Annotated in this window: 44 protein-coding genes, 1 tRNA gene and 1 pseudogene; 31 read left to right on the top strand and 15 right to left on the bottom strand. The window is 72.8% G+C overall.

What is annotated here, in order from left to right:
- Positions 1–42 precede the first annotated feature (42 nt).
- Together ACIQR3_RS23030 and ACIQR3_RS23025 are read right to left on the bottom strand one after the other, a co-directional pair.
- Complete coding sequence (locus ACIQR3_RS23030) at positions 43–789, bottom strand: Pr6Pr family membrane protein (RefSeq protein WP_403541793.1); 747 nt, start codon at positions 787–789, stop codon at positions 43–45.
- Between the two features lie 102 nt (positions 790–891).
- Complete coding sequence (locus ACIQR3_RS23025) at positions 892–1,818, bottom strand: metallophosphoesterase (protein WP_403541790.1); 927 nt, start codon at positions 1,816–1,818, stop codon at positions 892–894.
- Positions 1,819–1,952: 134 nt separating this feature from the next.
- On the opposite strand from ACIQR3_RS23025, the gene ACIQR3_RS23020 reads away from it, so the two are divergent.
- Positions 1,953–2,417, top strand: a complete 465-nt coding sequence (locus ACIQR3_RS23020) for a GatB/YqeY domain-containing protein (RefSeq protein ID WP_403541788.1) — start codon at positions 1,953–1,955, stop codon at positions 2,415–2,417.
- Positions 2,418–2,528: 111 nt separating this feature from the next.
- Here the strand turns inward: ACIQR3_RS23020 and ACIQR3_RS23015 are convergent, their stop codons facing one another.
- Positions 2,529–4,826: a transglycosylase domain-containing protein gene (locus ACIQR3_RS23015; RefSeq protein ID WP_403541785.1), complete on the bottom strand. Its 2,298-nt coding sequence runs from the start codon at positions 4,824–4,826 to the stop codon at positions 2,529–2,531.
- Between the two features lie 479 nt (positions 4,827–5,305).
- Between ACIQR3_RS23015 and wblA the strand changes: the two genes are divergently transcribed.
- The gene (gene wblA, locus ACIQR3_RS23010) at positions 5,306–5,644 is read left to right on the top strand and encodes a transcriptional regulator WblA (protein WP_215167322.1); all 339 of its coding nucleotides are present in this window, start codon (positions 5,306–5,308) and stop codon (positions 5,642–5,644) included.
- Positions 5,645–5,661: 17 nt separating this feature from the next.
- Here wblA and ACIQR3_RS23005 read toward each other — a convergent pair whose 3' ends face one another.
- Positions 5,662–7,104 carry an ArsA family ATPase gene (locus ACIQR3_RS23005; protein WP_403541783.1) on the bottom strand — a complete coding sequence of 481 codons (1,443 nt, stop codon included), beginning with the start codon at positions 7,102–7,104 and terminating at the stop codon, positions 5,662–5,664.
- A 19-nt stretch (positions 7,105–7,123) separates the two neighbouring features.
- Positions 7,124–8,101 (bottom strand): ArsA family ATPase, encoded by a 978-nt coding sequence (locus ACIQR3_RS23000; protein WP_403541780.1) that lies wholly within the window; start codon positions 8,099–8,101, stop codon positions 7,124–7,126.
- 71 nt (positions 8,102–8,172) lie between these two features.
- Between ACIQR3_RS23000 and ACIQR3_RS22995 the strand changes: the two genes are divergently transcribed.
- From ACIQR3_RS22995 to ACIQR3_RS22975, 5 genes are all read left to right on the top strand, one after another.
- The gene (locus ACIQR3_RS22995) at positions 8,173–8,334 is read left to right on the top strand and encodes a DUF4177 domain-containing protein (RefSeq protein WP_003975360.1); all 162 of its coding nucleotides are present in this window, start codon (positions 8,173–8,175) and stop codon (positions 8,332–8,334) included.
- Positions 8,331–8,801: a RidA family protein gene (locus ACIQR3_RS22990; RefSeq protein ID WP_215167319.1), complete on the top strand. Its 471-nt coding sequence runs from the start codon at positions 8,331–8,333 to the stop codon at positions 8,799–8,801. The genes ACIQR3_RS22995 and ACIQR3_RS22990 overlap by 4 nt, the downstream gene beginning before the upstream one ends.
- Before the next feature lie 265 nt (positions 8,802–9,066).
- Entirely contained in the window at positions 9,067–10,059 is a 993-nt protein-coding gene (locus ACIQR3_RS22985; protein ID WP_403541779.1) for an alpha/beta hydrolase, read from the top strand.
- A 51-nt stretch (positions 10,060–10,110) separates the two neighbouring features.
- A complete protein-coding gene (locus tag ACIQR3_RS22980; protein WP_403541776.1) occupies positions 10,111–11,010 on the top strand; it encodes an NUDIX hydrolase in 900 nt (299 codons plus the stop codon).
- Entirely contained in the window at positions 11,007–11,852 is an 846-nt protein-coding gene (locus ACIQR3_RS22975) for an MBL fold metallo-hydrolase (protein ID WP_403541773.1), read from the top strand. The genes ACIQR3_RS22980 and ACIQR3_RS22975 overlap by 4 nt, the downstream gene beginning before the upstream one ends.
- A 5-nt stretch (positions 11,853–11,857) precedes the next feature.
- On the opposite strand, the gene ACIQR3_RS22970 is transcribed toward ACIQR3_RS22975, so the two are convergent.
- On the bottom strand, positions 11,858–12,532 hold the full coding sequence (locus ACIQR3_RS22970) for a Crp/Fnr family transcriptional regulator (RefSeq protein ID WP_189421912.1): 675 nt from the start codon (positions 12,530–12,532) through the stop codon (positions 11,858–11,860).
- Between the two features lie 351 nt (positions 12,533–12,883).
- On the opposite strand from ACIQR3_RS22970, the gene nth reads away from it, so the two are divergent.
- From nth to ACIQR3_RS22955, 3 genes are all read left to right on the top strand, one after another.
- Complete coding sequence (nth, locus tag ACIQR3_RS22965) at positions 12,884–14,005, top strand: endonuclease III (RefSeq protein ID WP_403541770.1); 1,122 nt, start codon at positions 12,884–12,886, stop codon at positions 14,003–14,005.
- Between the two features lie 76 nt (positions 14,006–14,081).
- A complete protein-coding gene (locus tag ACIQR3_RS22960) occupies positions 14,082–14,771 on the top strand; it encodes an NUDIX hydrolase (RefSeq protein ID WP_403541768.1) in 690 nt (229 codons plus the stop codon).
- A gap of 103 nt (positions 14,772–14,874) precedes the next feature.
- Positions 14,875–16,077: a MarP family serine protease gene (locus ACIQR3_RS22955; protein ID WP_403541765.1), complete on the top strand. Its 1,203-nt coding sequence runs from the start codon at positions 14,875–14,877 to the stop codon at positions 16,075–16,077.
- Positions 16,078–16,114: 37 nt separating this feature from the next.
- Here ACIQR3_RS22955 and ACIQR3_RS22950 read toward each other — a convergent pair whose 3' ends face one another.
- The 6 genes from ACIQR3_RS22950 to ACIQR3_RS22925 all read right to left on the bottom strand — a co-directional run bounded on the left by ACIQR3_RS22950 (position 16,115) and on the right by ACIQR3_RS22925 (position 24,021).
- Positions 16,115–16,297 carry a hypothetical protein gene (locus ACIQR3_RS22950; protein ID WP_403541762.1) on the bottom strand — a complete coding sequence of 61 codons (183 nt, stop codon included), beginning with the start codon at positions 16,295–16,297 and terminating at the stop codon, positions 16,115–16,117.
- An 85-nt stretch (positions 16,298–16,382) separates the two neighbouring features.
- On the bottom strand, positions 16,383–17,330 hold the full coding sequence (locus ACIQR3_RS22945; RefSeq protein ID WP_403541761.1) for an alpha/beta fold hydrolase: 948 nt from the start codon (positions 17,328–17,330) through the stop codon (positions 16,383–16,385).
- Positions 17,327–17,815 carry a phage holin family protein gene (locus ACIQR3_RS22940; RefSeq protein ID WP_215167310.1) on the bottom strand — a complete coding sequence of 163 codons (489 nt, stop codon included), beginning with the start codon at positions 17,813–17,815 and terminating at the stop codon, positions 17,327–17,329. The genes ACIQR3_RS22945 and ACIQR3_RS22940 overlap by 4 nt, the downstream gene beginning before the upstream one ends.
- 84 nt (positions 17,816–17,899) lie before the next feature.
- On the bottom strand, positions 17,900–19,327 hold the full coding sequence (nhaA, locus tag ACIQR3_RS22935) for a Na+/H+ antiporter NhaA (RefSeq protein ID WP_403541758.1): 1,428 nt from the start codon (positions 19,325–19,327) through the stop codon (positions 17,900–17,902).
- A 155-nt stretch (positions 19,328–19,482) separates the two neighbouring features.
- Complete coding sequence (gene acs, locus ACIQR3_RS22930) at positions 19,483–21,438, bottom strand: acetate--CoA ligase (RefSeq protein ID WP_403541756.1); 1,956 nt, start codon at positions 21,436–21,438, stop codon at positions 19,483–19,485.
- Between the two features lie 246 nt (positions 21,439–21,684).
- Positions 21,685–24,021, bottom strand: a complete 2,337-nt coding sequence (locus ACIQR3_RS22925; RefSeq protein WP_403541754.1) for a SulP family inorganic anion transporter — start codon at positions 24,019–24,021, stop codon at positions 21,685–21,687.
- A 422-nt stretch (positions 24,022–24,443) separates the two neighbouring features.
- Here ACIQR3_RS22925 and ACIQR3_RS22920 point away from each other — a divergent pair, with 422 nt between their 5' ends.
- Both ACIQR3_RS22920 and ACIQR3_RS22915 read left to right on the top strand, forming a co-directional pair.
- Positions 24,444–25,706 (top strand): hypothetical protein, encoded by a 1,263-nt coding sequence (locus tag ACIQR3_RS22920; protein WP_403542012.1) that lies wholly within the window; start codon positions 24,444–24,446, stop codon positions 25,704–25,706.
- Positions 25,707–25,728: 22 nt separating this feature from the next.
- Positions 25,729–26,559, top strand: a complete 831-nt coding sequence (locus ACIQR3_RS22915) for an oxidoreductase (protein ID WP_403541752.1) — start codon at positions 25,729–25,731, stop codon at positions 26,557–26,559.
- A 427-nt stretch (positions 26,560–26,986) separates the two neighbouring features.
- On the opposite strand, the gene ACIQR3_RS22910 is transcribed toward ACIQR3_RS22915, so the two are convergent.
- Entirely contained in the window at positions 26,987–27,868 is an 882-nt protein-coding gene (locus ACIQR3_RS22910; protein WP_403541749.1) for an HAD family hydrolase, read from the bottom strand.
- Positions 27,869–28,444: 576 nt separating this feature from the next.
- Between ACIQR3_RS22910 and ssd the strand changes: the two genes are divergently transcribed.
- The 7 genes and pseudogenes from ssd to ACIQR3_RS22875 form a co-directional block, all read left to right on the top strand.
- Complete coding sequence (ssd, locus tag ACIQR3_RS22905) at positions 28,445–29,548, top strand: septum site-determining protein Ssd (protein WP_403541748.1); 1,104 nt, start codon at positions 28,445–28,447, stop codon at positions 29,546–29,548.
- Between the two features lie 83 nt (positions 29,549–29,631).
- The gene (locus ACIQR3_RS22900) at positions 29,632–30,795 is read left to right on the top strand and encodes a TadA family conjugal transfer-associated ATPase (RefSeq protein ID WP_403541746.1); all 1,164 of its coding nucleotides are present in this window, start codon (positions 29,632–29,634) and stop codon (positions 30,793–30,795) included.
- A complete protein-coding gene (locus tag ACIQR3_RS22895) occupies positions 30,788–31,762 on the top strand; it encodes a type II secretion system F family protein (RefSeq protein WP_403541744.1) in 975 nt (324 codons plus the stop codon). Before ACIQR3_RS22900 ends, ACIQR3_RS22895 begins: the two co-directional genes overlap by 8 nt.
- Positions 31,759–32,550, top strand: a complete 792-nt coding sequence (locus ACIQR3_RS22890; protein ID WP_403541741.1) for a type II secretion system F family protein — start codon at positions 31,759–31,761, stop codon at positions 32,548–32,550. Before ACIQR3_RS22895 ends, ACIQR3_RS22890 begins: the two co-directional genes overlap by 4 nt.
- A gap of 97 nt (positions 32,551–32,647) precedes the next feature.
- Positions 32,648–32,914, top strand: coding sequence for a DUF4244 domain-containing protein (locus ACIQR3_RS22885; RefSeq protein WP_403541739.1), 267 nt, complete (start codon positions 32,648–32,650; stop codon positions 32,912–32,914).
- Positions 32,901–33,293: a TadE family type IV pilus minor pilin gene (locus ACIQR3_RS22880; RefSeq protein ID WP_403541736.1), complete on the top strand. Its 393-nt coding sequence runs from the start codon at positions 32,901–32,903 to the stop codon at positions 33,291–33,293. The genes ACIQR3_RS22885 and ACIQR3_RS22880 overlap by 14 nt, the downstream gene beginning before the upstream one ends.
- Before the next feature lie 107 nt (positions 33,294–33,400).
- A pseudogene (locus tag ACIQR3_RS22875) lies at positions 33,401–33,787 on the top strand (Rv3654c family TadE-like protein); the annotation flags it as partial.
- Here ACIQR3_RS22875 and ACIQR3_RS22870 read toward each other — a convergent pair.
- Entirely contained in the window at positions 33,732–36,362 is a 2,631-nt protein-coding gene (locus tag ACIQR3_RS22870) for a DEAD/DEAH box helicase (RefSeq protein WP_403541733.1), read from the bottom strand. The pseudogene ACIQR3_RS22875 and the gene ACIQR3_RS22870 overlap by 56 nt on opposite strands.
- Before the next feature lie 83 nt (positions 36,363–36,445).
- On the opposite strand from ACIQR3_RS22870, the gene bldG reads away from it, so the two are divergent.
- The 12 genes from bldG (at position 36,446) to ACIQR3_RS22810 (ending at position 55,769) form a co-directional block, all read left to right on the top strand.
- Positions 36,446–36,787, top strand: coding sequence for an anti-sigma factor antagonist BldG (gene bldG / locus ACIQR3_RS22865; RefSeq protein WP_344567321.1), 342 nt, complete (start codon positions 36,446–36,448; stop codon positions 36,785–36,787).
- 113 nt (positions 36,788–36,900) lie between these two features.
- Positions 36,901–37,335 (top strand): ATP-binding protein, encoded by a 435-nt coding sequence (locus ACIQR3_RS22860; RefSeq protein ID WP_403541731.1) that lies wholly within the window; start codon positions 36,901–36,903, stop codon positions 37,333–37,335.
- Positions 37,336–37,707: 372 nt separating this feature from the next.
- A complete protein-coding gene (locus ACIQR3_RS22855) occupies positions 37,708–40,092 on the top strand; it encodes a sodium-translocating pyrophosphatase (protein WP_403541729.1) in 2,385 nt (794 codons plus the stop codon).
- 216 nt (positions 40,093–40,308) lie between these two features.
- On the top strand, positions 40,309–40,905 hold the full coding sequence (locus tag ACIQR3_RS22850) for a small secreted protein (protein ID WP_403541726.1): 597 nt from the start codon (positions 40,309–40,311) through the stop codon (positions 40,903–40,905).
- A gap of 49 nt (positions 40,906–40,954) precedes the next feature.
- Entirely contained in the window at positions 40,955–42,478 is a 1,524-nt protein-coding gene (locus ACIQR3_RS22845) for a methyltransferase (RefSeq protein ID WP_403541724.1), read from the top strand.
- A 465-nt stretch (positions 42,479–42,943) separates the two neighbouring features.
- Positions 42,944–43,141 (top strand): hypothetical protein, encoded by a 198-nt coding sequence (locus tag ACIQR3_RS22840; protein WP_403541721.1) that lies wholly within the window; start codon positions 42,944–42,946, stop codon positions 43,139–43,141.
- 441 nt (positions 43,142–43,582) lie between these two features.
- Complete coding sequence (topA, locus tag ACIQR3_RS22835; protein ID WP_403541719.1) at positions 43,583–46,465, top strand: type I DNA topoisomerase; 2,883 nt, start codon at positions 43,583–43,585, stop codon at positions 46,463–46,465.
- Positions 46,466–46,592: 127 nt separating this feature from the next.
- Positions 46,593–50,006 (top strand): dTMP kinase, encoded by a 3,414-nt coding sequence (gene tmk / locus ACIQR3_RS22830; protein WP_403541716.1) that lies wholly within the window; start codon positions 46,593–46,595, stop codon positions 50,004–50,006.
- A gap of 350 nt (positions 50,007–50,356) precedes the next feature.
- Positions 50,357–51,562, top strand: a complete 1,206-nt coding sequence (locus tag ACIQR3_RS22825) for a DNA polymerase III subunit delta' (RefSeq protein WP_403541714.1) — start codon at positions 50,357–50,359, stop codon at positions 51,560–51,562.
- 156 nt (positions 51,563–51,718) lie between these two features.
- The gene (locus tag ACIQR3_RS22820) at positions 51,719–53,293 is read left to right on the top strand and encodes an alpha/beta hydrolase (RefSeq protein WP_403541711.1); all 1,575 of its coding nucleotides are present in this window, start codon (positions 51,719–51,721) and stop codon (positions 53,291–53,293) included.
- A gap of 140 nt (positions 53,294–53,433) precedes the next feature.
- Positions 53,434–53,507, top strand: a tRNA-Thr gene (locus tag ACIQR3_RS22815).
- A 219-nt stretch (positions 53,508–53,726) separates the two neighbouring features.
- Complete coding sequence (locus ACIQR3_RS22810; protein ID WP_403541708.1) at positions 53,727–55,769, top strand: hypothetical protein; 2,043 nt, start codon at positions 53,727–53,729, stop codon at positions 55,767–55,769.
- On the opposite strand, the gene ACIQR3_RS22805 is transcribed toward ACIQR3_RS22810, so the two are convergent.
- A complete protein-coding gene (locus ACIQR3_RS22805) occupies positions 55,766–57,526 on the bottom strand; it encodes a translation initiation factor 2 (protein WP_403542010.1) in 1,761 nt (586 codons plus the stop codon). The genes ACIQR3_RS22810 and ACIQR3_RS22805 overlap by 4 nt on opposite strands.
- Between the last annotated feature and the right edge of the window lie 145 nt (positions 57,527–57,671).

Below are 57,671 nucleotides of genomic sequence, written 5' to 3'. Positions count from 1 at the left end.
TCGTTTACTTTAGCCCACCGCGCGCCGGAGACGAAATCCGATTCAGCAGGGCCGGCGCAGGGGGTTGGGGCGGGTGTGGTCCAGGGCCACGAGGAGGGTGGCCAGGGCGTAGAGGGACAGGCCCAGGAGGAGGGCGTTGCCGAGGACTCCCCTGTAGCCGTGCTGGTCGACGTCGAGGAAGGGGTAGAGGTAGCGGGCCGTGCTGTCGGGGATGAGCAGCTCGCCGCGGCCCAGGGAGAAGAGCAGGTAGGCCAGGGGGTACAGCATCCAGCCGGCGGTGTGGCGGAGGCGGAGGCGGCCGGGGACGGTCAGGAGGAGCCAGTCGGCGGTCGCGGCGAGGGGGAGGGCGGTGTAGAGGAGGTGGGCGGCGACGGCGTGCCAGCCGGTGGGGGCGTCGGGGAGGGCGTAGGGGCCGGCGGGGTTGGCGAGGAGGGTGTGGTGCACCAGGGCCGAGGCCACGGTGTAGAGCAGGGCCGCGCCGGTCAGGGCGGGCGACAGGGGGCGGGCGGCCGTCCAGGCCCGGCGGGCCGAGAGGACGAGGACCGCGGCCAGCAGGAGGCCGCTCTGGACCGTGAAGTGGCTCAGGGCCGGGGCGGAGGGGCCGGCGAGGGAGAGTTCGATCGTGACGCCCGCCGCGGCCAGGGCGGCCGTCAGCAGGCGGAAGGCGGCCACCAGGGGGCGGCGTACCGGGGTCACCACGGCCGTGGCCGGGACCGGTGCGGGCAGCAGCGCGGGCGGGCCCGGGACCGCGGGCAGGTCCGGGATGTCCCTGGGTATCGGTGCGGTCATGCCCTCAACGTAGGGAAGGAGGGCAAAGGGGGCGATACGGGTGGGCTGTGTGGGTTACGGCGGCCGTCGGCCGTATCGCCCCGGGGGGTGGTGCCGGTGGTCCTACTCGCGGCCCACCAGCGTCAGCAGTGTCGCCTCCGGGGGGCAGGCGAAGCGGACCGGCGTGTAGCGGTTGGTGCCGCAGCCCGCCGAGACGTGGAGGTAGGACGTCCGGCCCTCGGCCGTGTGCGTGGAGAGGCCCTTGACGCGGTCCGTGTCCAGGTCGCAGTTGGTGACCAGGGCGCCGTAGAAGGGGATGCACAGCTGGCCGCCGTGGGTGTGGCCGGCCAGGATCAAGGGGTAGTCGTCGGCGGTGAAGGCGTCCAGTACGCGCAGGTAGGGCGCGTGGACCACGCCCATCGAGAAGTCCGCCGAGCCGGACGGGCCGCCGGCCACCTCCGCGTACCGGTCCCGCTTGATGTGCGGGTCGTCCAGGCCGGTCAGCTCGATCGACACGCCGTCCACCTTGAGCGTGCCCCGGGTGTTGGTGAGGTCCAGCCAGCCCGCGGCGTCGAAGGTGTCTCGGAGGTCCTCCCACGGGTTGTGGACGACGTCGGCGGCGGGCGGGTTGCCGTTGAGGCCGTGGCGGCCCTGGAGCTTCTCCACCAGGTACCGGGCGGGGTTGCGGAGTGCGGGGCCGTAGTAGTCGTTGGAGCCGAAGACGTACGCGCCGGGGAACTCCATCAGGGGGCCGAGGGCGTCCAGGACCTCCGGGACGCCCTCGGGGTCGGAGAGGTTGTCCCCGGTGTTGATCACGAAGTCGGGGCGCAGGCCGGCCAGCGAGCGCAGCCAGCGCTGCTTCTTGCGCTGGTCGCGGACCATGTGGATGTCGGAGACCTGGAGCACGCGGAGGGGGCGCATGCCGGAGGGCAGGACGGGGACCGTCACCCTTCGGAGGCGGAAGGAGCGGGCTTCGAAGCCCGCGGCGTAGACCAGACCGGCGGCGCCAGCCGCCGCGATGGACAAGGGCACTCCGTATCGCGCGCGCATACGACCATCGTGTCAGATGCCGGAGGCCAGTCATGTCCGCCTGTGGACAACTTCCGTGCGCCGCCCGGCCGCACCGGGCCCCACGCGGCAAATAGGTGGGCGTCCAGTCCCCCGTACCTGCGACAATCGACGGCATGACCACCCTCAAGTCGAAGCTGCAGGACGACCTCAACGCCGCGATCAAGGAGCGTGACGAGCTGCGCTCCTCCACGCTGCGGCTGACCCTCTCCGCGATCACCAAGGAAGAGGTCGCGGGGACCACCAAGCGCGAGCTCTCCGACGACGAGGTGCAGAAGGTGATCGCCCGTGAGGCGAAGAAGCGGCGCGAGGCCGCGGACGCCTTCGCGCAGGGCGGCCGGGCCGAGAGCGCCGAGCGGGAGAAGGCCGAGGGCGAGGTGCTCGCCGCCTACCTGCCCAAGCAGCTCGGCGACGACGAGCTGAACGCGATCGTCGCGCAGGCCGTCGAGGAGGCGAAGGCGGCCGGTGCGGAGGGGCCGCGGGCCATGGGTGCCGTCATGAAGATCGTGAACCCGAAGGTGGCCGGGCTGGCCGAGGGCGGCCGGGTCGCCGCCGCGGTCAAGAAGCTGCTGGCCGGCTGAGCGGACGGACGTCCGGGGCACACGGACAGACGTCCAGGGCAGAAACGCGACGGCCCCTTCGCCTCCCGGTTCCCGGGCGGTGAAGGGGCCGTCGCGCGTCCGGCGGGTGCCTCAGCCGCGTCCGCCGCCGTTGCCCTGGCCCCGGAAGATGTCGCCCCAGTTGCCGCCGTTGCCCAGGTCGCCGATGAGGTTCACGTCACCGTCGTCGCCCGTGCCGCCGTCACCGGTGCCACCGTCCGCCGTGGCGCCGTCACCGGTGCCGCCGTCGCCGTTGCCGTCGTCGGCCTCGTCATCGCCGTTGCCGCCGTCGTCGTTGCCGCCCTTGTCCTTGTCGCCGCCCTCGGGGATGTCGACGTAGGAGAAGTCGGTCGCGGGCTTGCCCTCCAGGGCGCCGGTCATCATGTCGCGCCAGATCGGGCCGGGGACCTCGCCACCGAACACCTTGTCGTGCGGGACGCCGCCGATGGTGATGTCGACCATCTGCCGCTCGTGCGCCGGGTCGCCGACCCAGACGGCGCCCGCCATGTTCGGCGTGTAGCCGACGAACCAGGCCGCGTAACGGAAGTCCGTCGTACCGGTCTTACCGGCGCTGGGACGGCTGCCGAGGCCGGCCTCCGTACCCGTACCGTCCTCCACCACGCCGCGCAGCAGCGTGTTGATGGTGTCGGCGGTCGTCTCCGACATGGCGCGGGAGCAGGTCGACTTCGGGACCTCCAGCGACTTGTTCTGCTGGCCGACGCGCTGGGTGATCGACTCGATGGCGACCGGCGTGCAGTACATGCCGCGCGAGGCGAAGGTCGCGTACGCGTTCGCCATGGTCAGCGGGGACATCTCCTGGGTGCCCAGGGCGATGGACGGGGCCTGCTGCATCGTGCCGCCGTCGGCCCGCTCGACGCCCATCTTCTGCGCCATCTCGGTCACCGGGCAGATGCCGATGTCGCTGATCAGCTGCACGTAGTAGGTGTTGACCGACTTGGCGGTCGCTTCCTTCATCGAGTACGGGCCGACCTCGGTCTCGTTCTCGTTCTCCAGCTTCGCCGGGTTGGCCGGGTCGTTCTGCCAGGTCTTGCCGTCGCAGGCGGCGATCGGGCTCGGGTACTCCATCTCGTACGGCGAGGAGTACGACTTCGTCGCCGGGGTGCCGCCCTCGATCGCCGCCGCCGCCACGATCGGCTTGAACGTCGAACCGGGCTGGTAGCCGATGCCGCCGCCCATGGCCTGGTCCACGGAGAGGTTCATCTGCGTCTCGTTCTTGCCGAAGCCGTACGGACGCGACTGGCCCATCGCGAGGATCTTGCCGGTGCCGGGCTCGACGATGGTGGCGGCGGTCGCCACCTCGTCGTCCTTGTAGACGTGCTCCTTGATCGACGCCTGCGCCGACTTCTGGGCGCTCGGGTCGAGGGTGGTGCGGATGGTCAGGCCGCCCTGGTTCCAGATCTTGGCCCGGGCCTCCTTGGTCTTGCCGAAGACCGGGTCGCTCAGGAAGACCTCGCGCACGTAGTCGCAGAAGAAGCCCGCGCCGTCCACGGCCGTGATGCAGCCGTTCTTCGGCGTGCTGACCTTCAGGCCGAGCGGTGCCTCCTGCGCCTCGGCGGCCTCCGCCTCGGAGATGTCACCGACCTCGGCCATCCGGGCGAGCACCACGTTGCGCCGCTTGGTGGCCTCCGCCTCGTCGTTGACCGGGTCGTACCGGCTGGGCGACTGGACGATGCCGGCCAGCAGGGCCGACTCGGGGAGGGTGAGGTCCTTGGCGTGCTTGGAGAAGTAGCGCTGGGAGGCGGCCTCGACGCCGTACGCCTGCTGACCGAAGAAGGTGATGTTCAGGTAGTTCTCGAGGATCTTCTTCTTGCCCAGCTCCTCCTCGACCTGGATCGCGTACTTCAGCTCGCGGATCTTGCGGCCGATGGTCTGCTGGGTGGCCTGGGCGACCTTGGTCGGGTCGTCGCCGGCCTCCTCGACGAAGACGTTCTTCACGTACTGCTGGGTGAGGGTGGAGGCGCCCTCGGAGACGCCGCCGCTGCGGGCGTTCTTGTTGACCGCGCGCAGCACGCCCTTCAGGTCGATCGCCCCGTGCTGGTAGAAGCGCGAGTCCTCGATCGCGACGATCGCCTTCTGCATGTAGGGCGAGATGTTCTTCAGGCTCACCACCGTGCGGTCGCGTGAGTAGACCGTCGCGATGGTGCCGCCCTCGGAGTCGAGGATGGTGGTGCGCTGACTCAGCGGGGGAGTCTTCATGTTGGCGGGCAGCTCGTCGAAACTCTCGACCGAGCCCTTCGCGGCGAGCCCCAGCGCACCCACGGCGGGCAGCGCGATGCCCGCCAGGACGGCTCCCGCGAGCACACTGACACCGAGGAACTTGGCGGCCTGCTGCGCAGGTGACAGACCACCGCCCGAGCGCTTCTTTGCCATGGAGGCAGCCTACGTTCTCATTCGCCGGACACACGTATATGCCTTGGCCTAAGCTGCTCTCAACTGTCACAGCAGTACGGCCATGTATCAATACGCCTGCCGGCGCCGGATCGTTCCACCTCCACTCGACTTTTTCCGGCGAGGGCGCGACGGCGGGGCCTGTCGGAGCGTCGCGGGGCGTACGGGTGTACGGGCGTGTGCCGGAGCGGGTGCGGCGCGTGTCCGAATTGGCCTTGTGTGGTGAATGGTGTCCGTTGTGGCGCAGTGGAAACGACCTCGATGCCGCATTCGCCCTGAATGTCGCCACCTCACTCCCCCGGGTGATCTGCCGCTTACCCATAGTCCGTTCGGGCCATTCAAGATTGGGCCCGCTGGGGGTGTTGCGCTGTGCCCACCTTCCGTAACGTCCTCAACTGGCGGCGGTGAATATGCCGCTGCCGCCGTGGGGGAGCCTCGATTCGGGAGAGGACGGCGCCGGTATGGGCTGGGTAACCGACTGGAGTGCGCAGGCCGCCTGCCGCACTACCGATCCGGATGAACTGTTCGTTCAGGGAGCAGCGCAGAACAGGGCCAAGGCGGTGTGCACCGGATGCCCGGTGCGGACCGAGTGCCTGGCCGACGCGCTGGACAACCGCGTCGAGTTCGGCGTGTGGGGAGGCATGACGGAGCGGGAGCGCCGCGCACTGCTGCGCAGGCGGCCCACCGTCACCTCCTGGCGCCGGCTCCTGGAGACGGCGCGTACGGAGTACGAGCGAGGAGCCGGCATCGTGCCCCTCGACGACGACGAGATCTACGAGAACTACGCGGCCGTGGGCTGAGGCGCGCGCCGCAGTCCTCACACCCGCGCGTCGGGCAGCTCGGGCCGGTCCGCCGCGAGACGGTCGCCGATGTCCCGCAGCCCCGCGAGGTCGTGGACGTCACCGGGGAGCGCGGCCACTTCGGTCACCGCCACCTCGGGGTGGAGCGCGGTGAAGCGGTCGCGCGTGCGCTGCTCGCGGGAGAGCAGCTGCATGCGGTCGGCGTGCAGCCTGAGCAGGCCCGCGGCGAGCTGGTCGACGGAGCGTTCCGGGTCGGTCCCGGTGCCGTCCGCGCCCTCGGTGATGCCTTGGCTCTGGGTGTCCTCGGTGTCCTCGGAGTAGTCGGCGTCCGCGGCGTCCTCGGTCTGCGCGGCGGCTCCGCCGACGGCCTGCCCGGCGGGATTCTCGGCCAGGGCGGAGCCGGAACTGCCGTGTGTGTCGGGAGAGTTACGAACTCCAGCTTTCCCGTCGCGCTGATCCACAATGCCGGCGTCCTCAAGATTTTCCGCGGCGGCGAGCGCCCGCTCGGCGGACAGCCGGTCGGCTCCGCTGCCGTGGACCCGGTTGAGGACCAGACCGGCGAGCGGCATGTCCTCGGCCGCCAGCCGCTGGACGAAGTACGCGGCCTCGCGCAGCGCGTCCCGCTCCGGGGCCGCGACCACCAGGAACGCCGTGCCGGGGGCCTGGAGCAGCTTGTACGTGGCGTCCGCGCGGGTGCGGAAGCCGCCGAACATCGAGTCCATCGCCGCCACGAACGTCTGTACGTCCTTCAGGAACTGCCCGCCGAGCACCTTCCCCAGGACGCCCGTCATCATCGACATCCCGACGTTCAGGAACTTCATGCCGGCCCGGCCGCCCACCTTCGCCGGGGCCAGCAGGACGCGGATCAGCTTGCCGTCCAGGAAGGAACCCAGGCGCTTGGGCGCGTCCAGGAAGTCCAGGGCGGAGCGGGACGGCGGGGTGTCGACGACGATCAGGTCCCACTCGTCGCGGGAGCGCAGCTGCCCCAGCTTCTCCATCGCCATGTACTCCTGCGTGCCCGCGAAGCCCGCCGAGAGCGACTGGTAGAAGGGATTCGACAGGATCGCCCGCGCCCGCTCGGCGTCCGCGTGCGCCTCGACGATCTCGTCGAACGTGCGCTTCATGTCGAGCATCATCGCGTGCAGCTCGCCGCCGGCCGAGTCGTCGATGCCCTTCACCCGGCGCGGCACGTTGTCCAGCGAGTCGATGCCCATCGACTGGGCGAGCCGGCGGGCCGGGTCGATGGTCAGCACGACCACCTTGCGGCCCCGCTCGGCCGCCCTGAGACCCAGCGCCGCCGCCGTCGTCGTCTTGCCGACGCCGCCCGAGCCGCAGCACACCACGATCCGGGTCGCCGGGTCCTCCAGCAGCGGATCGATCTCCAGCGCGCGCGTGGGGGACAGCCGCCGGGCGCCCTCCTGCGCGGGGGCACGGTCCGGTTCCGGTCGGCTCGGGCTCATGCGATCCCCTGCTTCCGCCTCATGCGATCCCCTGCTTCCGCAGCTCGGTGGCGAGTTCGTACAGGCCCGCCAGGTCCATGCCCTCGACGAGCAGCGGCAGTTCGTGCAGCGGCAGGTCCAGCTCGCCGAGGACGGCCCGCTGCTCCTGCTCCAGCTCGTACCGCGCGGCGTACTGCCCGGCCTGGTCGAGCAGCGGGTCCACCAGCCGCTCGGCGTGCCCGCCCCGCCGCGCCCCGCCGAGCCCGGCGGCGGACAGGGCCTGGGCGAGGGAGGAACGCGGGAGGGCCCGTACGCGTTCCAGGTCCTCGGCGTCCAGCACCTCGGGCCGCACCATGTTGACGATGACCCGGCCCACCGGCAGCTTCGCGGCGCGCAGCTCGGCGATGCCGTCGGCGGTCTCCTGGACCGGCATCTCCTCCAGCAGCGTCACCAGGTGCACGGCCGTCTCGCGGGACTTCAGGACGCGCATCACGGCCTGCGCCTGATTGTGTATCGGGCCGATCTTCGCCAGCCCCGCCACCTCGTCGTTGACGTTGAGGAAGCGGGTGATGCGGCCGGTCGGGGGCGCGTCCATGACGACGTAGTCGTACACGAACCGGCCGGCGCGGTCCTTCCTGCGGACCGCCTCGCACGCCTTGCCGGTCAGCAGGACGTCCCGGACCCCGGGCGCGATGGTGGTCGCGAAGTCGATGGCGCCGAGCTTCTTCAGGGCCCGGCCGGCGCCGCCCAGTTTGTAGAACATCTGGAGGTAGTCCAGAAGGGCCAGTTCGGGGTCGATGGCGAGGGCGTGCACCTCCCCGCCCCCGGGAGCGACGGCGATCTTCCGCTCCTCATAAGGCAGCGCTTCGGTCTCGAAGAGCTGCGCGATGCCCTGCCGGCCCTCGACCTCGACGAGGAGCGTCCGCTTCCCCTCCGTGGCCAGGGCCAGCGCTAGGGCGGCGGCCACCGTGGTCTTGCCGGTTCCGCCCTTGCCGCTGACGACCTGGAGCCTGCTCACGTATTCGAGCGTAACCAGTCCGGGCCCGGGCTACGCGGAGGGCTGTGGACAACAGCGGATACAGTCGGCCCATGACCAAGTGGGAATACGCGACCGTACCGCTGCTCGTCCACGCCACGAAGCAGATCCTGGACACCTGGGGCGAGGACGGCTGGGAGCTCGTCCAGGTCGTGCCCGGGCCGAACAACCCCGAGCAGCTGGTGGCCTACCTGAAGCGGGAGAAGCAGGCGTGAGTGCCGTCGAGGCGAAACTCGCGGAGCTGGGCATCACGCTGCCCGAGGTCGTGCCGCCGCTGGCCGCCTACCAGCCGGCCGTGCGCTCCGGGGCGTACGTCTTCACGGCCGGCCAGCTGCCGATGGTGGACGGCGCGCTGCCGGTGACCGGCAAGGTGGGCGGTGAGGTCACGCCCGAGGAGGCCAAGGAGCTGGCGCGCACCTGCGCGCTGAACGCCCTGGCCGCCGTGAAGTCCGTCGCCGGTGATCTCGACCGCGTCGCGCGCGTGGTGAAGGTCGTCGGCTTCGTCGCCTCCGCCCCCGACTTCACCGGGCAGCCCGCCGTGCTCAACGGCGCCAGCGAGCTGCTCGGCGAGGTCTTCGGCGACAAGGGCGTGCACGCGCGCAGCGCGGTCGGCGTGGCGGTGCTGCCGCTGGACGCGCCCGTGGAGGTCGAGATCCAGGTGGAGCTGGCCGAGGGCGCGTAGCGCCGGCGCTGCGTGGGTGCGGCGCCGGGGAGGCGCAGGACCGGGCAGGCACAGGACTGGGGCAGACGCAGTACCGGGGCAGACGCAGGACCGGGGCGACCGTAGGACCGGGGCAGGCGCAGGACCGGGGCAGACGCAGGACCGCGCGGGCTGTTTGCCAGGTCGGCAACAAACCTGGTCGGGTCCGTGACCGACGCTCCAGGATCGCTGCCGGGAGCCCGGTCCAGGGCTCCTGACCGCGATCTCCGCACGTCCGGGAGGACCCATGCCCCAGCAGCCCCCGACCGCCCCCGTCCACCGCCTCGTCCCCGGCCCGGCCGGCCGTGTCCACCTGGTCGAGCAGGGCACCGGGCCGCTGGTCCTCCTGGTGCACGGTTTCCCGGAGTCCTGGTACTCCTGGCGCCGCCAGCTGCCCGCCCTGGCCGCCGCCGGGTACCGTGCCGTCGCGCTCGACGTGCGCGGCTACGGGCGCTCCTCCCGGCCCGCCGATCCGGCGGCGTACCGGATCCTCGACCTGGTGGCCGACAACGTCGCCGTGGTCGAGGCGCTGGGCGAGCGGGAGGCGGTGGTCGTCGGCCACGACTGGGGGGCCACCATCGCCGCCACCTCGGCGCTGCTGCGTCCCGACGTCTTCCGCGCGGTCGGCCTGCTCAGCGTCCCGTACACGCCGCCGGGCGGGCCCCGGCCGAGCGAGGTGTTCGCCGCGATGGGCGGCCCGGAGGCCGAGCAGGAGTTCTACGTCTCGTACTTCCAGGAGCCCGGCCGCGCCGAGGCGGAGATCGAACCCGACGTACGCGGCTGGCTCGCCGGTTTCTACGCCGCCCTGTCCGGCGACACCATGCCCGCGCCCGGCGCCCCCGACCCCCACTTCGCCGCCCGGGGCGGCACCCTGCGCGACCGCTTCCCGTCCGGGCACCGGCCCGCCTGGCTGACCGAGGCGGACCTCGACGTCTACGCCGGGGAGTTCGAGCGGACCGGCCTCACCGGCGCCCTGAACCGGTACCGGAACATGGACCGCGACTGGGCCGACCTCGCCGGACACCACGGCGCCCCCGTCGAGCAGCCCGCGCTGTTCCTGGGCGGCGCCCTGGACGCCTCCACCACCTGGCTGTCCGACGCCATCGCCGCCTACCCCCGGACCCTGCCCGGCCTCACCGCCTCGCACCTCCTGGACGGCTGCGGCCACTGGCTCCAGCAGGAACGCCCCGAGGACACCAACCGGCTGCTGACCGACTGGCTGGCCGCGCTGCCCGTCTGACCGGCACACCGGCCACTCGAACATCCGCCGCTCACCGGATAGCCTCCGGCCATGGCGAACGCTCAGGTGAACGGCCAGTGGTACCCACCGGAGTGGCCGGAGCGCATCCGCGCGCTCGCGGCCGGCGCGCTCACCCCGGTCACGCCCAGACGCGCGGCCACGGTGATGCTCCTGAAGGACCCCGGCCCCGCCGTCCACATGCTGCGCCGCCGCACCTCCATGGCCTTCGCCGGCGGCGCGTACGCCTATCCGGGCGGCGGCGTCGACCCGCGTGACCACGACCGCGCCGTCGGCTGGGCGGGCCCCACGCGCGCGTGGTGGGCGGAACGGCTCGGGGTGGCCGAGGCCGACGCCCAGGCGATCGTCTGCGCCGCCGTACGGGAGACGTACGAGGAGGCGGGCGTCCTGCTCGCCGGGCCGGACGCCGGGACCGTCGTCGGGGACACCACCGGCGACGACTGGGAGGCCGACCGGGCCGCGCTGGTGGCCCGGGAGCTGTCCTTCGCGGAGTTCCTGGACCGCCGGGGCCTGGTGCTCCGCTCCGACCTGCTGGGCGCCTGGGCGCGCTGGATCACCCCGGAGTTCGAGGCCCGGCGCTACGACACGTGGTTCTTCGTGGCCGCCCTCCCCGAGGGGCAGCGCACCCGCAATGCCTCCACGGAGGCCGACCGCACGGTGTGGATCACGCCGGGCGAGGCCGCCGCCGGGTACGACCGGGGCGAGCTGCTGATGATGCCGCCGACCATCGCCACGCTGCGGGCGCTCACGGAGTACGGCACGGCGGCCGGGGCGCTGGCGGGGGCCGCCGGGCGCGATCTGACGCCCGTACTGGCCCGGGCCCGGCTGGCGGACGGCGAGATCGTGCTGTCGTGGCCGGGGCACGAGGAGTTCACCAGGCACGTCCCGACGACCGCCGGGACCGGTGCCGAGACCGGGGGAGCCCCCGCATGACGGACGCCACCGCCCTGCCCGGACAGCCGCGCGGCCAGGCGCTGACCGGGCCCGCCACCGCACGGGCCGTCAACGTCCTGGCGCCCAACGCCTCGCCGATGACCCTGGACGGGACCAACACCTGGATCCTCGCCGAGCCCGGTTCGGGCCTGGCCGTCGTGGTCGACCCGGGCCCGCTGGACGAGGGGCACCTGCGGCACGTCGTCGACACCGCCGAGCGGGCCGGCCGGCGGGTCGCCCTGACACTGCTGACACACGGTCACCCGGACCACGCCGAGGGCGCCGCCCGCTTCGCCGAGCTGACCGGTACGAAGGTGCGGGCGCTGGACCCGGCGCTGCGGCTGGGCGAGGAGGGGCTCGGAGCCGGGGACGTGGTCACGGTCGGCGGCCTGGAGCTGAGGGTCGTACCGACGCCGGGGCACACCGCCGACTCGCTCAGCTTCCACCTGCCCGCCGACCGGGCGGTGCTGACGGGCGACACGGTGCTGGGGCGCGGCACGACCGTCGTCGCCCACCCCGACGGCCGCCTCGGCGACTACCTGGACTCGCTGCGGCGGCTCAGGTCGCTCACGGTCGACGACGGCGTGCACACGGTGCTGCCGGGGCACGGTCCCGTCCTGGAGGACGCCCAGGGGGCCGTGGAGTACTACCTCGCCCACCGCGCCAACCGTCTCGCGCAGGTCGAGACGGCGGTCGAGGACGGCTACCGCACGCCCGCCGAGGTCGTCGCCCAGGTCTACGCGGACGTGGACCGCTCCCTGTGGCCGGCGGCGGAGCTGTCGGTACGGGCGCAGCTGGAGTACCTGGAGGAGCACGGGCTCATCCAGCCGCCCGCGCCCTGAGGGCGTCAGCGCGAGCGCTTCGCCAGCCGCTCCACGTCCAGCAGGATCACCGCGCGGGCCTCCAGGCGGAGCCAGCCGCGCTGGGCGAAGTCGGCGAGGGCCTTGTTGACCGTCTCGCGGGAGGCGCCGACCAGCTGGGCCAGCTCCTCCTGGGTGAGGTCGTGCACCACGTGGATGCCTTCCTCGGACTGCACGCCGAACCGGCGGGACAGGTCGAGCAGGGCGCGCGCGACGCGGCCCGGGACGTCCGAGAAGACCAGGTCCGACATGGCGTCGTTGGTCTTGCGCAGCCGGCGGGCGACGGCGCGCAGCAGGGCGGTGGCCACCTCCGGGCGCACGTTCAGCCAGGGCTGGAGGTCGCCGTGGCCGAGGCCCAGCAGCTTGACCTCGGTCAGCGCGGTGGCGGTCGCGGTGCGCGGGCCCGGGTCGAACAGCGACAGCTCGCCGATCAGCTCGCCGGGACCGACGACGGCCAGCATGTTCTCGCGGCCGTCGGGGGACGTGCGGTGAAGCTTGACCTTGCCCTCGGTGACCACGTACAGGCGGTCGCCGGGGTCCCCCTCGTGGAACAGCGAGTCACCGCGAGCGAGGGTCACCTCACTCATGGAGGCGCGCAGCTCGGCGGCCTGCTCGTCGTCGAGCGCCGCGAAGAGCGGGTTGCGCCGCAGAACGTCGTCCACGAGTTCTCTCCTATTCGACCTGCTCAGGGGAGGTTGCTCCCCGGTGGTTCCAGGGGACCGTGGTGCCCATTTTGCGGGACGGTCCAAACAGTGTGATCTGTCACAAGGATGCCGCACAGGTGTCCCGGGGTAAGCGGCAGGGGTCCAATTGGGCGCCGATCTTCAGGGTCCGGGGCGGATGTCAGTGCCGGGCCGTAGGGTGGCCGGGTGTCCAAATCGCCGGTGAGAGCGCAGGCCGAGGGGGCCGGGCAGGTGGTTGTACGTCGGAATTCCGCCGTGGGCGAACAGGGCTCCGATGGCGGTAGTGAAACGGCGAAAGCGTCGCAACGGCCGGCGGAGACGGAGGCGGCGGTGACGGAGGCGGCGGTGCCGGGTACGGCGAAGAAGGCAGCGGCGGGTACGGCGAAGAAGGCGACGGCTACGGCCAAGAAGACAGCGGCGGGTACGGCGAAGAAGGCGGCGACGGCCACGGCGAAGAAGGCGGCGCCCGTCCGGAAGACGGCGGCGAAGAAAGCGACGGGGAGCGCCGAGAAGTCCCCCGGCGGGACGAAAGCCGCTCCCGGCGCGGAGAAGCCCGCCGTCAGCACGAAGAGGCCCGTCGCCAAGAAGCCCGTCGTCGCCCCCGAGAAGGCCACCGCCGCCGTCAAGGGCGTCGCCCCGGCGAAGAGCGTCCCCGCCAAGTCCCCCAAGTCCCCGCGCGGGGAGTCCCGCACCGCGCTGGTCCGCCGCGCCCGCCGGATCGACCGCGAGCTGGCGGAGGTCTACCCGTACGCCCACCCCGAGCTGGACTTCGAGAACCCCTTCCAGCTCCTGGTGGCCACGGTGCTGTCCGCCCAGACCACCGACCTGCGCGTCAACCAGACGACCCCCGCCCTGTTCGCCCAGTACCCCACCCCCGAGGACCTGGCCGCCGCCGACCCGGCGGAGGTCGAGGAGATCCTGCGCCCGACCGGTTTCTTCCGGGCCAAGACCAGGTCGGTCATAGGGCTGTCGAAGGCCCTGACGGAGGACTTCGGCGGCGAGGTCCCCGGCCGCCTCGAAGACCTGGTCAAGCTGCCCGGCGTCGGCCGCAAGACCGCCTTCGTCGTCCTGGGCAACGCCTACGGCCGCCCCGGCATCACCGTCGACACCCACTTCCAGCGCCTGGTGCGCCGCTGGCAGTGGACCGCCGAGACCGACCCGGACAAGATCGAGGCGGCCGTCGGCGGACTGTTCCCCAAGAGCGACTGGACCGACCTCTCGCACCACGTCATCTGGCACGGCCGCCGGATCTGCCACGCCCGCAAGCCCGCCTGCGGCGCCTGCCCCATCGCCCCGCTCTGCCCGGCGTACGGCGAGGGCGAGACGGACCCGGAGAAGGCGCGGAAGCTGCTCAAGTACGAGAAGGGCGGCTTCCCGGGGCAGCGGCTGAACCCGCCGCAGGCGTACCTGGACGCGGGCGGCAGACCGGCGCCGCCGCTCGGACGTCCTTGATGACGCATGCCGGGGGCCGAACCGCGGAACGATCTCGGGGAGGCCGGGCGTTGGACACGACAGAACGGGGGTGGCGATGACGCGTGCGAGCGACATGAGGGAGGTCGCGCTCGACCGGTCGGGCCTGCCCGGCTGGCTGGAGCCGATGGCGCGGGCCGTGGACACGGTGCGGCCCACGGAGCTGAGCCGTTTCCTGCCCCCGAAGGACGGCGGCGGACGGCAGTCGGCCGTGCTGATCCTCTTCGGCGAGGGCGAGCGCGGCCCCGAGCTGCTGCTGATGGAGCGGGCCGGCTCGCTGCGCTCGCACGCCGGGCAGCCGGCCTTCCCGGGCGGCGCGCTCGACCCCGAGGACGGCGACCCGCAGGGCGACGGCCCGCTGCGCGCCGCGCTGCGCGAGGCCGAGGAGGAGACCGGGCTCGACCCGTCCGGCGTACGGCTGTTCGGGGTACTGCCCAAGCTCTACATCCCCGTCAGCCAGTTCGTGGTCACGCCCGTACTGGCCTGGTGGCGCGAGCCCAGCCCGGTCGGCGTCGTCGACCCCGGCGAGACCGCCCGGGTCTTCACGGTCCCCGTGGCGGACCTCACGGACCCCGCCAACCGGGCCACCACCGTCCACCCCAGCGGCCACCGGGGCCCGGCGTTCCTGGTCGAATCGGCCCTGGTGTGGGGCTTCACCGCCGGCATCATCGACCGGTTGCTGCACTTCGCGGGCTGGGAGCGGCCCTGGGACCGGACCCGGCAGGTCCCGCTGGACCGGCGCGCATGACGCGCATGACAGGGTGGGCGCCGTGCCGTGCCCACCGGAGGGACGCGTCCCGGGGCCCCGGCCGGTCCGAAGCGAGCGGAATGACGAGGCGAGGCTAGAAGCGGTGAACGTGCTGGACATCCTGTTGCTGGTCGCCGCCGTCTGGTTCGCGATCGTCGGCTACCGCCAGGGTTTCGTCGTGGGCATCCTGTCGGTGATCGGTTTCCTCGGCGGCGGACTCGTCGCCGTCTACCTGCTGCCCGTCGTCTGGGACGCGATGACCGGCAACGCGGACGTGAACACGACCGCCGCCGTCGTCGCGGTCGTCATCGTCATCGTCTGCGCCTCCGTCGGCCAGGCCCTGACCACCCACCTCGGCAGCAAGCTGCGCCGGCACATCACCTGGTCGCCCGCGCGCGCCCTGGACGCCACCGGCGGCGCCCTCGTCAACGTCATCGCCATGCTGCTGGTGGCCTGGCTGATCGGCTCGGCCATCGCCGGGACCACGCTGCCGACACTCGGCAAGGCGGTCCGTGAATCCCGGGTGCTGAACGGGGTGGCCGTCGCGCTGCCCACCGATCAGACCGACCGCTGGTTCCGGGACTTCTCCTCCATCCTCGCGCAGAACGGCTTCCCGCAGGTCTTCAGCCCGTTCGCCAAGGAGCCGATCGCCAACGTACCCGCGCCCGACCCGGCCCTCGCCAAGAGCGCCGTCGCCGTGCGCGCCCAGCGCTCCATCGTCAAGGTCATGGGCACCGCGACCGGTTGCGGCAAGGTCCTGGAGGGCACCGGCTTCGTCTACGGCGAGCGCCGCGTGATGACCAACGCCCACGTGGTGGGCGGCGTCGACGAGCCCACCGTCCAGATAGGCGGCGAGGGCCGCACGTACGACGCGACGGTCGTCCTCTACGACTGGCGGCGCGACATCGCCGTACTCGACGTACCGGACCTGCGGGCACCGGCGCTGCGGTTCGCCGAGGAGGACGCGGAGATCAACGACGGCGCGATCGTGGCCGGCTTCCCGGAGAACGGGTCGTACGACGTCCGGGCGGCCCGGCTGCGCGGGCGCATCACGGCCAGCGGCCCGGACATCTACCACCGCGGCACCGTCAGCCGGGACGTCTACTCGCTCTACGCGACCGTCCGCCAGGGCAACTCGGGCGGACCGCTGCTCACCACCGACGGCGAGGTCTACGGCGTGGTGTTCGCCAAGTCCCTCGACGACCCGCAGACCGGCTACGCGCTGACCGCCGACGAGATCCAGGACGACATCGTCAAGGGCCGGACCGCCAGCCAGCAGGTGGACAGCGACAGCTGCGCGCTGTGAGCGAGGGCCGAGGACCGGGCCCCGGTGCGCCCTCGGCTCAGCCGCGCGGGTGACGCAGGCGTACGGAGACCCAGCGGGCGCGGCGGCGCAGGATGCGCGGAATGCCCACCCGCAGATCGGCGCCCGCGAGTTGCGGGGTGCCGCCTTGCCGGTGAGGGCTCAAACCGCTCGGGGAGCGGCGAGTGCGTGCTGCGTCACTGTAGTCGTGCGTCCAGCCCATACCCCGACGTCTGCCCCCGCCCCAAGGTCGATAACCGCTCCAGGGGCCCCCAATTGGCCTATGCGCCAGGCATGTGGCCACTGGGTCACCGGTCGGGTTCCGGGTCCTTCAGCCAGTTGATCAGTTCGGTGGAGAAAGCGACCGGGTCTTCCTCGTGGGGGAAGTGGCCGAGCCCGTCGAACAGCCGCCAGCGGTAGGGGGCTTCGACGTACTCCCCGGAACCCGCCGCGCTCCGGGTGCGCGTCACCGGGTCGAGCGAGCCGTGCAGATGCAGCGTCGGCACCCGCACCGGCCGCTTCATCCGCCGGTTGAACTGGATGCCGTCGGGCCGGGCGAGGGAACGCACCATCCAGCGGTACGGCTCGATCGAGCAGTGCGCCGTGGACGGGATGCACATGGCCCGGCGGTACACCTCCACCGCGTCGTCCTCGGGCGGCCGGGGGCCGGACCACTCGCGGATCAGCCTGCCGACGAGGGCCCCGTCGTCCGCGGTGAGCTGCCGCTCGGGGATCCAGGGCCGCTGGAACCCCCAGATGTAGGAGTTGGCGCGGGTCTGCCGGGCGTCCCTCAGCATGGCCGAGCGCCAGCGGCGCGGGTGCGGCATCGACGCCACCGCGAGCCGCCGGACCAGCTTGGGGCGCATCGCGGCGGCCGTCCACGCCAGGTAGCCGCCGAGGTCGTGGCCGACCAGCGCGGCGTCCGGCTCGCCGAGCGAGCGGATCACGCCGGTGATGTCCAGGGCGAGGCCGGCCGGGTCGTAGCCGCGCGGGGTGCGGTCGCTGCCGCCGACGCCGCGCAGGTCCATGGCGACCGCGCGGAAGCCCGCGTCGGCGAGCGCCACGAGCTGGTGCCGCCAGGTCCACCAGAACTGCGGGAAGCCGTGCAGCAGCAGCACCAGCGGTCCGTCACCCAGTTCGGCGATGTGGAAGCGGGCGCCGTTGGCGGCGACGTCACGGTGGAGCACCTCCCGTCCGGGGAGGTCGAGCAGTACGGGTGAGGCGGGTTGCGCCGGAGGTGTGGCGGGATCCGTCATGAGGACGAGCGTGCCACAGCCTCGACGGCGGCGGGGGACCGGTCCTGGGCCAGTTCCGGACGCGGGTGCGGCTTGGCGTTCTGGAGCACGCCCGCCGACTGCTTCACGGAGGCGGCGACCTTCTGTGGGCCCTTGCCCTTCTTGGCCTTCTTCGCGAAGACGACGCCGATCAGGGCGAGGACGACGGCGACCAGGACGTTGGCCGCGAAGGAGAGCAGGAAGCAGAGCGCCAGGTTCCAGTGGCTCCAGGTCCGGATGCCGTACGCCAGGGCGAAGTTCAGCATCGGGAGCGAGAACACCAGCAGGACGCCCGCCAGCGAGAACGCGCCGCCGCTGGTGACCCCGCGCTTGACGTCCTGCCTCAGCTGCGCCTTGGCCAGCGCGATCTCGTCGTGCACGAGCGCCGACAATTCGGTGGTCGCCGAGGCGAACAGCTGGCCGATGCTGCTTTCGGTACCGACCGGGCTGCCGTCGGGTGCGCTCATCGCGGTCTCCCTCTTCTGTTTCGCCGCGGACTGGTCTGCGAACTTCTCCGCGTACGGTTCTGTCTTTTGTACCGTCTCGTCAGATCATGCCGGACGGTCGCCCTCCTCGCCTGCCCCGCCCGGTACGTCGGCAAGCCGCGCGGACTCCCGCTCCCGGGTGATGTCCTGGGCGATCCGGCGGTGTTCGGCGGCCTTCCGCTCGTGGAGGGCGGCCATCCGCAGGTGGTACGCCGGGTCGTCCTGCTCGTAGACGTCCGGGACGCCGCTCTGGTCCTCGTCGCGCTCCTCTGCCTCGTACAGGGCCCGGTACTTGGCGTTCCGTATCCGCAGCAGCACCGTGGCCAGCAGTGCCGCGATGACGGAGCCGGTCAGTACGGCGGCCTTGACCTCGTCGGTCAGGGCCGCGTCGCCCTCGAAGGCCAGTTCGCCGATGAGCAGCGAGACGGTGAAGCCGATGCCGGCCAGCGTCGCCACCGCGAACACGTCCGCCCACGCCAGGTCGTCGCTGAGCGAGGCCCGGGTGAAGCGGGCGGTCAGCCAGGTGCCGCCGAAGATGCCGAGCGTCTTGCCGACGACGAGCCCGAGGACGACGCCGAGCGTCTCCGGCCGGGTGAACACGTCGGCGAGCGCGCCGCCGGAGACCGAGACACCGGCGCTGAACAGCGCGAACACCGGCACCGCCAGCCCCGCCGACAGGGGACGTACGAGGTGCTCGATCCGCTCGCCGGGGGAGTGCTCCTCGTCCTCCCGGCGGTGGCAGCGCAGCATCAGGCCCATCGCGACGCCGGCGATCGTGGCGTGGACGCCGCTGTTGTACATCAGCGCCCAGATGACGAGGCCGAGCGGGACGTACACGTACCAGCCGCGTACGCCCTTGCGCAGCAGCAGCCAGTAGACGGCGAGGCCGACGACCGCGCCGCCGAGCGCGGCGAAGTCCAGGCTCTCGGTGAAGAAGACCGCGATGATCAGGATGGCGAACAGGTCGTCGACGACGGCGAGGGTGAGCAGGAAGGCCCGCAGGGCGCTGGGCAGGGAGGTGCCGATGACGGCGAGCACGGCCAGCGCGAAGGCGATGTCGGTGGCCGTGGGCACGGCCCAGCCGGCCAGGGAGCCGCCGCCGGTCGTGTTGGTGAGGGTGTAGACGAGCGCGGGGGCGGCCATGCCGCACAGCGCCGCCACCACCGGCAGCGCGGCGGCCTTGGGGTCCTTGAGGTCTCCGGCGACCAGTTCGCGTTTCAGCTCGATGCCGGCGACGAAGAAGAAGACGGCCAGCAGTCCGTCGGCGGCCCAGTGCGCGACGGACAGGTCGAGGCCGAGGGCGGCGGGGCCGAGGTGGAAGTGGCTGACGCTCTCGTAGCTGTGGCCCAGCGCCGGTACGTTCGCCCAGACCAGCGCGGTCACCGCGGCGACCAGCAGCAGGACGCCGCCGACGGTCTCGGTGCGCAGCGCGTCCGCGAGGTAGGTCCGCTCCGGGAAGGAGAGACGGTCGAGGAGCTTGCGGGGCGTGGACACGGTGGAAGACCCTTCCGGTGGGTGAGCAGCACAAATCGTGTGCCGACCAGACTTCCCGGCGCCCCAATGAGGTTCTTGTTCGGTTGTTGACCTTCCTCTTACCTTAACCGCGGAGGGCACCCGGCGCGCCGGGTGCCCTCCGCCGCCTGCTTCTGTCAGTCCTCGCTCGGTGCCGCCGGCAGCCGGGACTGGATCAGGTCCATCACCGTCGAGTCGGTGAGCGTGGTCACGTCGCCGAGCTGCCGGTTCTCCGCCACGTCGCGCAGCAGCCGGCGCATGATCTTGCCCGAGCGGGTCTTGGGCAGCTCGGCCACCGGCAGGATGCGCTTGGGCTTGGCGATCGGGCCGAGCGTGGCGCCGACGTGGTTCCGGAGCTGGCCGACCAGCTCCTCCGTCTCCGACGCCGTGCCGCGCAGGATGACGAAGGCGACGATGGCCTGTCCGGTGGTCTCGTCGGCGGCGCCCACCACGGCCGCCTCGGCGACCGAGGGGTGGGAGACGAGCGCGGACTCGACCTCGGTGGTGGAGATGTTGTGCCCGGAGACCAGCATCACGTCGTCGACCCGGCCGAGCAGCCAGATGTCGCCGTCGTCGTCCTTCTTGGCGCCGTCCCCGGCGAAGTACTTGCCCTCGAACCGGGACCAGTACGTGTCGATGAACCGCTGGTCGTCGCCCCAGATGGTGCGCAGCATCGACGGCCACGGCTCGGTGAGGACCAGATAGCCGCCCCCGCCGTCGGGCACCTCGCCCGCCTCGTCGTCGACGACGGTGGCGGAGATGCCGGGCAGCGCGCGCTGGGCGGAGCCCGGCTTGGCCTCGGTGACGCCCGGCAGCGGGGAGATCATCATGGCGCCGGTCTCGGTCTGCCACCAGGTGTCGACGACGGGCGTGGCGTCCGCGCCGATGTGCTTGCGGTACCAGACCCACGCCTCGGGGTTGATCGGCTCACCGACCGAGCCGAGGACGCGCAGGCTGCTGAGGTCGAACTTGGCGGGGATGTCGTCGCCCCACTTCATGAACGTCCGGATCGCGGTGGGCGCGGTGTAGAGGATCGTGACGCCGTACTTCTGCACGATCTCCCAGAAGCGGCCCTGGTGCGGGGTGTCGGGCGTGCCCTCGTACATGACCTGCGTGGCGCCGTTGGCGAGCGGCCCGTAGACGATGTACGAGTGCCCGGTGACCCAGCCGACGTCGGCGGTGCACCAGTAGACGTCGGTCTCCGGCTTGAGGTCGAAGACCGCCCAGTGGGTGTACGCCGTCTGGGTCAGGTAGCCGCCGGAGGTGTGCAGGATGCCCTTGGGCTTGCCCGTCGTACCGGACGTGTACAGGATGAACAGCGGGTGCTCGGCGTCGAACGCCTCCGGCGTGTGCTCGGCGGACTGCCGGTCGACGGTCTCGTGCCACCACTTGTCGCGGGAGTCGTTCCAGGCGACGTCCTGGCCGGTGCGGCGGACGACGAGGACGTGCTCGACGTTCCCGGCGCGCTCGACGGCGTCGTCGACGGCGGGCTTGAGCGCGGAGGGCTTGCCGCGCCGGTAGCCGCCGTCGGAGGTGATGACCACGCGCGCGTCGGCGTCCTGGATGCGGGTGGCGAGGGCGTCCGCGGAGAAGCCGCCGAAGACCACCGAGTGGGCGGCGCCGATCCGGGCGCAGGCCAGCATCGCGATGGCCGTCTCGGGGATCATCGGCATGTAGACGGCGACCCGGTCGCCCTTGCGCACGCCCAGTTCCAGCAGGGCGTTGGCGGCCTTGGAGACCTCGTCCTTCAGCTCGGCGTAGGTGATCGCGCGGCTGTCGCCGGGCTCGCCCTCGAAGTGGATGGCGACCCGGTCGCCGTGCCCGGCCTCGACGTGCCGGTCCACGCAGTTGTACGCGACGTTCAGCTCGCCGTCCTGGAACCACTTGGCGAACGGCGGGTTCGACCAGTCCAGCGTCTCGGTCGGCTCCTTCGCCCAGCTCAGCCGGCGGGCCTGCGCGGCCCAGAAGCCGAGCCTGTCAGCCTTGGCCTGTTCGTACGCCTCGGCCGTGACGTTGGCGTGGGCGGCCAGGTCGGCGGGCGGCGCGAACCTGCGCTCTTCACGGAGCAGGTTGGCCAAGGATTCATTGCTCACGACATCTCCCTTTCCCAGGGTTGTCCGCGGGTTGTCCGCTGTGTCCCAGGCCACAGCTCATCAGACCGTGCGGTCCGCTGACAAGGGTCGTTGACGGACAACTGGTGTAGACCTGTTGGCGGAGCGGGGCTCGCTCCGGCGGTCCGGCGTCACCGGGGCACCGGGGTCATCCCTACCCACGGACGCCGGACGGCCGGAGTTCAGCCCTGCCCCGCTTCTCACAGGTCACACCCGGCGGGCCTGAGGTCAGGCGGGCTGCTCCGCTTCCCTGACGGGATCGAAGAGCTCCGCGCCGGCTTCCTCCACGAGCAGGTACGACTGGGCCTCGCCCACGTGGAAGTACATGCCGTGCAGTTCCAGCGTGCCCTCCCGCAGGGCGCGGGCGACCGACTCGTGGGCCCGCAGGTGCTCCAACTGCTGGACCACGTTGGTCAGGCAGAGCAGTTCCGCCGCGTCGGCGGGCCGGCGCCCGGCCAGCGGCGCCCAGGAACCGTCGTCCTGGGTCATCCGCTCCAGACTCGGCCGGCCGTGCCGCAGCCACCGCTTCAGCGGCGTCAGCGCGCCCCCGGGCTCGGAGTGGAGCAGCGCGTGCATCGCGCCGCACCCCGAGTGCCCGCACACCGTGATGGACCGCACCTTCAGCACGTCCACCGCGTACTCGATGGCGGCGGCCACCGAGTCGTCGCCGCTCTCCTCGCCGGGCAGCGGGACCAGGTTGCCCACGTTGCGCACGGTGAAGAGGTCACCCGGGCCACTGGAAGTGATCATCGACGTGACCAGCCGGGAGTCGGCGCAGGTGAGGAAGAGCTGGGAGGGCTGCTGTCCCTCCCGGGCCAGCCGGGCCAGCTCGCCGCGGACCAGGGGCGCGGTGTTGCGCTGGAAGACGCTGATGCCGCGGGCGAGCGCACGGCCGCTGGACCGCTCGCCCCCGTCCTGCGGCTCACCGGTCGGCAGGGTGGGCGGCGGGGGTTCGCACTGGTGGTTGCGCCAGGCCGTCCAGGGACGGCAGCGGCAGTTGCCCGAGTCGTCCGCGGGTTCGGAGATGCGGGTGCCGGGCCGGCGGCCGGTGATGTCGACGGAGCCGCCGCGCGCGGTGTGCGTCTTCTGCCAGTCCTGGAGTGTCTCGTAGGCCGCGTGGTCCATGAACGAGCCGTCCAGTTCCACGACGACGTCGGTCCCCTGGGGGACCTGGTGCAGGGCGCGGCTGAGCCGGGGCACCGCCAGGAACGTCAACTGGCCGCGCACGTGGACGTGGTGGGCTCCTTCCGTCTCGGTGTGGGTGATACGGGTGCGGGTGAGGCGGTGCAGGGCGACGCCGACGGCGACGGCGATGCCCAGCGCGACGCCCTCCAGGACGCCGAGGAACACCACGCCCGCGGTGGTGACCGCGTAGACCAGGACCTCACGGTGGCGGGTGACCGTGCGGATGTGGTTCAGCGACACCATCTGGATGCCGACGGCCATGACCAGGGCGGCGAGCGAGGCGAGCGGGATCAGCTCCAGCAGCGGGACCATCAGCAGCGTGGCGACCACTACGAGAACGCCGTGCAGCATCGTGGAGTTCCGGCTCACCGCTCCCGCGTTCACGTTCGCCGTGCTGCGGACGGCGACGCCCGCGATGGGCAGGCCGCCGAGCGCGCCGGAGACGATGTTGGACGCCCCCTGGCCGAGCAGCTCGCGGTCGAGGTTGGAGCGTCCGACGCGGCCGGACAGGTCCCCGCGGGCGGCGACCAGCTTGTCCACGGCGACCGCGCCGAGCAGCGACTGCACGCTGCACACCAGGGTGATGGTGAGGACGGCGGCGACGACGCCGAGCGCCGGGCCGTCGGGCAGCGTGGCCAGCGCGTGGCTGCTCCAGGACGGCAGGTCGACCTTGGGCAGCCGGAGCCCGATGAGGGCGGCGACCGCGGTGGCCCCGGCGACGGCGACGAGCGCGGCCGGAACGGTGCGCAGCAGCTTCCCGACCCGGCCGGGGAGCCGGGGCCAGAGCAGCAGGAGCGCGAGGGTCAGCGCGCTCGCCGACACGTCGGCCGCGTGCAGGCCGGCCAGCTGGGCGGGGAGCGCCCGCAGGTTGTCGGGGACGGAGCTCTGCGGGCTGCCGCCCAGGACGATGTGGAGCTGGGCGACGGCGATGGTGACGCCGATGCCGGCCAGCATGCCGTGCACGATGGCGGGGCTGACGGCGAGCGCGGTACGCGCCACGCGCAGGCAGCCGAGGCCGAGCTGGGCGAGTCCCGCGAGGACCGTGATGGCGCAGGTCGCCCGCCAGCCGTACTGCTGGATGAGGTCGGCGGTGACCACCGTCAGACCGGCGGCCGGTCCGCTGACCTGGAGCGGGCAGCCGCCGAGCCGGCCGCCGACGATGCCGCCCACCGCGGCGGCGACGAGGCCGGCCTGGAGGGGGGCGCCGGTGGCGAGGGCGATGCCCAGGGACAGGGGAAGGGCGATCAGGAAGACCGCGATCGAGGCCGACACGTCGGCGCCGGCGATACGGAAGCGGCGCGGACCCTGTGGCGGGCTGTGCGGCGGATGAACGTGCTTGGGGCTGGCCGAGTCGGCACGGGTGGGAACGCAGGCTGACATGTTTCCCGTCTCCTCCGGGGCTGCGCGGTCGCGTTGCTGGGTGGTCCCGCTCGGGGCGGGGTCGGTCGCGGCCGTGGGTCACGGCGTACAGCGGCGGGATGCCTCAGCGCCGAATTTCTCACGCTGAGTAAATGGATCGTAATGCAAAGTAAAGGCCGGGAATAGTTTTTGCCCCCATTTGGAGCAATGAAGCGCTCGTAAGGATGAATGCGGCCATTTCATCGGCTTGTCGTACTAATTCCTTCTCGGTTCCGTGCGAGCTTGTCGGCGCCGTCGGCACGGCACTGCCGGCCCAGCACCCGACATCGCCTCATCGGCGTTGGCCCGAGAGAAGGAAGAAGGTGGGCGGATTGGCCGCCAACCACAGGATCACCGCCCCCCGCAGGACCACCGCCACCCGCCGGATCACGGCTCACCGCCGGATCACGGCCCCCCGCCGGATCACGGCCGGCTCCGTGATCGCCGCGGTCTGCGCCGCGTCGCTGGCCGGCTGCGGCACCGAGGACTCCGGCGCGGGCGCGCACGGACCGAAGGCGAAGCAGGCTCCGGGCGCGCACCACGCGGTCCGGCTGATCGGCGACGGCTCCACCGCCTACACCGGCGCGCAACCGCACCTGCCCAGACCCGAGCGGCTGAAGCCGGGCCAGAAGCCGCCGCAGTTCGTGGTGTTCTCCTGGGACGGCGCGGGCGAGGACAGCCAGAAGCTGTTCTCCCACTTCCGCGAGGTGGCCAAGGCCAACAACGCGACGATGACGTACTTCCTCAGCGGCGTGTACCTGCTGCCGGAGGAGAAGCGGGACCAGTACCGGCCGCCGCAACACTCCCCGGGCAGCTCCGACATCGGCTTCGGCGACGAGCAGGGCATCGCCGACACCATCGAGCAGCTCCGCCTGGCCTGGCAGGAGGGCAACGAGATCGGCACCCACTTCAACGGCCACTTCTGCGGCGCCGACGGCGGGGTCGGCGAGTGGTCGGTGGAGGAGTGGAAGGACGAGATCCGCCAGGCGAAGCGGTTCGTGAAGACCTGGAAGACCAACACCGGGTCGACGAAGGCCGCGCCGCTGCCCTTCGACTACGACAAGGAACTCATCGGCGCCCGCACCCCCTGCCTGGAAGGCCAGAAGAACTTCACCCGGGCCGCCGCCGAGCTGGGCTTCCGCTACGACAGCAGCGGCGTCAACAACCAGGTGTGGCCCAAGAAGAAGAACGGCCTGTGGGACCTGTCGATGCAGCTGGTGCCCTTCCCCGGGCACTCCTACGAGCAGCTCACCATGGACTACAACTTCATGGTCAACCAGTCGGGCGGCACCACCCAGGGCGACCCGGCCCTGCACGAGTACTGGGGCGACCAGATGCGCGACGGTCTCCTCCAGGGCTTCCGCCGCGCCTACGACGGCAACCGCGCCCCGCTGATCATCGGCAACCACTTCGAGTCCTGGAACGGCGGCACGTACATGCGCGCCGTGGAGGAGGTTGTCGAGGCGGTGTGCACCAAGGAGGAGGTGCGCTGCGTCTCCTTCCGGCAGCTCGCGGACTGGCTGGACGCGCAGGACCCGGGGACGCTGCGCAAGCTGCGCGACCTGGGCGTCGGCGAGGCCCCGGCGAAGGGCTGGGCGTCGTACCTGTCGGCCGACCCGGCGCCGGCCCCCAAGGGGGTGCCCGGGGCGACGGCCGGGAAGCGGTGACGGCACGGCTACTGTCGTACTCATGAGTACGACAGGCGCGACCGCCGAGTCCGATCCCCTGGCGGCCCTGGGCGCACTGCCCGGCGTGGCCGAGTCCGTGGAGTCCGTGCGCAAGGCCGTGGACCGGGTCTACGGCCACCGGATCATGCGGCGCCGCAGCAACGAGATCACCTCCGAGGCGGCGCTGCGCGGCGCGCGCGGCTCGGCGGCGCTCGCCGGTGCCGACTGGGCCCTGGAGGAGGTGCGCCGGCGTTCCGACTTCAGCGGTGACGGCGAGGCGCGCACGGTGGGCGCGGCGCTGCGGCTGACCGCCGAGGCGGGGCAGTTGCTGTCCGTGTGGCGGCAGTCGCCGCTGCGGGTGCTGGCCCGGCTGCACCTGGTGGCGGCGGCGGACAAGGACGACCGGGTGGGGCGCCCGCGGCAGGCGGGGGAGCCGGTCGACGAGCCCCTGGTCGAGCTGCCGCTGCCGGGTGCCGAGGAGGCGCACGGCCGTCTGGAGGGGCTGGCCGCCCTGCTCGTCGCGGGCAGTTCCGCGCCGGCGCTGGTGCAGGCCGCCGTCGTGCACGGCGAGCTGCTCGCGCTGCGCCCGTTCACCTCCCACAACGGCCTGGTCGCGCGCGCGGCCGAACGGATCGTCCTGGTCGGCAGCGGGCTGGACCCGAAGTCGGTCTGCCCGGCCGAGGTCGGGTACGCCGAGCTGGGCCGGACGGCGTGTCTCGCGGCCCTCGACGGATATGTCTCCGGGACCGCGGAGGGCATGGCCGCCTGGATCGAGCACTGCGGCAAGGCGGTCGTGCTGGGGGCGCGGGAGTCGACGGCCGTGTGCGAGGCGCTGCAGCGCGGGGCGGCGTAAAGGAGACAGGGGGCGACACAGGTTGCGGCGGTACGGGAAGGAATCCGTACCGCCGCTGGCATGCTCACCGGGTTACCAAGCGTCCTCGTATGTTGCCCATCAGGTCGGGAACTTCGCCCGTCACCTGGTGCGGCTGGCCCGTAATCGACGGGTCGACGTCGCGTGGGTGCCCGATGACCATGCTCGGTCCGTGGGGCCATGTGCGTTATTAAGGTGATCCTCTCGGATGCCCTTGGTCTCGCGGGCCGTTGAGTCCTTTGTACTCCAGGCGGGGGACAAGCGGAAGTGGTGCCCACACTTCTTTACTTTTAGGTTCAAATTCGGCTTCGGGGTCAAATGGGGCAAGCGGGGAGGGGGTCGGTGCGGGATCGGTGCCGGACCCGGTACGGGACCCGGTACGGGACCCGGTACGGGACCCGGCCCGGCGTCACGCCGCGGTCGCCCGGCGCCGGCCGGCGGCGTACCAGACGAGTCCCGCCGTGGCCGCCGCGGCGCCTATCGCGGCGGCTACCAGCGCCGGACGGGGCGGTCCGGAGAAGCCGGGGACCCGCTGCTTGAGCCGGACCGGCCGGTGGAAGTCGAGGATCGGCCACGCGCGCGCGAGCGCCTCGCGGCGCAGCGCGCGGTCCGGGTTCACGGCGTGCGGGTGGCCGACCGCCTCCAGCATCGGCAGGTCGGTGGCCGAGTCGCTGTAGGCGTAGCAGCGGGCGAGGTCGTACCCCTCGGAGGCGGCCAGTTCGCGGATCGCCTCGGCCTTCGTCGGACCGTACGCGTAGTACTCCACCTCGCCGGTGAAGCAGCCGTCCTCGCCGACCACCATGCGGGTGGCCACGACCCGGTCGGCCCCGAGGAGCGCGCCGACCGGCTCGACGACCTCGGCGCCCGACGTGGAGACGATCACGACGTCCCGGCCGGCCGTGTGGTGCTCCTCGATCAGGGAGGCGGCCTCGTCGTAGATGATCGGGTCGATCAGGTCGTGCAGGGTCTCCGCGACGAGTTCCTTGACCTGCTCGACGTTCCAGCCCCGGCAGAGCGCGGAGAGGTACTTGCGCATCCGCTCCATCTGGTCGTGATCGGCGCCGCCCGCGAGGAAGACGAACTGGGCATATGCGGTACGCATGACAGCCCTGCGGTTGATCAGGCCGCCTTGGTAGAACGACTTGCTGAACGTCAGTGTGCTCGACTTCGCAATGACCGTCTTGTCCAGGTCGAAGAAGGCCGCGGTGCGGGGCGTCGAGTGGGGTGGGGAGTGGGTCGGCGAGTGGGTCGACGAGTGGTTTTCCACGCCCTGAGCATAGGCGCACCCCATTCGGCGTATCGTGGGGCGTGTGGGTTTGCCTGAGAAGGCTCTCGGGTACACCATGGAAGTCACGGATCGTTCGCGACCGTGCTAACCCGGTCCGACTCCTCCCCCCCCGAGTCGGCCGTGGAGACGACCCCCGCTCTCCCCCCCGGCGGGGGTCGTCGCATGTCCGGACGGGTTTTCGCGTGTACCGCGGACTCAGGCCGCGACCTCTCTCTGATCATCCAGGCTCGTACTCCGTGATCGCCGAACGTCACTTTCGGTAGTCGTCGTGCTGCTCTGCGGCAGTCGTACCCAGTCCTGCGGGGAGTGTGCGGGCACTCACCGGTTCGGGTGACGGCGATATTCACAATCGCCGAGTTGTCCACAGTTATCGACCAAGATCCACACGATTTCCCGGATCGCTGCACCGTGATTCCAACGCGTCCCGGTCGCGCCGAGTTCACGGCGGCTTCCGTTTGTCGGACGCGGGCTGCCGGTTTTCGCCGGCCACTCATATGGAGGCCGCTCGCCGGTTCTTCACACGATTGGGAATCGCGGGGCCCCACAGGCCGCGCGAGACGCCTGAGGGGGACACCCACCATGACCGGAACCGTCACGCACGACCCGCCGTCCGCCGCCGGAGGACGGCAGAGCGGACCGCTGATCGTCACCGAGGATCCCGACCTGCTCGACGACCTGCTGCGGCTGTGCGCGGCGGCGGGCGCCACACCCGAGGTGCGCCCCACGGTGCCCGAGCGCCGGGACGGCTGGGTGACCGCGCCGCTCGTCCTGGTGGGCGACGACGCCGCGCGCCGGGTACGGGGAGCGCCCCGCAGACGCCAGGTGGTGCTGGTCGGCCGTGACCAGGACGACCCGGGCGTGTGGCGGCGCGCCGTCGAGATCGGCGCCGACCACGTCCTGATGCTGCCCGACGGCGAACAGTGGCTGGTCGACCGCATCGCCGACGTCGCCGAGGGCGTCGGCCGCCCGGCGCTCACCGTCGGCGTCATCGGCGGCCGGGGCGGCGCCGGGGCCTCCACCCTGGCCTGCGCGCTCGCCGTCACCGCCGCACGGGAGGGGGTGCGCACCCTGCTGGTGGACGCCGACCCGCTGGGCGGCGGACTCGACGTGCTGCTCGGCGGCGAGACCACCGAGGGACTGCGCTGGCCCGCGTTCGCCGCCTCGCGCGGCCGGGTCGGCGGCGGCGCCCTGGAGGAGTCGCTGCCCGCACTGCACTCCCTGCGGGTGCTCAGCTGGGACCGCGGCGACTGCGTCGCCGTGCCGCCCCCGGCCGTCCGCGCGGTGCTCGCCGCGGCCCGGCGCCGGGGCGGGGCGGTCGTCGTCGACCTGCCGCGCCGGATCGACGACGGCGCGGCCGAGGTCCTCGCCCAGCTCGACCTCGGGGTGCTCGTCGTCCCCGCCGAGCTGCGGGCGGTCGCGGCGGCGGGCCGGGTCGCCGCCGCCGTCGGCATGGTCCTGGGCGACCTGCGGGTCGCGGTGCGCGGGCCGTACGCGCCGGGACTCGACGACCGGGAGGTGGCGCGGTTGCTCGGACTGCCGCTCGCCGGCGAGGTTCCGGTCGAACCCGGGCTGCCGCGCGCCGTCGAGGGCGGCCGGCCGCCGGGAGCCGCCGCCCGCGGACCGCTGGCGCGCTTCTGCCGGGAGTTCTGGGAGCGGGCGCTGACGGAGGCGGGGACCGGATGAGGGCGGGGGACGGGCGGGACGGTGGTGTGGTGCGGGGCAAGAACGGTGGTGGGGTGCGGCGTCGTCAGGAGCCGGGTGCCGGCATGCCGGCGGCACTGCTCGACGGCGTACGGCGCCGGCTCGCCGAGAGCGGGGCGGAACCGACGCCCGCGCACGTGGCGCAGGCCCTGCGCGCGCAGGGGCGCGTGCTCGGGGACGCCGAGATCCTCGGTGCCGCCGAGCGGCTGCGGTCCGAACTCGTGGGCAGCGGGCCCCTGGAGCCGCTGCTCGCCGACCCGTCGGTGACCGACGTACTGGTGTCCGCCCCGGACCGGGTCTGGGTGGACCGGGGCGGCGGACTGGAGCTGACCTCCGTGTCCTTCACGGACGCCGGGGCGGTACGGCGGCTCGCGCAGCGGCTCGCGGCCGTCGCCGGGCGCCGCCTCGACGACGCCCGGCCGTGGGTGGACGCCCGGCTGCCCGACGGGACCCGGCTGCACGCGGTGCTGCCACCGGTCGCCGTCGGCTGCGCCTGCCTGTCGCTGCGGGTGGTGCGTCCGCGTGCGTTCACGCTCGACGAGCTGGTCGCGGCGGGGACGGTGCCGCCGGGCGGCGACCGGGTGCTGCGGGCACTGCTGGACGCCCGGCTGTCCTTCCTGGTCAGCGGCGGTACGGGCAGCGGCAAGACGACGCTGCTGAGTGCCCTGCTCGGACTGGTCGGTGCCGGGGAGCGGATCGTGCTGGCCGAGGACTCGGCGGAGCTGCGGCCCGACCATCCGCACGTCGTGCGCCTGGAGGCCAGACCGGCCAACCAGGAGGGCGCCGGCCTGGTGACGCTGGAGGACCTGGTGCGCCAGGCACTGCGGATGCGGCCGGACCGGCTGGTCGTCGGCGAGGTACGGGGACCCGAGGTGGTCCACCTGCTGGCGGCCCTCAACACCGGCCATCAGGGCGGTTCCGGGACTGTTCACGCCAACGCCGCGGCGGACGTCCCGGCCCGGCTGGAAGCGCTCGGCACGGCCGCCGGACTCGACCGGGCCGCCCTGCACAGCCAGGTGGCCGCCGCGCTGTCGGTGCTGGTGCACCTCGTACGGGACCGTACCGGGCGGCGGCGGATCGCGGAGGTGCGGGTGCTGGAGAGGGACCCCGCGGGGCTGGTGCGGACGGTGCCGGCGCTGCGGTGGGGCGAGGAGGCGTTCGTGCCGGAGCGGGGATGGGCGCGGCTCAGGGGGCTGCTGGCAGGTGAGGGGAGTACGGGTGGTGAGTGAAGCGCGTGAGGTGAGTGAGCTGTCGGTGGCGGCGGCCCTGGTCTGTCTCGCAGCCGCCGCTTGGCTGGCCGGTGAGCGGCAGTCCGGGGCGCGGCGGGCGCGTCTGCTGGTCGCGGGCGGCGGGGCGGGAGGCGGGGCCGACCGTGGTGCGGGCGGTGGAGCGGGCGGCCGGGCAGGCGGTGGGGCAGACGGTGGTGCGGGCGGGACCGGAGCGCCGGGAGCCGGCCGGGCGACGGCGGGTGTCACCCGGCTGACGGACGGGCTGCGCCGGCTTCGGGGGCGGTTGCGGGCCGAGTGGTGGTCCCCGGTGGCCGGGCTGGTGCTGGCGTTGCTGGGGACGTCCGTCCTGCCGCTCGTCATGGGAGCGGCCGGGGTTCCGGTACTGCGCCGGGCACGACTGGCCGGCCGGGCGCGGCGTACCCGGGAGCGGCGGCAGGACGCGGTGATCGCGCTGTGCGCGTTCCTGGCGGGCGAGGTACGGGCGGGACGGCAGCCCGGTGAGGCGCTGCTGTCTGCCGCGCGGGAGTCCGGCGGGCTCGGCGACGGGCAGGCGGCGGTGCTGGCGGCGGCCCGGTTCGGCGGTGACGTGCCGGGCGCGCTCACGACGGCGGCGCGGCAACCGGGTGCCGAAGGGCTGCGGGGTCTGGCCGAGTGCTGGCGGGTCGCCGTCGACCAGGGCGCGGGTCTCGCCACCGGACTGGACCGGCTGGCGGGGGCGCTGCGTGCCGAACGGGACCGACGGGCCGATCTGCGCGCCCAGTTGGCCGGCGCCCGGGCCACCGCGGTGATGCTGGCCGGCCTGCCGGCCCTGGGTCTGCTGTTCGGGGTGGCCCTCGGGGCCGATCCGCTGCGCGTCCTGCTGCACAGCGGGGCGGGGCTGGGCTGTCTGCTGGCCGGCGGTGTGCTGGAGGGGCTCGGGATGTGGTGGGTGAACGGGATCGTGCGGCGAGCGGAGGCGGAGGCGTGAACGGGAACGTTGTCCACAGCCTGGGGGCGGTCATGGGGACGCTGTCGCTCGCCGGGTGGCTGGTGGGGTGGGCGTGGACCGCCCGGCGCGAAGCGAGGGCGCGGCGTCGGCTCGCCGCGCTGCTGCTTCCGGGACGGACACGCGGTGCCCCGCGGGTGGACGTCCTCGCCCGACGGCTCCGCGCGTGGCTGCCCCTGGTGGGCACAGTGGGCGCGGGGTGGGCACTGGTCGGCGGTGTCACGGGTGTTCTGGTGGGGACGGTCGTCGCGGCGGGGCTGTGGCGCCGGCAGCGGCGGCGTCCCTCCACGGGAGCCGCCGCGCGGGACGACGGCGCGGAGGCGGCACGGCAACTGCCCTTGGCGGCGGACCTGCTGGCGGCCTGCATCGCGGCGGGGGCCGGCCCGGTGGTCGCCGCCCGGGCCGTGGGCGACGCCCTCGGCGGACCGGTCGGCGACGCGCTGGCCCGCGGTGCGGCGGAAGTCCGGCTGGGCGGTGAACCGGGCGGGGCGTGGCGCGAGTTGGCCGCGATGCCAGGTGCCTCGGCGCTGGCACGCCTGCTGGGACGCGCCGACGAGTCCGGGCTGCCCGCGGCCGGCCCGGTCGCGCACCTCGCCGAACAGGCCCGCGCGGACCGGGCCCGCGTGACCACGGCACGGGCCCGGCGAGCGGCCGTCGCGGTCACCGCGCCGGTGGGCCTGTGCTTCCTGCCCGCGTTCATCGCGGTGGGCGTGCTGCCCGTGGTGATCGGTTTGGCGGGCGGGGTGCTGGGAGGGGGAGGTGGTGACTGAGGCGGCGCCGAGTGACGCGGATGAGTCAGAACCGCGGATGAGTCAGAACAGCGAGAAACGTCAGATCAGAGAAGCAGTGAATCCCACGGGGGTCGAGATGTGTCGAATGGTTCGGGTGCGGCTGCGTGCCCTGGTGCGCCGGGTGCGCCGGGTGCGCCGGGTGCGCCGGGTGCGCCGGGTGCGCGCGGTGCGCTGGACGGGCGGAGCCGCGCGGCGGGACGCGGGAATGGTCACGTCGGAGTACGCGATGGGCATCGTGGCGGCGGTGGCGTTCGCGGTGGTCCTCTACAAGGTGGTGACCAGCGGAGCGGTCAGTGGCGAGCTGGAGCGCATCGTGAAGCAGGCGCTCGATGCGCGGATGTGAGAGGGCCGCGGGCCGCAGGGCCGACGGGGGTTTCGTGACCGCCGAGACGGCCGTGGCGCTCCCGGTGCTGGTGATGTTCGCGATGGCGCTGGTGTGGGGGCTGCTGGTGGTGGCCGCGCAGATCCAGTGTGTGGACGCGGCCCGGACCGGCGCCCGCGCCGCGGCCCGGCAGGATCCCGCCGAGGCGGTCGTCGAGGTCACCCGGGAGGCGGCGCCGGACGGCGCGGAGGTCACGGTCGGCCGGGAGGCGGAACAGGTCCGGGTGGTCGTGGTGGCGAGGCCGCCGGTGCTGAGCGGGCTGCCGTTCGAGGTACGGGAGGAGGCCGTGGCCTCGGTGGAGCGGACGGTGGAGGCGGCGCCGTCAGGGGCGGGACCGTGAAGGGCGGGACCGTGAGGGGCGGCGGCGGGGGCCGGCGAGGAGCGCTTGGACGGTTCCAGCGGCTCCGGCAACGCGGCCGGTACTCCCGTCAGTACTCGGACCGGCACGTGGACTGGCACTCGGACCGGTACTCCGTCCGGTACTCCGACCGCGGTTCCGCCACCTTCTGGAGCGTCGGTGTCATCACGGTGCTGTGCGTGGTCTTCGGCGTCGTCCTGGCCCTGGGGCAGGCGGTGGTGGCCCGGCACCGGGCGGCCGGGGGTGCCGACCTCGCGGCGCTCGCGGCCGCGGACCACTGGGCGCGGGGCGGTGCCGGGGCGTGCTCCAGAGCGGACCGGGTGGCCCGGGCCCAGGACACGCGGATCGTGCGGTGCGTGCTCACCGGACAGGTGTCGGACGTGACGGTCGCGTCGGGACGGGGACCGTTCGCGGCGGAGGTCAGGGCCCGTGCGGGCCCGGCGGCGCCGCTTCCTCCGACGGAGCCGCTGCCTCCGGTGCCCCCTGCCCCCGCACCGGAGCCCCCGCCTCCCCCGGTGCTCCCGCCTCCTCCGGAGCCCCCGCCTCCTCCGGAGCCCCCGCCTCCCCCGGAGCCCCCGCCTCCCGCACCGGTGCCCCCGCCTCCTCCGGAACCCCCCGCAACAGCACCGTGAGCAGTCGTACCGCGCCCCTCTTGTGCAGCGGGTCGTTGCCGTTGCCGCACTTGGGGGACTGGATGCAGGACGGGCAGCCGGCGTCGCACTCGCAGGAGGCGATGGCCTCGCGGGTCGCGGTGAGCCACGCGCGGGCCGTGTGGAAGGCGCGCTCCGCGAAGCCCGCGCCGCCGGGATGACCGTCGTAGACGAAGACCGTGGGGAGGAGGGTGTCCGGGTGCAGGGGGATGGACACGCCGCCGATGTCCCAGCGGTCGCAGGTCGCGAAGAGCGGGAGCATGCCGATCGACGCGTGTTCGGCGGCGTGCAGGGCGCCGCCGAGGATCTCCGGGTTGATCCGGGCGGCGTCGAGCTGGTCCTCGGTGACCGTCCACCACACGGCTCGGGTGCGCAGCGTACGGGGAGGGAGGTCGAGTTTCGTCTCGCCGAGGACTTCGCCGGTGATCAGCCGGCGGCGCAGGAAGGAGACCACTTGGTTGGTGACCTCGACGGAGCCGTAGCACAGGCGGCCGTCGCCCCAGGGGACCTCGGTGTCGGTCTCCAGGACCGAGATGGCCGTGGTGTCGCGGGCCACCGTGGAGTACGGCGGACTGGCCTGTTCGACCAGGGCGACCGAGTCGTCCAGGTCGAGCGACCGGACCAGATACGTGCGCCCCTGGTGCAGGTGGACCGCGCCCTCGTGGACCGTGGTGTGGGCGGCGCCGGCGTCGACCGTGCCGAGGAGCCGGCCCGTGCCCTCCTCGACGACCTGGACCGGGCGTCCGCCCTCGCCGCGGATGTCGGTGAGGTCGGCGGCCCGTTCGCGGCGCGTCCAGTGCCAGGCCCGGGTCCGGCGCCGGAGCAGCTTCGCGGCCTCCAGTTGCGGCAGCAGTTCCGCGCAGGCGGGACCGAACAGTTCCAGGTCCTCCTCCGTCAGCGGCAGCTCGGCCGCCGCCGCGCACAGGTGCGGGGCGAGCACGTACGGGTTGTCGGGGTCCAGGACGGTGGACTCGACGGGCTGGTCGAAGAGGGCCTCGGGGTGGTGGACGAGGAAGGTGTCCAGCGGGTCGTCGCGGGCGACCAGGACGGCCAGCGCCCCCTGCCCGGACCGCCCCGCCCGCCCCGCCTGCTGCCACAGCGAGGCGCGGGTGCCCGGATAGCCGGCGATCACCACGGCGTCCAGGCCCGAGATGTCGACGCCGAGTTCCAGGGCGTTGGTCGCCGCGAGCCCGAGGAGTTCACCGGAGTGCAGGGCGCGTTCGAGGGCGCGGCGTTCCTCGGGCAGATAGCCGCCGCGGTACGCCGCGACCCGCCGGGCCAGCGACCGGTCCACCTCGGCGAGGCGTTCCTGGGCGATGACGGAGATCAGCTCGGCGCCGCGCCGGGAACGGACGAAGGCGATGGAGCGCATGCCCTGCACGGTGAGGTCGGTGAGCAGGTCGGCGGCCTCGGCGGTGGCGGTGCGGCGCACGGGCGCGCCCTTCTCGCCCTCCAGTTCTGTCAACGGCGGTTCCCAGAGGGCGAACACCAGTTCACCGCGGGGTGAGGCGTCGTCCGAGACCTCCACCACCGGCAGGCCGGTGAGCCGGCGGGCGGCCGTAGCGGGCTCGGCGGCGGTGGCGGAGGCCAGCAGGAAGACGGGGGAGGAGCCGTAGCGGGCACAGAGCCTGCGCAGCCGGCGCAGGACCTGGGCGACGTGCGAGCCGAACACGCCGCGGTAGGTGTGGCATTCGTCGATGACGACGTACTTCAGCGCCTTGAGGAAGGAGGACCAGCGGGGGTGGGCGGGCAGGACGCCGCGGTGCAGCATGTCCGGATTGGTGAGGACGAAGGTGGCATATTGACGAATCCACTCGCGTTCCTCGAACGGGGTGTCGCCGTCGTGGACGGCGGCGCGCACCGCGGTCCCGAGAGGTTGTGAAAGTTCCTTCACCGACCGGCACTGGTCCGCGGCCAGGGCCTTCGTGGGGGCCAGGTAGAGGGCGGTGGCGCCCCGGCCGTTCGGCGCCTCGGAACCGTCCAGGAGGGCCGACAGGACCGGCACCAGGTAGGCCAGGGACTTGCCGGAGGCGGTGCCCGTGGCGACGACCACCGAGTCGCCGTCGAGGGCGTGCTCGACCACCCGCGCCTGGTGGGCCCAGGGGTGTTCGATACCCGCGGCCCGCACCGCGGCGAGCACTTCGGGGCGAATCCGGTCCGGCCAGCGGGCATGGCGTCCCGCACGCGGGGGCAAGTGCTCCGTATGAGTGATGCGCGCAGCCCGGCTCCGCCCCGCGGCGAGCCGGTCCAGGACCGCGCCCGGATCGGGCCGGGGAACGGGGTCCGCCGGGAGTCCATCGGAACGGTGATTCTTGGCCATCGACACCGAGTCTGTCACTGGCGTGACGGACAATGGGACCAAGGCGTCGTGCACGCCTGCCGGTAAGTGATTGAATGCCATCGCGGCTGGCGAACCGTCCCGGGGGCTCCAAGCCGAGGTAACCCCGAGGGGCGACCGCTCGATAGCAAGGTGCTGGAGGATCCGTGGACCTGCCCCTGTCGACCGAGACCATGGGCGATCGCACGATCGTCAGGGTCGGTGGCGAAATCGACGTGTATACCGCGCCCAAGCTGCGCGAGCAGTTGGTCGAGCTGGTGAATGACGGCAGTTTCCACCTTGTCGTCGACATGGAGGGCGTGGACTTCCTCGACTCCACCGGACTCGGCGTACTGGTCGGCGGCCTGAAGCGGGTGCGCGCCCACGAGGGCTCGCTGCGCCTGGTCTGCAACCAGGAGCGCATTCTGAAGATTTTCCGCATCACCGGCCTCACCAAGGTGTTCCCGATCCACACCTCGGTCGAGGAAGCGGTAGCGGCCACCGACTGATGACGACCGCCGCCCCGGGCCCCCGGTCCGGGACGGCGCGCAGTCGCAGCAGGGGGCCGGGCTTTCGGCGGCCCGGCCCCTCGACAGCACGCCCGTAGTTCCGAGGGGGATGCATGGCCACCGTTGAACTCCGCTTCAGCGCGCTGCCCGAGCACGTCCGGACCGCCCGGCTGGTGGCGGCCGCGGTGGCACGCAGGGCCGGAGTGGACGAGGCCGTCCTCGACGAGGTCAGGCTCGCCGTCGGCGAGGCCTGCAGCCGGGCCGTGGGGCTGCACCAGAACGGTGGCATCACGGCGCCCGTGCAGGTGTCGCTGATCGAGGAGGAGAAACAGTTCTCCATCGAGGTCGGCGACCAGGCGCCGCACACGCCCGGTGGAGGTCTGTCCGGCGTCGCCGATGACGACCCGGAGGCCGAGGAGGACGAGATGGGCCTCGCGGTCATCAGCGGGCTCGTCGACGACGTGGAGGTCAAGGCCGGCCCGGACGGCGGACTGATCCGCATGACCTGGCCGACCACCCCGCCTCCCCTGCTGCCGCCCCTGGCCTGACCGCCTGACAGCTCGCCCGCGCTCACCGAAGCGCGCCGAACACCCGCCGAACACCCACCGAACACTCACCGAACCGAAAGGGCCCTACCACGTAGGGCCCTTTGCCGTGTGCAGAAGTCGGTGCCCCCGCCTACAGTGGTTCCGTGCGGGAGCCGAGCCGAGTGAATTCCTTTACGGGCAGTCCGATTCTGTAAAGCTGGACCGCGTCCATTGATCTCGGTCCGGTCCGGTCCGGTCAATGCGTCAAAGGCATTACGCATTACTCTTTCCGCTTGACGGGTCGAATACTTTTGTCATGCTCTATTGAGAACCGGTTCCGGTATCTAGAATCCGTCCACATCTTGAGCTCAGCCCAAGCGTCAAGGAGGACGAATGGCGGAGCTTTCCACCTCACAGCAGTTGGCCGCGGAACTGACCGACGGCAACCGCCTGCTCGTCGCCGTCATCGCCGTCGTGGCCCTGGCGGCGCTGGTGGTCGCGGGCGTCCTGGTGCGCCAGGTGCTCGCGGCGGCCGAGGGAACCGACAGCATGAAGAAGATCGCGGCCGCCGTCCAGGAGGGCGCCAACGCCTATCTGGCCCGGCAGTTGCGCACCCTCAGCGTATTCGCCGTCGTGGTGTTCTTCCTGCTCATGCTGCTGCCCGCGGACGACTGGAAGCAGCGGGCCGGACGTTCGATCTTCTTTCTGATCGGCGCGGCGTTCTCGGCGGCCACCGGATATATCGGTATGTGGCTCGCCGTGCGCAGCAATGTGCGCGTCGCCGCAGCGGCCCGGGAAGTGACGCCGGGGCCGGGTGAACCGAAAAAGGATCTCACCCTCGTATCGCACAAAGCGATGAAGATCGCATTTCGTACGGGCGGGGTCGTCGGCATGTTCACGGTGGGGCTCGGCCTGCTGGGCGCCTCCTGTGTCGTACTGGTGTACGCGGCCGACGCGCCGAAGGTCCTGGAGGGCTTCGGGCTCGGCGCGGCGTTGATCGCGATGTTCATGAGGGTGGGCGGCGGCATCTTCACCAAGGCCGCCGACGTCGGCGCCGACCTGGTCGGCAAGGTCGAGCAGGGCATCCCGGAGGACGATCCGCGCAACGCCGCGACCATCGCCGACAACGTGGGCGACAACGTCGGTGACTGCGCGGGCATGGCCGCCGACCTCTTCGAGTCCTACGCCGTGACGCTGGTCGCCGCGCTGATCCTCGGCAAGGTGGCCTTCGGGGACGCCGGGCTGGCGTTCCCGCTCCTGGTCCCGGCGATCGGGGTGGTCACCGCCATGATCGGCATCTTCGCGGTGGCGCCGAGGCGGGCCGACCGCAGCGGGATGAGCGCGATCAACCGGGGCTTCTTCGTCTCCGCGGTGATCTCGCTCGTCCTGGTCGCGGTGGCCGTCTTCGTCTACCTCCCGGGGAAGTACGCGGAACTGGACGGCGTCTCCGACGCGGCCATCGCGGGCAGGAGCGGCGACCCGCGCGTCCTCGCGCTCGTCGCCGTGGCGATCGGCATCGTGCTCGCCGCGCTGATCCAGCAGCTCACCGGCTACTTCACCGAGACCACCCGACGCCCCGTCAGGGACATCGGCAAGACCTCGCTGACCGGCCCGGCCACCGTCGTCCTGGCCGGCATCTCCATCGGCCTGGAATCCGCCGTGTACACCGCCCTGTTGATCGGCCTCGGCGTCTACGGGGCCTTCCTGCTCGGCGGCGCGTCGATCATGCTGGCGCTGTTCGCGGTGGCGCTGGCCGGCACCGGTCTGCTCACCACGGTCGGCGTGATCGTCGCCATGGACACCTTCGGCCCCGTCTCCGACAACGCGCAGGGCATCGCCGAGATGTCCGGCGACGTCGAGGGCGAGGGCGCGCAGGTGCTCACCGACCTGGACGCGGTCGGCAACACCACCAAGGCCATCACCAAGGGCATCGCCATCGCCACGGCCGTCCTGGCGGCGGCGGCACTCTTCGGGTCGTACCGCGACGCCATCACCACCGGCGCGCGGGACGTCGGCGAGCGGCTCAGCGGTGCGGGCGCGCCGATGAGCCTGATGATGGACATCTCCCAGCCCAACAACCTCGTCGGGCTGATCGCGGGCGCGGCGGTCGTCTTCCTCTTCTCCGGCCTGGCGATCAACGCGGTGTCGCGGTCGGCGGGGGCGGTGGTGTTCGAGGTGCGGCGGCAGTTCCGGGAACGGCCCGGGATCATGGACCGCACCGAGACCCCGGAGTACGGCAAGGTCGTCGACATCTGCACGCGGGACGCCCTGCGCGAACTCGCCACGCCCGGGCTGCTCGCCGTGCTGGCGCCGATCTTCATCGGGTTCACGCTCGGCGTCGGCGCCCTCGGCGCGTTCCTGGCGGGCGCGATCGGCGCCGGCACGCTGATGGCGGTGTTCCTCGCCAACTCCGGCGGCGCCTGGGACAACGCCAAGAAACTGGTCGAGGACGGCCACCACGGCGGCAAGGGCAGCGAGGCGCACGCCGCCACCGTCATCGGCGACACGGTCGGCGACCCCTTCAAGGACACCGCCGGACCGGCCATCAACCCGCTGCTGAAGGTCATGAACCTGGTGGCGCTGCTCATCGCGCCCGCCGTGATCAAGTTCTCCTACGGTCCGGACGAGAACGTCGGGGTCCGGGTGCTGGTCGCGGCGGTCGCCTTCCTGGTCATCGCCGGCGCGGTGGTCGTCTCCAAGCGGCGCGGCATCGCCATGGGGGACGGGGACGACAGCGGACGGGAGCCCAAGACGGCGGACCGGGCGGTGGTTTCGTAGGGCGGCCGGGTCGCTGTCGGCCAGGAACCGGGCGGACGGCGCGTAGTGACGTGCCGTCCGCTTGCGGCGTGCGCGTGCGCGCCCCCTCACCAGGGCGTCCGCGCAGCTCCAGTGAGCCTTCTCTCGCTTGGTTCAAATGGCTGCAATAGCGGTCGTATCGGATGTTGGTCACGCGGTTGTCGCCCGGATGGCGTGTATGTTCCGGGGCCGAGAGCCATGGAAGGGACCAATCCGGTGAACAAGAAGCTCGCGGCCGCACTGTCCGGCGGTGCGGTACTGGTACTGGCGCTGACGGGATGCGGCGGCGACGACAGCAGCGACAAGCTGAACTCCTGGGCCAAGCAGGTCTGCGAGGGCGTACAGCCGCAGGCCAAGAAGATCGAGGCCGCCAACGCCGCGATCCAGAAGCAGACCTCGGACAGCAGTCAGCCGGCCGACGTGCAGAAGACCGACGCCCAGGCGTTCCAGGACATGTCGGACGCCTACAAGGCGATGGGCACGGCGGTGCGGAAGGCCGGGGCGCCGGACGTCGAGGACGGCGAGAAGAAGCAGAAGGCCGCGGTCGCCGAGCTGAACCAGCTGTCGACGTCGTACGCCTCCCTGAAGAAGCAGGTCGAGGAGCTGGACACCGAGGACCAGGCGAAGTTCGCCGACGGGCTCAAGGACATCGCCACCGAGCTGAACAAGCTCAGCGAGAGCGGCAACGACGCCCTCAAGGCGCTGGAGGAGGGCGACGTCGGCCAGGCGATGGCCCAGCAGGCCAGCTGCAAGTCGGCCTCGGCGTCGGCGTCGGTGTCCGCGACGACGAGCTGAGGTTCATCGGCCGACGGGCGGCGGACGCGATCAGGGTCACAATGGGGGCGTGAGTAACGCCGACGCCCTCTCCCCGCTGCCCGCAACCGACCGCCCCGACGTCACCGCCCGGCTCCGGGAGGCGCTGCTCGGGGCCTCGTACACCGCCGACGGACTGCTGGAGCTGCTCGGCGCCCCCGCCTACGCGGCGCTCTCCCGGAGCGAGACCGTGCCCGCGCTGCGCGCCACGCGCGGCGAGACACCGCTGGAGCTGCTCGTGCGGCTGTTCCTGCTCCAGCAGCCGGTGCCGTACGCGCGCGTGGCGGCGATCCTGCCCGTCGACGCCTGCCTGGAGAGCGGCTGGCTGGTGCGGGCCGGTGACGACGAGGTGGCCGCCACCGTCGACGTACGGCCCTACGGCGGGTCCGACGGCGAGGACTGGTTCATCGTCTCCGACCTGGGGTGCGCGGTCGGCGGCGCGGGCGGTATCGGCAGCCGCGCGGAGGGCGTCGTCCTGGGTGTCGGCGGCGCCTCCACGACGCTGGCCGGGCTCACCGTCCGTACGCCCGTCGCCGCCGCCCTCGACCTCGGCACCGGTTCCGGCATCCAGGCGCTGCACGCCTCCCGGCACGCCACGCGCGTGACGGCGACCGACGTCAACCCGCGCGCCCTGCACATCACCGGCCTCACCCTCGCCCTGTCCGGGGTCCACGGAGCCGACCTGCGCGAGGGGTCGCTCTTCGCGCCGGTCCGGGACGACGAGCGGTACGACCTGATCGTCTCCAACCCGCCCTTCGTGATCTCGCCGGGCGCCCGGCTGACGTACCGGGACGGCGGGATGGGCGGGGACGATCTGTGCCGCACGCTCGTTCAGGAGGCGGGGGAACGGCTGACCGCCGGCGGGTTCGCGCAGTTCCTCGCCAACTGGCAGCACGTGGAGGGGGAGGAATGGACGGACCGGCTCCGCTCCTGGGTGCCGCGCGGCTGCGACGCCTGGATCGTGCAGCGCGAGGTGCAGGACATCACGCAGTACGCCGAGCTGTGGCTGCGGGACGCGGGCGACCACCGTGACGACGTGGCCGCGTACCAGGCGCGGTACGACGCGTGGCTGGACGAGTTCGAGGCGCGGGGGGTCCGGGCCGTCGGCTTCGGCTGGATCACGCTGCGCCGCAGCGACGCCGCCGAACCCTCGGTCACCGTCGAGGAATGGCCGCACCCGGTCGAGCAGCCGCTCGGCGAGACGGTACGGGCGCACTTCGACCGGATCGACTACCTGCGGACCCATGACGACGCGGCCCTGCTGGAGGCGTGCTTCACGCTGGCCGGCGAGGTCGTCCAGGAACAGGTCGGGCTGCCCGGCGCGGAGGACCCGGAGCACGTCGTCCTGCGGCAGAACCGCGGCATGCGCCGGGCCACCCGCGTCGACACGGTCGCCGCCGGGTTCGCCGGCGTCTGCGACGGCACGATGAGCGCGGGCCGCATCCTGGACGCGATCGCGCAGCTGCTGGGGGAGGACCCGGTACTGCTCCGGGACCGTACGCCCGCGCAGATCCGGCTGCTGGTGGAGCAGGGGTTCCTCGAACCGGTGGGGTGAGGGGTGCTGCCTGTCCGGGGGGGCGGGTGTTTGCGGGGGGCCGGACGTCCGGGGCGCGGATGCCTGTGGGGGGCCGGTCGTCCGGGGCGCGGATGCCTGTGGGGTCCCGCTCGTCCGGGGCGCGGACGTCCGTGGGGTGCCGCCCGCCTGGGTCGCGGACGTCCGTGGGGGTGCCGAGACGGCTCCGGAAGTCGTCCCCGTCGGGTGAGCGGCCGACGCCGGTCCGCGCACGGCACGGGCACCCTCGGCAGGCACACCGGCACCCGCCGTGACGAGCCCCGCGCACCGTCGGCAATCGGCCATGTCGCCGCCCGGGCGACGGGGCCGTGCGGCGTCCCGGGCGACCGGGCCGTGAGGCGTCCCGTCGGCTCCTTGTTCACCTCCGCTTCGCCTGGCCGCTGCCCGCGCGTGTCACCCTCCGTGAGACGTGGTACTCGCGGACGGAAAACAAGGGGCACGGGAGCCATGGAGCGTGGACCGGCGATCTTCGTGGGCGTGGTGTTCGTCCTGTTCGGAGGCGGTCTGCTGGCGTGGACCGCGTCCCAGGTGCGCTATCGGCGCCCCGTCGCCCAGGGTGTGAGCCCCGTCGCATCGGCGACCGTCGCGAGCATCGCCGCCGTGGTCGCGCTGGCCGTCGGCGCCTGGTGTCTGACGCGCGCCTGACGTACGTAGGACGCGTGCCTCGGACACGGGCCTGCGGCCCGCCGCCGCCCCGATGCCGCCGCACCCCGGCCCGCCCCTGACGAGCGCCGGTCGGGCGTTCGGCGGACGTCCGGCGGATGCCCGGCGGACATCCGGAGGGTGCCCGGCGGGCGCCCGACGAGCGTTCCGCGTGGCGGATTCCGGAGGTCGCGGACGCCGCCCGGGGCGTAACCGAAAGATCGCGCTCCGGATACACCCGGGAAAGCCCGTGGGCACTCCGGGCGGCAGGAAGCGGGTCGGTCGGGTTACCGTTCGAGTGGCCGTTGCGGGCTTTTCCCGTTTGACACGGGGGCGGGAGGTACCGTCACACTCCGCAGCGTCACGAGCGAACAAGGAAGCAGGACCCGACCCCGGACCCACGCCTGGGGCAGTCCCCAGCGTCGACCGGAGAGAAGAGCGAAGTTGTCCCCGACCAGCGAGACCGCAAACGGCGGCCGCCGACTCGTCATCGTCGAGTCGCCTGCCAAGGCGAAGACGATCAAGGGCTACCTCGGCCCCGGCTACGTCGTCGAAGCGAGCGTCGGGCACATCCGCGACCTTCCCAACGGCGCCGCCGAGGTGCCGGAGAAGTACACCGGTGAGGTCCGCCGCCTCGGCGTGGACGTCGACCACGACTTCCAGCCCGTCTACGTCGTCAACGCCGACAAGAAGGCGCAGGTCAAGAAGCTCAAGGACCTGCTGAAGGACTCCGACGAGCTCTTCCTCGCCACCGATGAGGACCGCGAGGGCGAGGCCATCGCCTGGCACCTCCAGGAAGTCCTCAAGCCCAAGATCCCGGTCAAGCGCATGGTGTTCCACGAGATCACCAAGGACGCGATCCGGGACGCCGTGGCCAACCCGCGCCAGCTCAACCAGAAGCTGGTCGACGCCCAGGAGACCCGCCGCATCCTCGACCGGCTCTACGGCTACGAGGTCTCGCCGGTCCTGTGGAAGAAGGTCATGCCGCGCCTGTCGGCGGGCCGCGTCCAGTCCGTCGCCACCCGGCTCGTCGTCGAGCGGGAACGCGAGCGGATCGCTTTCCGTTCGGCCGAGTACTGGGACCTGACCGGCACGTTCGGCACGGGCCGGGCCGGCGACGCGAGCGACCCCTCCACCCTCGTCGCCCGCCTGCAGACCGTCGATGGCAGGCGGGTCGCACAGGGCCGCGACTTCGACTCCCTGGGACAGCTGAAGAGCGCGAACACCCTCCACCTCGACGAGGCGAACGCCCGCGCGCTCGCCGCCGCCCTGGAGAGCACCGCCTTCTCCGTCCGGTCCGTCGAGTCCAAGCCGTACCGCCGCTCGCCGTACGCCCCGTTCCGTACGACGACGCTCCAGCAGGAGGCGAGCCGCAAGCTCGGCTTCGGGGCGAAGGCGACGATGCAGGTCGCCCAGAAGCTGTACGAGAACGGCTACATCACCTACATGCGTACGGACTCGACGACCCTGAGCGACACGGCGATCTCCGCCGCCCGCGCCCAGGTCACGCAGCTGTACGGCGCCGACTACCTGCCCGCGCAGCCGCGGACGTACGCCGGGAAGGTCAAGAACGCGCAGGAGGCGCACGAGGCGATCCGCCCCTCCGGCGACCGCTTCCGCACGCCTGCCGAGACGGGCCTGACGGGTGATCAGTTCAAGCTGTACGAACTGATCTGGAAGCGGACCGTCGCCTCCCAGATGAAGGACGCCACCGGCAACAGCGTCACCGTCAAGATCGGCGGCACGGCGGCCGACGGCCGGGACGTCGAGTTCAGCGCGTCCGGCAAGACGATCACCTTCCACGGCTTCCTCAAGGCGTACGTCGAGGGTGCCGACGACCCCAACGCCGAGCTGGACGACCGCGAGCGCCGGCTGCCCCAGGTGAGCGAGGGCGACGCCCTCACCGCCGAGGAGCTCACGGTCGACGGCCACGCCACCAAGCCCCCGGCCCGCTACACCGAGGCGTCGCTGGTCAAGGAGCTGGAGGAGCGCGAGATCGGCCGCCCGTCGACGTACGCGTCGATCATCGGCACGATCCTCGACCGCGGTTACGTCTTCAAGAAGGGCACGGCACTCGTCCCGTCCTTCCTCTCCTTCGCCGTGGTCAACCTCCTGGAGAAGCACTTCGGGCGGCTCGTCGACTACGACTTCACCGCCAAGATGGAGGATGACCTCGACGCCATCGCCCGCGGCGAGGCCCAGGCCGTGCCGTGGCTGCGGCGGTTCTACTTCGGTGAGGGCTCGGGTGCCGGCGGCGCGGCCGAGGCCGGCAACGGCGACGGCGACCACCTCGGCGGCCTCAAGGAACTGGTCACCGACCTCGGCGCGATCGACGCCCGCGAGGTCTCCTCGTTCCCGGTCGGCAACGACATCGTGCTGCGGGTCGGCCGCTACGGCCCGTACATCGAGCGCGGCGAGAAGGACTCCGAGAACCACCAGCGCGCCGACATCCCCGAGGACCTGGCGCCCGACGAGCTGAGCGTCGAGCTGGCGGAGGAACTGCTCGCCAAGCCGAGCGGCGACTTCGAGCTGGGCACCGATCCGGCCACCGGGCACACCATCGTCGCCAAGGACGGCCGCTACGGCCCGTACGTCACCGAGGTGCTCCCCGAGGGCACCCCGAAGACCGGCAAGAACGCGGTCAAGCCGCGCACGGCCTCCCTCTTCAAGTCGATGGCGCTGGACACGGTGACGCTGGACGACGCCCTGAAGCTGATGTCGCTGCCGCGGGTCGTCGGCACCGACGCCGAGGGCGTGGAGATCACCGCGCAGAACGGCCGCTACGGCCCGTATCTGAAGAAGGGCACGGACTCGCGGTCCCTCACCTCCGAGGAGCAGCTCTTCACGATCACGCTGGAGGAGGCGCTGGCGATCTACGCCCAGCCCAAGCAGCGCGGCCGGGCCGCGGCCAAGCCGCCGCTGAAGGAGCTGGGCACCGACCCGGTCAGCGAGAAGCCGGTGGTCGTCAAGGACGGCCGCTTCGGGCCGTACGTCACCGACGGGGAGACCAACGCGACGCTGCGCTCCGGCGACAGCGTCGAGGAGATCACCCCGGAGCGCGGTTACGAACTGCTCGCCGAGAAGCGGGCCAAGGGGCCCGCCAAGAAGACGGCGAAGAAGTCGGCCGCGAAGAAGGCCCCGGCGAAGAAGACGGCCACGAAGACGGCGGCTGCCACGAAGAAGACCGCTGCCAAGAAGACGGCGGCCAAGACGACGGCCGCGAAGAAGACCGCTGCGAAGAAGACGGCGGCCAAGACGACCGCGAAGAAGACGACCGCGAAGAAGACGACCGCGAAGGCCACCGCGTCCAAGGGTGCCGAGGGCTGAGGTTCTGTCCCTCTCGGGGAACGCCTCTCTTCGCGAAACGAACGCCCCGGCATCGATTCGGTGTCGGGGCGCGCGTGCGTTCGGGCGGGGAGGCGGTGTTGTCGGCGGCTCCCGATAGGCTGAACGCATGACGCGAGCCGAGCAGCCCACGGCCTCACACCCGGCCCCTGACGACGCGCTGGTGGCGGACTCCCGCGAGCGCGCCATCCGTGCCCTGTTGCGCCGGCCGCAGTTGCGGCGTTTGTGGAGCGCCCATCTGGTGGGCGGCGTCGGCGACACGCTCGCCCTGCTGGTCCTGGTCCTGCTGTCCGTTCAGGCGGCCATCTCCGTCGGCTCGTTCGGCGGTGGCTACCGGGGCGTGGCGTTCGCAGTGGCGACCGTTTTCGCGGTGCGCATCCTGGCGACCGTGCTCTTCGGCGCCGTACTGCTCGGACCGCTCACCTCGCTCACCTCGCAGGACGGTCCGCTGGACCGCCGCTGGACGATGGTCGGGGCCGACGGCCTGCGGGCGGCGCTGCTGATCGTCGCGCCGCTGTGGATCGACTGGACGCCGGACGACGCCCTCGCCGCCCTGCTGGCGACCGTCTTCGTCGTCGGCGTCGCCGAGCGCTTCTGGACGGTGTGCCGGGAGAGCGCGGCCCCCGCGCTGCTGCCGGCGCCGCCGCTGGAGGGCGCGACGGTGCGCCCGCTGCCCGACCACCTGGACACGCTGCGCCGGCTGTCGCTGCGTACCGGCTTCGTGTCGGTGCCCCTCGCGGCGGTGGCGCTCGTCGTCGCCGGGCTGCTCAACAACCTGCTGGGCGCGGGGATCGGCTGGTTCGCCGAGCACCAGGCGGCCCTCGCCTCGTACGTCGCGGCCGGACTGTTCGCCGCGTCCGTGTCGGTGGTGGCCTTCCTGGAACTGCCCGCCACGCGCACCCCGCGCGCGCGGTCGCCGCTGGAGGGGCTGCGCCGCCCGAGGAGCGGCACGGGCGCCGACAAGGGCCGCACCGGTGTGCTGCCGCTGCTGGTGCTGGCCTGTGCCGCGGTCGCCGGCGCGGTGGCCGCCGCGGTCTCCGTGGCCGTCCTGCACGCCAAGGACCTGGGCGGCGGGCCGGTGCTGTACGGGCTGGCGGTGGGCCTGCTGACCGGCGGCGTGGTCGTCGGCATCCGCACGGCGCCCGCCCTGCTGCCCTCGCTGTCCCGCCGGCGACTGCTGGCCCTGGCGATCGCCGTCGAGGGCATCCTCCTGCTGGTGGCCGGCCTGGTCCCGGACGGCACCACCGTGCTGCTGCTCCTGGCGCTGGCCGGTGCCTGCGCGGGCGTGGCCGCCAACGTGGGGCACGCCCTGCTCGACCAGGAGACCGAGGAGGCCCGCCGGGCCCGGACGACCGAGCACCTGCACGCGTGCGTGCGGTTCGTCGTGGCGCTCGCCGCCGTGATCGCCCCGCTGGTGGCCGCGGGCATCGGGCCGCACCGGCTGGAGAACGGCAAGTTCGTCTTCGCGCACGGCGGCGCCGCGTTCACGCTGATGCTGGTCGGCGCGCTGCTGCTGCCGGTGGCGGCGCTGGTGCTGGCCAAGGTCGACGACCGCTCCGGAGTGCCGCTGCGGCACGACCTGCGCGACGCGCTGCTCGGCGGCGACGACCCGGTGCAGGCGCCCGCGGCGGGCGGTTTCTTCATCGCCCTGGAGGGCGGCGACGGCGCCGGGAAGTCCACCCAGGCCGAGGCGCTCGCCGAGTGGATCCGCGGCAAGGGCCACGAGGTCGTCCTCACCCGTGAGCCGGGCGCGACGCCGGTCGGCAAGCGGTTGCGCTCCATCCTGCTGGACGTCTCCAGCGCCGGACTGTCGCACCGCGCGGAGGCGCTGCTGTACGCCGCCGACCGCGCCGAGCACGTCGACACGGTGGTCCGGCCCGCCCTGGAGCGCGGCGCGGTCGTCATCTCCGACCGGTACATCGACTCCTCGGTGGCCTACCAGGGGGCCGGCCGCGACCTGTCCCCGACCGAGATCGCCCGCATCAACCGCTGGGCGACCAACGGGCTGGTGCCGCACCTGACGGTCCTGCTGGACGTCTCGCCGGAGGCCGCCCGCGAACGGTTCACCGAGGCGCCCGACCGGCTGGAGTCGGAGCCCGCCGAGTTCCACGCGCGCGTACGGGCCGGTTTCCTGACCTTGGCCGCCGCCGACCCCGGGCGGTACCTGGTGGTCGACGCCGGCCAGGAGCCCGAGGCCGTCACCACCGCCGTACGGCACCGGCTCGACCGGGTGCTGCCGCTGTCCGAGGCCGAGATCAAGGCCCGGGAGGAAGCGCGCCGCAAGGCCGAGGAGGAGGCGCGGCGCAAGGCCGAGGAGGAGGCCGCGCGCAAGGCCGAGGAAGAGCGGCTGGAGCGTGAGCGCCTGGCGGAGCTGGAGCGGCTGCGCAAGGAAGAGGAAGAGCGCAAGCGGCGCGAGCTGGAGGAGGCGCAGCGGCGCGAGGCCGAACGGCAGGCGGAGGAGGCCCGGCAGCGGGCCGAGGAAGCCCGCCGCAGGGCCGAGGAGGAACGGCAGCGGCTCCTCGCGGAGGAGAAGGCACGCGCCGAGGAGGAGGCCCGGCGCAAGGCCGAGCAGGAGCGGCTGCGCAAGCAGGCGGAGGAAGAGGCGCGGCTGCGGGCCGAGGCCGAGGCCAAGCGCCTGGAGAAGCAGCGCAGGGCCGAGGAGGCGCTGCTGCGCGCCGAGGAGGCCCGCCGGGCGGCGGAGCAGGCGGCGGCAGCGGCAGCGACCGGACCGCGGCCCACGGCGCCGCCCGCGGCGGACGCCCCCCGGCGCTCGACGCCCCCGGACGCGATGACCGTACCGACACCGCTGGTCACGCCGACCAACGCCGCCGGCGGTCCGCTGGAGGAGACGGCGGTACTGCGACCGGTGCGGGACGAGCCCGCCGACCGGCCCTCCGCCGGGGGGCGGGAACGCGTCAGCCTCTTCAAGGACGACGAGGACGCGGGCGGGCACTCCGGGGCGTCGTCAGGGTCGGCGTCCGGGGTGCCGTCCGGGGTGTCCGAGGCCGGGGTGTCCGAGGCCGGGGTGTCCGAGGCCGAGGTGACGGCTGAACTGCCGGTTCCGCCGGTACCGGACGCTTCGCCCGGCGCGGCGGAGGAGACGACGGTGCTTCCGGCGGTGCGGCCGGGCGAGGCGGAGGTGACGGCGGAGCTGCCGTCGGTGGCGCCCGGTGCGGCCGACGAGACGGCCGTGCTGCCCCAGGTGCGCGAGGACGCGCCGGCCGACCGGGTCCCGCCGGGCTACTTCCGGGACGAGGAGCGGAGCGCCGGGCAGGGCGGGTCGGACGGGCGGGGCGGGCCGGGCGGTCCGGGCGGTCCGGGCGACGGCGAGGACCGTACGCGGGAGCTGCCGCAGGTCGATCCCGACGGCGTCCCGCAGGCCCCGCGGCGCAGGCCCCGGCCCGACTGGGCGGAGGAGACGCCGCTGGACGACCTGCCGACGCTGGCGGACGAACTGCTCGGCCCGCGCGCGGACGACGGCGACGACGAAGGCCGCCGGGGCCGGGACGGCCGGGGTCACTGACCGGCAGGCGTCCGGGCCGTCGGCGTCCGGGGGCTGCGTCGACGTCCGGGGGCCGCGTCGACGTCCGGGGGCCGCGTCGACGTCCGGGCCGTCGGCGTCGGGGCCGGGCCACGGCGGCCGGGCCGTCGGCGGTCCGTTGTCAGTGGTCGCCTCCACAATGGAAGGACGCGGCGCGGAAGGCGACGCGGAGGAAGAGGAAAGTGACAGCTGCCGCGCGGGCAGTGCACAGAGGGCGCGCGGGCAGTGCCCAGGCCGCGCACCCAGGCCGTGCACGGACAGTGCGCGGCAGGCGTGGGCAGTGGCACGCGTGGGCAGTGGCACGGACAGTGCGTGGAAGGACGGCGTGACCCATGACCGTATGGGACGACCTGGTCGGGCAGGAGCGGGTGAGTGAGCAGCTCGCCGCCGCCGCCCGGGACGCCGACGCCCTCGTCACGGCCGCCGCGGCCGACACCCCGCCCCCCGCGGCGTCGAAGATGACGCACGCCTGGCTGTTCACCGGCCCGCCCGGCGCGGGAGTGACGAAGACGGCGCGGGCCTTCGCCGCCGCGCTGCAGTGCGTGAGCCCCGACCGCGCGCTCGGCGGCGTCCCCGGCTGCGGATTCTGCGACGGCTGCCACACCGCGCTCGTCGGCACGCACGCGGACGTCAGCACGGTCGCCGCGGTGGGCTCGCAGATCCTCGTGGAGGACATGCGGGACACCGTCCGCAAGTCGTTCACCTCGCCGGCGAACGGCCGCTGGCAGATCATCCTCGTCGAGGACGCCGAGCGGCTGAACGAGAAGTCGGCCAACGCCGTCCTCAAGGCCGTCGAGGAACCGGCCCCCCGCACGGTCTGGCTCCTGTGCGCCCCCTCGATCGAGGACGTCCTGCCCACGATCCGCTCCCGCTGCCGCCACCTGAACCTGAGCACGCCCTCCGTCGACGCCGTCGCCGACATGCTCGTACGCCGCGAGGGCATCGAACCGGACGTCGCCGCCGCCGCGGCCCGCGCCACCCAGGGCCACGTCGACCGGGCCCGGCGGCTGGCCACCGACCCCGCCGCCCGCGCGCGCCGTGCCGCCGTGCTGAAACTGCCGCAGCGCGTCGAGGACGTGGGCGGCGCGCTCAAGGCCGCCCAGGAACTGGTCGACGCGGCGAGCGAGGACGCCAAGCAGCTCGCCGAGGAGGTGGACGGCAAGGAGACGGAGGAGCTGAAGGCGGCACTGGGCGCGGCGCAGGGCGGCCGGATGCCGCGCGGCACGGCGGGCGTGATGAAGGACCTGGAGGACAAGCAGAAACGGCGCAGGACCCGCACCCAGCGCGACAGCCTCGACCTGGCCCTGACCGACCTCACCGCCTTCTACCGCGATGTCCTCGCCCTCCAGCTCGGCTCCCGGATCGCCCTCGCCAACACGGACGCGGAGGACGCCCTGGAGCGACTGGCCCGCGCCAGCACCCCGGAGGCCACGCTCCGCCGTATCGAGGCGATCGCCGCCTGCCGCGAGGCCCTGGACCGCAACGTGGCACCGCTGCTGGCCGTGGAGGCGATGACGATGGCACTGAGAGCGGGCTGAGCGGACGGCGCCGGAGACCGGGAAAGACCGGAGGCAGAGGGAGAAGCAGAGAGAGGAGCAGAGAGAGGAGCAGAGAGGGAGGGGGCCGGGTAACTCGTCCGTGGCACATCGAGCACGCACCGCGTTCGATCCATCGCTGAGCGTTACGCTCGCCGGATGTACACAAGGCGCACTCTCCGCAGAACCCGTACCGGTCTCGCACTCCTCACCGCCGCGCTGTTCGCCGCCGCGTGCTCCTCGACGGGCGCGTCGACCTCCGCCGGCCCGGCCTCGGAAGCGTCGCCGGCCGCGCTGCCGCGGGCGACGCCGTCGGCCCTGTCGCCGTACTACGGGCAGAAACTGAGCTGGCGCGACTGCGGCGTCCCCGGCTTCCAGTGCGCCACGATGAAGGCGCCCCTCGACTACGCGCGCCCGTCCGACGGGGACATCCGCCTCGCCGTGGCCCGCAAGAAGGCCACCGGCCCGGGGAAGCGGCTGGGATCACTGCTGGTGAACCCGGGCGGACCGGGCGGCTCGGCGGTCGGCTACCTCCAGCAGTACGCCGGCGTCGGCTACCCCGAGGAGGTTCGCGCCCGCTACGACATGGTGGCCGTCGACCCGAGGGGCGTGGCCCGCAGCGAACCCGTGGAGTGCCTCGACGGCCGCAAGATGGACGCGTACACGCGGACGGACGTCACTCCGGACGACGAGCGGGAGACCGAGGCGCTCGTCGCCGCCTACAAGAACTTCGCCGAGGGCTGCGCCACCGACGCCCCCAAGCTGCTCCGGCACGTCTCGACCGTGGAGACGGCCCGCGACATGGACCTGCTGCGCGGCGTGCTGGGCGACGAGAAGCTGACGTACGTGGGGGCGTCGTACGGGACGTTCCTCGGGGCGACGTACGCGGGGCTGTTCCCGCACCGGGTGGGCCGGCTGGTGCTGGACGGCGCGATGGACCCCTCCCTCCCCGCCCGGCGGCTGAACAGGGAGCAGACGGCCGGCTTCGACACCGCGTTCCGGTCCTTCGCCGAGGACTGCGTACGGCGGTCAGGCTGCCCGCTCGGCGGCAAGGGCACCACGCCCGGCCAGGTGGGCAAGAACCTCAAGAGCTTCTTCAAGAAGCTGGACGCCCACCCGGTCCGCACCGGTGACACCGACGGCCGCACACTCACCGAGTCCCTGGCCACCACGGGCGTCATCGCCGCCATGTACGACGAGGGCGCCTGGCCACAGCTGCGCGAAGCCCTGACGGCCGCGATGCGGAAGAACGACGGCACCGGCCTGCTGGCCCTGTCCGACAGCTACTACGAGCGCGACCCCGACGGCACCTACAGCAACCTCATGTCCGCCAACGCCGCCGTGAACTGCCTCGACCTCCCGGCGGCCTTCTCCTCACCCGACGAGGTCCGCGACGCGCTCCCCGACTTCGAGAAGGCGTCCCCCGTCTTCGGCGAGGGCCTCGCCTGGGCCTCCCTGAACTGCGCCTACTGGCCCGTCCAGCCCTCGGGCGAACCCCGCCGCATCACCGCCGACGGCGCCTCACCCATCGTCGTGGTCGGCACCACCCGGGACCCGGCGACCCCCTACCGCTGGGCCCGGTCCCTGGCCGCCCAGCTCTCCTCCGGCCGCCTCCTCACCTACGACGGCGACGGCCACACCGCCTACGGCCGCGGCAGCACCTGCGTCGACTCCACGATCAACACCTACCTCCTGCGGGGCACCGCCCCGGCGGACGGAAAGCGCTGCTCGTAGCCGACCCGCACACCGGCCCCGCACCGGCTCCGCAACAACCCCGCACCGGCTCCGGGGCCCACCCGGGGCCGGTACGAAGCACCCCGCGAAACTGTGTAGACTTACCGACGTCGCTGATCGCACCCTGGTGCGCAGGACACGCCGCCTTAGCTCAGATGGCCAGAGCAACGCACTCGTAATGCGTAGGTCTCGGGTTCGAATCCCGAAGGCGGCTCCGTGGTGAACCGCAGGTCGAAGTTATGACCTGCGGTTTTTCCTTTTCTCGGGCGGGCGGGTGTGGGGTCGGAGGGGCGGGGGCTCGGTGGTGTTCCGGGTGGGCCACCCGCTCGTCGGGGCGTCGAGACCTCGGCCGGGGATTCCGTTCTGCCGGGCGCCGGGCGGGGGAAGTCTCTAGAGTGCATGATCGTCGGGCAGTGCGTGCAGGGTGCTGTGGATGGTCGAGGGGACTGTGGTGAGGGTCGAACTTCCGCCGGAGCCGGTGTACTTCGTCAACCGCGACGAGGAGCGGGAACGGGCCGTGCGGGCCGTGGCGGAATGGCGGAGCCGGTCCCGTCCGCTGGTCCTGGCGCTGAGCGGGCCGGGGGGTTCGGGGAAGACGGAGCTGGCCGGCCTGATCGCCCGTACTCTGCTCGACCGCTACTCCTTCACCGATGGTGTGCTGTCGGTCGACCTCGACGACTTCCGGGCGGACGGCGTGCTCGACCCCGGTGACGTGCTGTCCCAGCTGCTGTACTCGCTCGACGTGGCGCCGGACCAGGTGCGAGCCCCGTACGCGGCCCGTTGCAGGCAGTACTGGAACAGGACCGCGGACGCGAAGCTGGTGCTGGTGCTGGACAACGCGCGCTACGCCTCGGAGGTCGTCCCGCTGCTTCCGGCGTCCGGCGGCAGCGTGGTGATCGTCGCGAGTCACGGTCCGCTGCACGACCTCGAAGCCGGCGCGGCGGTGGAGCTGCCGCTGCCGCCGCTGGAGGAGGGGGCGGCCATGGAACTGCTGGAGCTGATCGTCCGTGACCACCGGCTGGCCGCCGATCCGGAGGCGGCGCGGGCGGTGGTCCGATTGTGCGACGGGCTCCCGGCGGCCCTGCACGTGGCGAGCCGGTGGGTGCGTACGCACCGGCTGCGTCCGCTGTCCCGGATCCTCACCGATCTTCAGGCCGAGCTGGACGAGAAGGGGGTGTCGGGCGTGGAGCACATCTGGGACACCGCCTACGCCGGTCTGTCCGGCCCGGCGGCCCTGCTCTACCGGTTGCTGCCGCACCATCCGGGGGAGACGTTCACGCTGCACTCCGCCACCGCGCTGTCGGGGCTGGACCCGGAGGACTGCCAGGACGCCCTGGAGGAACTGGACCGGGCCGGGTTACTGGACCTGCGTCCGCTGTCGTTGACGGTGGCGGGCCAGATGAGGCTGCCGGGGCCGCAGCGCGGGCACGCCCTGCGCCAGTCCCGTGGGGAGACGGGGGACATCGGCGGCGTGGTGGCCGAGGCGCAGGTCAGGGTGGTGCGCTGGCTCGTGCGGCAGGCCCAGCTGGCCGACCGGTTCGCCGCCGGGCGCCGGCTGACCGTTGTGGATCTCTTCGACCCCGTACCCGGTGTGCCGGACGCTCCGCTGGAGGATCCGGCGGCGGCCGGGGACGACGGAACGCGGGCCGGACGGGCGGAACGCGCGGCGCGCTGGCTGGCCGAGGAACGCCATGTGCTGTTCGCGTGCTCGCGCCTCGCCCACGGCCGTGGGATGGACACGGAAGTCGTGGCCCTGTCCGAGCCCGTGTGGACGCACGCCCTGGACCACCCTCACCAGACCGAGGTCGTCGAGGTCTTCCGGCGTGCCGTCGACTCGGCGGCCCGGCACGGCGGGAACGCCGGGTGGCTGGTGCGCACGCGCTGTCAACTGGCCAGGTTCCTGTGGGAGTCGGGGGAGCTGGACGAGGCCCGGGACCAGATCGACGGCGCGATGTCCGCCCTGGCACTGCTGGGGAACTCCGAACGGGACCGCAAGCTCGCCGCGTCGGCCGTCGAGCACCGCGGCATGCTCAAGGGCGCCCGGGGTGAGTGGCGTGCGGCGCTGGACGACTTCGCCGGCTCCCGCGACCTGCACCGGGCGATCCCCAACCCCTACGGCGTCCTGCTCCAGACCTATCGGATGGGGGAGGCGAGCGCGAAGACGGGCGATCTCGAGGCGGCGCATCGGCTGCTGTCCGAGGCGTACAGCGGGTTCGTGGAGCAGGGGCGCGAGAGGCTGATCGGACGCTCGGCGTTCGCCCTCGCCGGTGTGCTGCGCCGCCTGGGCCGGGCGGACGAGGCCCGTGCGCTGTACGTACAGGCGCTCGGGCGGGCCGACAGGCGGCGCTCGGGCTTCGACCTGGCACGCGTCCATGACGCGCTCGCCGAACTCGACGCCGCCGAGGGGAACGTGGCGGAGGCCGAAGAGCACCGCGCCGAGGCCCGGAGCCTCCGGCGGCGTGACGGCCTGGTCTAGAACGTCTGCGTGGCCTCGGCGTCCGTGGCCGGGCGGAGGGTGGTGCGGAAGGTCCGGTCGCCGATGAGGCAGTTCAGGGTGATGGGACTGTCCGGGGCGGGCCGGGTGGAGACCAGGCGGGCGTACGCGGCCGACAGCGCTACGGCGGGGTCGAGCCGTACGATCCGGCCTCCTTCGGCGCGTGGTTCGGCCCGGACGGCGTACGTGTGCTCGTGGCCGCGGACTCGGAGCAGGCACTCTCCGGACGGCAGCACAGCGGCGGCCGAGCGGCAGTTCGGGTAGGCGGACAGGGCGTGCCGGGTCCAGCCGTCGGCCGTCCAGGCCAGGTCCACGGGGGTGGCGGAGGGGGTGGCGGAGGGCGGGAGCGGGCGGCGGTACAGCAGGCCGGCGGAGCGGCAGAGTTGTTCGCCGGCGGCGCCGTGTTCCGCGGCCAGGTGGTGGGCGGGCGGGCCGGTGCCGGCGGGGTGGCGGGTGATCCGGATGGTGGGGGCGGTGTCGGGTCTCGTGGTCTGGTCGGTGGTGGCGGTTCCCGTCGTCTCGTCGGTGGTGGTGGTGGTGGTGGCGGTGGCGGTGATGGCGGTGGTGGGGGTGGTGGCGGTGGTGGCGGTGGTGTTCGTCGTGTCCGCGGTGTCTGTGGTCTCTGTGGTCTCCACGTGTACGTCGAACGCCGCGGGGGTGCGCTGGGCGGGTGCGGGTGAGGGCAGTGGTCGTGGTGGGACGGGGTGCGTGGGCGGTGTCAGGCCGAGCAGGGCGTAGACCTCGGTCCGCAGGCGGTCCGCGGCGTCGCCGGGCGGCGCGAACGCGGCCTCGGCGGCGGCCTGTCCGGGGCCGGGCCGGTAGGTCCGGAGCGCGTCGACGATCTCCTCGGCCCGTACCGGCCGCGGTACGCGGTCGAGGAGTACGCCCATCGGGCTGTCGGGGATCAGTTCGCCGCCGCCCTGGTGGACGCTCACGACGGGGCGGTCCTGGGCGGCGCAGTAGTACAGGGCGGTCGATCCGTGGTCGGTGACCAGGGCGTCGGCGGCGATCAGGACGGAGGCCCACTCCTCGTGGGGGGCCGGCAGGACCATTCCGGCGTCGAGGGCCGGTGCCAGCCGTTCGGTCAGCTCGTACGTGCCGAGCAGGCTGCGCTCGTTGGGGTGGATCACGAGCGCCAACTGGTACTCGTCGTGGGGCAGATGGGCCGCGAGCGCGGCGGGCAGGCCGGGGTGTCGCCGGATCAGGGACTCCGGTCCCCAGGTGGAGACCAGGACCAGCAGTTCGCGGGCTCCGGTGCCCAGTGCCGCCCGGTAGCGGTCGCGCAGGGACGACGAGGCGAGCACCCGCTCCAGCGTGAGGTCGCCGATCACCTTCGCCCGCCGGGCCGCCCGCGGGGCCACGGCGGCCACCGTGGCGACCTGATCGGGGTGGGCCAGGGCGTGCAGCGCTATCGGGGCGTCGTGCTCGGTGCGGCGCAGGTAGGCCGGGTCCAGTCCGGAGGCCGAGTCGGCCGAACCCTCGCCGGGGATCGACTTGTTGAAGCCCGCGCCGTGCGGCAGGAGGACGTGCGGGCCGCGCAGCAGTCGCAGGTCGCCCTTCGGGCTGGCGGCGACGACCAGGTCGTAGGAGCGGTGGCACGCCTCGCTCCAGGGGACCGTGCGGCCGCCGAGGGTGTCTATCGCCGAGAGGGCGTCCGCTCCGAAGTCGGAACCGGGGACGAGGGTGAAGAGGCGGGTGATCCGGGCGTCACCGGAGAAGACGGGGAGCACGTCGAGCAGGCGGTAGAGGGCCACCGCCGACCGAGCCGCGAACAGAACCGTTCGCCCGTCGCCCGTCGCCCGTCGCCCGTCGCCCGTCGCCCGTCGCCCGTCGCCCGTCGCCCGTCGCCCGTCGCCCGTCGCCCGTCGCCCGTCGCCCGTCGCC

Source organism: Streptomyces sp. NPDC090994 (assembly GCF_044768905.1).
GTDB lineage: Bacteria > Actinomycetota > Actinomycetes > Streptomycetales > Streptomycetaceae > Streptomyces.
The sequence above is the reverse complement of the archived record's forward strand: the minus strand, read 5'-3'. Positions and strand labels throughout refer to the sequence as shown.

Bases quoted from the DNA above. Each gene is read 5' to 3' on its own strand.
- ACIQR3_RS22960 (WP_403541768.1), top strand. From the start codon at position 14,082: ATGACGCGTGCGAGCGACATGAGGGAGGTCGCGCTCGACCGGTCGGGC.
- ssd (WP_403541748.1), top strand. From the start codon at position 28,445: ATGACCGGAACCGTCACGCACGACCCGCCGTCCGCCGCCGGAGGACGG.
- ACIQR3_RS22860 (WP_403541731.1), top strand. From the start codon at position 36,901: ATGGCCACCGTTGAACTCCGCTTCAGCGCGCTGCCCGAGCACGTCCGG.
- ACIQR3_RS22945 (WP_403541761.1), bottom strand. From the start codon at position 17,330: ATGACGGATCCCGCCACACCTCCGGCGCAACCCGCCTCACCCGTACTG.
- ACIQR3_RS22910 (WP_403541749.1), bottom strand. From the start codon at position 27,868: ATGGGGTGCGCCTATGCTCAGGGCGTGGAAAACCACTCGTCGACCCAC.
- ACIQR3_RS23030 (WP_403541793.1), bottom strand. From the start codon at position 789: ATGACCGCACCGATACCCAGGGACATCCCGGACCTGCCCGCGGTCCCG.
- ACIQR3_RS22870 (WP_403541733.1), bottom strand. From the start codon at position 36,362: ATGGCATTCAATCACTTACCGGCAGGCGTGCACGACGCCTTGGTCCCA.
- ACIQR3_RS22995 (WP_003975360.1), top strand. From the start codon at position 8,173: ATGACCAAGTGGGAATACGCGACCGTACCGCTGCTCGTCCACGCCACG.
- ACIQR3_RS22820 (WP_403541711.1), top strand. From the start codon at position 51,719: ATGTACACAAGGCGCACTCTCCGCAGAACCCGTACCGGTCTCGCACTC.
- ACIQR3_RS22810 (WP_403541708.1), top strand. From the start codon at position 53,727: ATGGTCGAGGGGACTGTGGTGAGGGTCGAACTTCCGCCGGAGCCGGTG.
- ACIQR3_RS22925 (WP_403541754.1), bottom strand. From the start codon at position 24,021: ATGTCAGCCTGCGTTCCCACCCGTGCCGACTCGGCCAGCCCCAAGCAC.
- ACIQR3_RS22940 (WP_215167310.1), bottom strand. From the start codon at position 17,815: ATGAGCGCACCCGACGGCAGCCCGGTCGGTACCGAAAGCAGCATCGGC.
- ACIQR3_RS23015 (WP_403541785.1), bottom strand. From the start codon at position 4,826: ATGGCAAAGAAGCGCTCGGGCGGTGGTCTGTCACCTGCGCAGCAGGCC.
- ACIQR3_RS23005 (WP_403541783.1), bottom strand. From the start codon at position 7,104: ATGAGCCCGAGCCGACCGGAACCGGACCGTGCCCCCGCGCAGGAGGGC.
- wblA (WP_215167322.1), top strand. From the start codon at position 5,306: ATGGGCTGGGTAACCGACTGGAGTGCGCAGGCCGCCTGCCGCACTACC.
- ACIQR3_RS22855 (WP_403541729.1), top strand. From the start codon at position 37,708: ATGGCGGAGCTTTCCACCTCACAGCAGTTGGCCGCGGAACTGACCGAC.
- ACIQR3_RS23025 (WP_403541790.1), bottom strand. From the start codon at position 1,818: ATGCGCGCGCGATACGGAGTGCCCTTGTCCATCGCGGCGGCTGGCGCC.
- ACIQR3_RS22915 (WP_403541752.1), top strand. From the start codon at position 25,729: ATGAGTACGACAGGCGCGACCGCCGAGTCCGATCCCCTGGCGGCCCTG.
- ACIQR3_RS22950 (WP_403541762.1), bottom strand. From the start codon at position 16,297: ATGGGCTGGACGCACGACTACAGTGACGCAGCACGCACTCGCCGCTCC.
- ACIQR3_RS22980 (WP_403541776.1), top strand. From the start codon at position 10,111: ATGGCGAACGCTCAGGTGAACGGCCAGTGGTACCCACCGGAGTGGCCG.
- ACIQR3_RS22975 (WP_403541773.1), top strand. From the start codon at position 11,007: ATGACGGACGCCACCGCCCTGCCCGGACAGCCGCGCGGCCAGGCGCTG.
- tmk (WP_403541716.1), top strand. From the start codon at position 46,593: ATGACGCGAGCCGAGCAGCCCACGGCCTCACACCCGGCCCCTGACGAC.
- ACIQR3_RS22825 (WP_403541714.1), top strand. From the start codon at position 50,357: ATGACCGTATGGGACGACCTGGTCGGGCAGGAGCGGGTGAGTGAGCAG.
- ACIQR3_RS22840 (WP_403541721.1), top strand. From the start codon at position 42,944: ATGGAGCGTGGACCGGCGATCTTCGTGGGCGTGGTGTTCGTCCTGTTC.
- ACIQR3_RS22900 (WP_403541746.1), top strand. From the start codon at position 29,632: ATGCCGGCGGCACTGCTCGACGGCGTACGGCGCCGGCTCGCCGAGAGC.
- ACIQR3_RS22985 (WP_403541779.1), top strand. From the start codon at position 9,067: ATGCCCCAGCAGCCCCCGACCGCCCCCGTCCACCGCCTCGTCCCCGGC.
- ACIQR3_RS23020 (WP_403541788.1), top strand. From the start codon at position 1,953: ATGACCACCCTCAAGTCGAAGCTGCAGGACGACCTCAACGCCGCGATC.
- ACIQR3_RS22880 (WP_403541736.1), top strand. From the start codon at position 32,901: ATGCGCGGATGTGAGAGGGCCGCGGGCCGCAGGGCCGACGGGGGTTTC.
- ACIQR3_RS22885 (WP_403541739.1), top strand. From the start codon at position 32,648: ATGTGTCGAATGGTTCGGGTGCGGCTGCGTGCCCTGGTGCGCCGGGTG.
- ACIQR3_RS22850 (WP_403541726.1), top strand. From the start codon at position 40,309: ATGGAAGGGACCAATCCGGTGAACAAGAAGCTCGCGGCCGCACTGTCC.